This window comes from Pantoea sp. X-Soil-ISGK-421, assembly GCF_059730785.1.
This window is the reverse complement of record NZ_AP035979.1, coordinates 1,037,803-1,093,505: the sequence shown is the minus strand read 5'-3', so window position 1 is coordinate 1,093,505 and position 55,703 is coordinate 1,037,803. Positions and strand designations below refer to the sequence as shown.

Below are 55,703 nucleotides of genomic sequence, written 5' to 3'. Positions count from 1 at the left end.
TCAATTCCGACGGTTTATCTGTTCCAGAACGGTCAGCCGGTTGATGGCTTCCAGGGACCGCAGCCGGAAGAGGCAATCCGCGCCCTGCTGCAAAAGGTCTTGCCGCGTGAAGAAGAAGTAAAAGCGCAGCAAGCTATGCAATTGATGCACGAAGGCAAACCGCTCGATGCGCTGCCGCTCTTGAAAGACGCCTGGCAGCTTAGCAACAAAAACAGCGAAATTGGTTTCCTGCTGGCAGAAGTGCTGATCACCCTGAACCGCAGCGACGAAGCGGAAACCGTGCTGGATGCGGTGCCGTTGCAGGATCAGGACACGCGCTATCAGAGCCTGATTTCACAAATCGATCTGTTAAAGCAGGCCGCTGATACACCCGAAATCCAGCTGTTGCAGGAGCAGTTGGCCAGCGATCCGACCAATGCTGAGTTGGCTGCTAAACTATCGTTACAGCTGCATCAGGTTGGCCGCAACGAAGAAGCACTGGAGTTGTTGTTCAGCTTCCTGAAAAGCGATCTCAGCGTCGGTGACGGCCAGGTGCGTAAAATGTTCCAGGAAATTTTGGCCGCACTCGGCACCGGAGACGCCCTCGCTACCCGCTATCGCCGCCAGCTTTACTCGCTGCTGTACTGATCGGTACTGCACGTTAAACGGGCCGAACGACTCGGCCCGACAATCTGACAGCCTGGAGGTTATATGTTAACGGTAATTCCCGTCCTGATTGTACTCGCACTCGTTACCGTGTGGGCTGGCGTAAAAATTGTTCCACAGGGCTATCAGTGGACCGTAGAGCGCTTTGGCCGCTACACCAAAACCCTGGCGCCCGGCCTCAATCTTCTTGTGCCTTTCATGGATCGTGTTGGTCGCAAAATCAATATGATGGAACAGGTGCTTGATATTCCCTCGCAGGAAATCATTTCCAAAGACAACGCCAACGTCACCATTGATGCGGTGTGCTTTATTCAGGTTGTCGATCCGGCGCGTGCCGCCTATGAAGTCAGCAACCTTGAGCTCTCGATCCTTAATCTGACAATGACCAATATCCGTACCGTGCTCGGTAGCATGGAGCTGGATGAGATGCTGTCGCAGCGCGATAACATCAACACCCGTCTGCTGCACATCGTCGATGAAGCCACTAATCCGTGGGGCGTGAAAATCACCCGTATTGAAATCCGTGACGTGCGTCCGCCGCAGGAACTGATTGCGGCAATGAACGCGCAGATGAAAGCAGAACGTACCAAACGCGCCGATATTCTCGCCGCCGAAGGCGTGCGTCAGGCTGCAATATTGCGTGCCGAAGGTGACAAGCAGTCCCAGATTTTAAAAGCAGAAGGTGAGAGAACCTCCGCCTTCCTGCAGGCCGAAGCGCGCGAACGTCAGGCTGAAGCGGAAGCCACGGCGACGCGCATGGTATCCGAAGCGATAGCCGCCGGTGATATTCAGGCGGTGAACTACTTTGTGGCACAGAAATACACCGATGCGCTGCAAAAAATCGGCGAGGCCAACAACAGCAAAGTGGTGATGATGCCGCTGGATGCCAGCAGCCTGCTCGGTTCGATCGCCGGTATCAGTGAATTGCTGAAGGAGAGCCGTACGGAGCGCAGACCATGATCCTGATGGAGCTGATTGCGCATCCACACTGGTTCTGGCTGACGTTGGGCGGCCTGCTGCTGGCCGCCGAAATGCTCGGTACCAGCGGTTATCTGCTGTGGAGTGGCCTGGCGGCGGTGGCCGTCGCGCTGATTGAGTGGCTCTATCCTATCTCATGGACCAGCCAGGGAATGGTGTTTGCGGTGATGACGCTACTTAGCGCGTTCTTCTGGTATCGCTGGATGCGCTATCGCGAAGCGTCGCAGGAAGCCAATACGCTTAATCAACGCGGTAGCCAGTTAATGGGTATGCAACTGACGCTGGATAACGGGTTGAAAAATGGGCTCGGTCACGTGCGCATCGGCGACAGCAGTTGGCGCGTGCAGGCAGATAGCGATTTACCGGCCGGCACGCCAGTGATTGTGACTGGCGTGGTCGGTATTACGCTGATGATTCAGCCGCGCTTTCCCTCAGCGTGATGGCAGCAGCCTGCCAGGTGATTGATGATCGGGCACTCCGCACTGTCATCGCCAGGACACGCTTCCGCCAGCGCCAGCAAGCGCGCGCGCATCGCATGCAACTCTTCAATGTGCGCGGCAATCTCATCGGCTTTCTGCAAGGTGCGCGCTTTAACATCGGCGCTGTGGCGCGCGGGATCATTGAATAGCGTGACCAGTTCACGACACTCTTCCAGCGTAAACCCCACCTGACGCGCCTGACGTAACAGATTCAGTTCATCAATATGATGCGCCGCGTAATGGCGATAGCCATTGTCACTGCGCGACGGCGGCGTCACCACGCCCTTCTCTTCATAAAAGCGAATCGCTTTGCTGGTGAGTCCGGTTTTTTTTGCCACATCGCTGATGTTCATCTTTCCCCCTTGACCTTCCATTCAGGGGAAGGTTTAGGCTCTATATCTAATGCAAATTTTGCATACAGTCAAAACATGAGGAGTACACCATGTCACACACCCAACTGCTGGCGCTGGACGGGTTGACCTGCGGCCACTGTGTTAAACGCGTAAAAGAAGCGCTGGAGCAGCGTAGCGATGTCGAACAAGCCGAAGTCACGCAGCAAGAAGCGCGTGTCACCGGCGCGGCGAGCGCCAGTGATTTGATTACCACGGTTGAACAAGCCGGATATCACGCGGTGTTGAAAGACGGCGCAGCCAGCCCAAAGCCTGATCCGTTGACAGCTACAGAGCCGCCGCCGGAGGCGCTGACAACGGAGTCGCAACCGGCAACATCTATTGAAGACAGTCTGCCCGTGCATCATTTACTGATTGGCGGCATGAGCTGCGCCAGTTGCGTAAGTCGCGTGGAACAAGCGCTGCAAAAAGTGCCGGGCGTTAGCCAGGCACGCGTCAATCTTGGTGAGCGCAGCGCGCTGATATTGGGTGATGCCACAGCCGAGGCGCTGGTTAGTGCCGTCGATCAGGCCGGCTATTCCGCTGAAGTGATCGATGATGAACAAACCCGGCGCGAACGCCAGCAGGTCAGCGCCCGGCAGGCTATGCGCCGCTTTAGCTGGCAATCGGCGCTGGCATTACTGCTCGGCGTGCCGATGATGATTTGGGGCATGCTCGGCGACAACATGATGCTGAGCGCAGATAACCAAACGCTGTGGCGCACGTTGGGCGTGATCACCTTGCTGGTGATGGCGATAACCGGTGGTCACTTCTATCGCAGCGCGTGGCGCAGTTTGCGTCATGGCACCGCCACTATGGATACGCTGGTGGCGCTGGGAACCGGCGCGGCGTGGCTCTACTCGATGAGCGTCACGCTTTGGCCCGAATACTTTCCGCATCAGGCGCGTCATCTCTATTTCGAAGCCAGCGTAATGATCATTGGCCTGATCAATCTCGGCCACGCGCTGGAACAGCGCGCACGCCAGCGCGCCTCTAAGGCGCTGGAACGATTACTGGATTTAACCCCGGCGCAGGCGCGAGTTATCAGCGATCGGGGTGAAACGCTGCTGCCGCTCAGCCAGGTTGAGCCAGGCATGACGCTTAAACTGGTGACCGGCGATCGCGTGCCAGTAGACGGCGAAGTCGCCAGCGGCGAAGCCTGGCTGGATGAAGCGATGCTAACCGGAGAAGCAGTACCACAAGCCAAACAGCCGGGCGATAACCTCTTTGCCGGTACGCTGGTGCAAGATGGCACGCTGCACTTTGTGGCGCGCGCCACCGGCAGCCACACTACACTGGCACGCATTATCAATCTGGTGCGTCAGGCACAAAGCAGCAAGCCAGATATTGGCCGGCTGGCGGATCGCATCTCCGCCGTGTTTGTGCCGGTGGTGGTGGCGATTGCGCTGCTGAGCGGCCTGATTTGGTATCTATTTGGTCCACAGCCGCAACTGGCGTATACGCTGGTGATTGTTACCACAGTACTGATTATCGCCTGCCCTTGCGCGCTGGGCTTAGCCACACCGATGTCGGTGATTGCGGGCGTTGGGCGCGCAGCCGAGCTGGGCGTGCTGGTGCGTGACGCCGATGCACTTCAACGCGCCAGCGAAATCGATACCATTGTGTTCGATAAAACCGGCACCCTGACACGCGGCACGCCGCAGGTGAGCGATGTGATGCTTTACAGCGACTGGAATCGCGAGCAGGTTCTTAGCGCGGCGGCGCAGATGGAGCAAGGATCCAGCCATCCGCTCGCCACAGCCATTCTTGACGCCGCACCCGCGGTCAATGCCGAAGCGGTTAAGCAATTTCGTACAATACGCGGCAAAGGCATCAGCGCTACAGTTGCCGACAGGCCGTTACTGTTAGGTAATCAGGCGCTACTGGACGAACAGCAGATTGATTACCGCGCCGCGCAGGCCGATATCGAGCGCTTCGCCGCACAAGGCGCAACTCCGGTGCTGCTGGCCAATGAGCATCAGCTGCTGGGATTGATTGCGCTGCGAGACAGCTTGCGCCCTGAGAGCAAAGCGGCGCTGCAGCGTCTGCATCAGCAGGGGTATCGCCTGATTATGCTGACCGGCGATCACCAGAAAACCGCACAGGCAATTGCCGCTGAAGCCGGAATGGATGAAGTGATTGCCGGTGTGCTGCCGGATGGCAAAGCGCAGGCGATTACCCAGTTGCAGCAGCAAGGCCGCAAAGTGATGATGGTGGGTGATGGCATCAATGATGCGCCCGCGCTGGCACAGGCGGATGTTGGTATTGCGATGGGTGGCGGCAGCGATGTGGCAGTGGAAACCGCCGCGATGACGCTGATGCGTAACGATTTGCACTGCGTCGCCGATGCGCTGTCGATATCCAGCGCCACGCTGCGTAATATGCGGCAAAACCTGTTGGGCGCTTTTATTTATAACAGCCTGGGCATTCCGATTGCTGCGGGCGTGCTTTATCCGTTTACCGGCATGCTGCTGAGCCCGATTGTCGCGGGCGCGGCGATGGCGTTGTCATCCATCACCGTGGTGAGCAACGCTAATCGTTTATTGCGCTTTAAGCCCGCGCAACGGCAATAGCCATTACAGCCCTGTTTTTCATTGGATGAAATCGCTAGCATGGTTTTTTGCCTTAAAAAGGACAGGGAATGAGACACGGTCTGTGGCACAGCATCCAACAACGGATCGCGACCCTTTTTCCGGCCAGTTACAGCTGGCCGGCCATGGATATCACGCTGGGCGATCGTCGCCTGCATCTGGCGGGTAGCATTCATATGGGCACGCGCGACATGCAGCCACTGCCCGCTGGACTCCTGCGCCAGCTGAATAAAGCCGACGCGCTGATTGTGGAAGCCGATATCACCCAAGGCGCATCGCCGTTCAGCAATGACGATGAGCATCCGCCGCTGGCAACGCGGCTCGACGACAAGGTTCTGCAACGCCTGCAAGCGCTGTGCGATGAGCTGTCGCTGTCATTGAGCCTGTTCGATACGCTGCCATTCTGGCAAGTCGCGCTGATGCTGCAGGCGCAGCAGGCGCAGCGGCTGGGATTGCGTCCGCAGTTTGGTATCGATTATCAACTGTTGCAGGCCGCCAAAGCAGCGAACAAACGCATTATCGAGTTAGAAGGGCCGGAGACGCAGATCGCCCTGCTGAAATCGCTGCCACAGGATGGTTTGCCGCTGTTACTGGATACGCTGGAACACTGGCATACCAATGCACGACTGCTGCAAACCATGATCAGTTGGTGGCTGGATGCACCGCCAACTCAGCAACCGGTCGCGCTGCCGACCACCTTCAGCAGCGAGCTGAACGATACGCTGATGCGCAATCGCAACCAGCACTGGCGAGAGTTGCTGCTGGCATTACCCAAAGGGCGTTATGTGGTCGCGGTGGGCGCGCTGCATCTGTATGGGGATGATAATTTGCCTGGGTTGCTGAAAGCATAATATTTGCACTATCCCGTAGCGGCGCAATTTATTGCGCATTGCCAGCGCGAGCGTGCGGCAAAAACGCGCGATAAATCGCGCCGCTACGGATATATGCGGTTAATAAATTGCGTAAATAGCAGAAAAAAAGAAGGCCAATAATAATATTGGCCCGTCAAAGAGGAATTTGTTTATGATTTTGGTTATCACCAACAATCTCTTGCTGGCGCGGGCCAATTCTCGCGCAAAGTTCAGAATTTCGCCACTGTTTTTCCATCAAAACTGAAATAAGAATTTTCCTAACAAGGACCGATCATGACGCCCGCGGTAAAACTTCTGGAAAAACATAACGTCACCTTTACCCTGCATCCGTACGATCACGATAGCCATGAAACCCATTTTGGTGACGAAGCCGTGCGTAAACTGAATCTGGATGCGCGTCAGGTGTTCAAAACCTTGCTGGTGTCGCTCAACGGTGATGCCAAAGCGCTGGCTGTAGCGGTCACGCCAGTCTCAACCCAGCTGGATCTTAAAAAGGTCGCTAAGGAGCTGGGCGCGAAGAAGGCGGATATGGCCGATCCCCAACTGGCACAGCGCGTGACCGGTTATCTAATCGGGGGAATTAGTCCGCTGGGACAGAAAAAACGTCTGCCAACCGTGATCGATCAACAAGCGGCGGAGTTCGCGACTCTCTTTATCTCCGGCGGTAAACGTGGATTGGATATCGAACTCTCTGCACAAGATTTGTCTCGCCTGCTGGATGCGCCACTGGTCGATATCGCGCGGCGCGATTAATCAGGCTGCTGAGCGCAGAGTTGATCGATCATCCAGCGCCCGGCCGGTCCTGGTGGATTCCGCCGCGACCACACTACATCTACCGCAATGCGCTGCGGCCAGCCCGGCACCGGCAACTCCTTTAGCACCTGATGGCCAAACTGCTCCACCAGCCAGCGTGGCAACACGCTCCAGCCAAAACCTTGCTCCGCCATCTCCAATAACAATAAATAGGACGGTGCTGACCACACGCGCCCTGCGGGCAAGGGTTCCCGGTTTTGCACCCAGGTATTGAGCCGTAAATGTCGCAGCTCACCTAACTGCCCTTCACTCACCTGCTGAAGCTGTGACAGCGCATGATCCTGATGAAGGTAGATCGCCATCTGTGCCCCCACTTGCAAACGCGCCACCGCCAAATCCGGCGGCAGTTGCGGCTGCGCCCGCACCACACCAAGATGCACGCGTCCAGCTTGTAACAAATCTAATGCATCAGCATCCTCGGCGATCATGCACTCGAATTCGATATCCGGATAACGTGCCTCAAACCGGTTAAGCAGATTTTCATGGTGATCGGCCTGCCAGAAATCAGAGATCGCCAGGCTAAGGCGCGGTTCGACGCCCTGCGACAAGCGCACTGCCAGCTCATCGAGCCGCTGGCTGGCGGCCAGAATCTGCTGCACCTGCGCAAACGCGCGCTGGCCATGCTCGGTCAGCACCGGATTGCGCCCGCTGCGATCAAACAGCGTAAAACCCAAATCATCTTCCAGATTAGCGACGGCCTGGCTAATGGTGGATTGGCTTTTCGCCAGCGCGCGCGCCGCGGCCGAAAAGGATCCGCTGGCCACGGTTTGCACAAACGCCTCAAGGGATTCTGGGGAGTATTTCATAGTGAACCATCGCTTTTATCGATAGGTAATCATTTTATCTTAGCATTACACAGTGCGAAAATACGTGTCATACCCATTAAGGAGATTTATATGCGTACCCGTTCGCTGAAAGAACGTTTTTGTCATGCCGCAGGCTTTGAAGGATTGGCCCTTATCACGGTTGCGCCGCTGGCAGCATGGATCATGGAGAAACCGCTGTTTCAGATGGGCGCGCTAGCGATTATGCTGTCGACCGTCGCCATGCTGTGGAACATGATCTATAACACGGGTTTTGATCGCATCTGGCCGCCGCAGGTAAAACGCGGATTCGGTCTGCGCGCCATGCATGCGCTGGGCTTTGAAGGGGGCTTTATCCTGATTGGCTTACCGATTGCCGCCTGGATGCTGAATATTTCGTTACTGGAGGCGTTTGTGCTGGAAGTGGCATTCTTCCTGTTCTTCCTGCCCTACACCATGGTTTACAACTGGCTGTGGGATAAGTTGCGCCACCGCTGGGTGACGCAGAAATCGTGTCAGGCGTGATGAGCAAATGGAAAGAGGTCGCCATGAATGGCGACCCTACAGGCGTTACAGCGATAGTGATTAAGAACCAGGCATTGATGCTGCAGCGTGGGTGTTGAGGCGACATCCCAGCCCGCTGAACGAGTGAAGGATTCCAGGGCGAGCCGCAGGGATGCGGCGAGAGACGGCGCTGAGCAGGAGCGAATCGCCGCCGGCCCGTCAGGAATCGTGAGCGAGTGAAGGTACCGCGTAGCGGCGGGCTGGGCTGGCGCAGGGCCCGGGAGTGCAGAGGGCGCGGCCAGGCGTCCTCTGCTCGGTCGCCGCACGGCATAGCTGAAACTGCCCCAGCCGAGGGCGAACGAAAGTCGCTGGGCGCTTAAATGAGCAGCATTACGCCATCAATGGCGACCCTACGTACGCTGAGTTCAATGCTGCGCAGCGCGCGGCCAAATCCACGCCAGAATCATCTGCGGATAGCTTGGCTTATGTTGTTTCTCCAGCGCTTTATTGCGCTGCTCAATCTGCGCTTCCGTCAAATGTACAATGCCCGTTGGTTCATAATCACTCACCTTCAATGGCGAATGCTGGCTGACATAATCTCGCAGCACATCCGCATCGCGCAGCCCGCTATTGCTGAAACCGGCATGAGTTTCGATGTTAGGATAGCCGTCGCCACCGCTGGCGTTAAAGCTGTTGGTTGCCATGCGGTAAGTTTTATCTTTTTGCAGCGGCTCACCGTTAATCTTTACCTCACTAACGCCTTTTCCATCCGCCACCAAACTAATATGGGTGAACTGCGCGAAGCCGCCTGAATCCGCTTTGATATTGGCGACCGTCGCCAGATAACTCAGCAATTCATTGCCAGTCAGCGTGACCGATACCACCTGATTACCGAACGGCTGCACCTGCAGTAAATCGCGCCAGCTGAGATTGCCCTGCGTCAGCGAAGTGCGAATGCCGCCGCCGCTCATCACCGCAAAGTCCGCTTTGGTCGCCGCCATCTGCGCGCGTAAAATCAGTTGCCCAAGATTGGTTTGCTCAAAACGTACCTTGTCGCGCTCACCAACAAACACGCCGTCGCTGCTGCCGACTTTTACATCCAGCTTCTTGCCTGCACGCAATTGGTAAGGCGTTAACAGTTTCATCATCGCGCTGTTTTTCGGGATCTCTTCCTGCCAGGTAAGCCAGGATTCGCTGCCATCAAGATTCTTCACTTTGTGTTTCAGGTTGACCGGGATCAGCTGGTAATTCTCCAGCGTCAGCTCGCCATTACGGAAGGTGAAGTCGCCGCGTCCAACAAATTTGCCCCACTCTTTCGCCTGCATGATCCACACGCCATTTTGACGATCCGGCTGGCAAGGCTGGCCCGGCTGATAATCTTTAACGCTGACGTTCTCTTTCTCCATGCACACCGCATCCTGCGAATGGCCGCCAATGATCACATTGAGGGTACCCGGCGGCAGGCTGCGCGCCAGTTCAACGTCGCCCGGCGCATTGCTGCCGTGCTGGCCGTCGTCGTAATGCCCCATGTGAGTTAACGCAATGATAACGTCAGGCTTTTCGCTGGCGCGTAATTCCGCCACCGCTTTCTCGGTTTCTTTCACCGGATCGCGAATATCTATCGTCGAAATATTTTCTGGATTGGAGATGCGCAGCGTGTCGGTAGTGGTCAAACCGATTACCGCGATCTTCAGTCCCATGCGATTAAAGGTCGCCCACGGCTTAAATAAACGCGTGTCGGTTCCCTTTTGATAGATGTTGGCTGACAGGAAAGGAAACTTGGCCCACTTCTGCTGCCTGAGCAGCACGCTAAGCGGTTTATCGAATTCATGGTTGCCCAGCGCCATGGCGTCATAGCCCACCAGATTCATGCCGCGAATATCGGGTTCGGCATCCAGCATATCTGACTCTGGCACACCGGTGTTCACATCGCCGGCGGAGAGGATTAATGCACCGCCACCTTTGGCCTGAACATCATAGCGCTGCTGATCCATCAGCGTTTTCTGCGCCGCCAGGCCATATTCGCCCTGTGCATTAGGCCAGTAGCGACCATGATGATCGTTGGTATGCAGAATACTGAAACGATAACTGCGATCTGTTTGCCACGCCTGCGCCAGCATCGGCAGCAGTAACATTATCAGCGCCAACCAGCGCCCTTTTCGCGGTGATAAAAACAAAGCCGATCTCCTTATTCTGCATTTTTCCACTGAGCGGTGGACTTGATGTGCTTAATCGCCCCTCTGTGTCGCACAGATGGCCCATTAACTCAAGATGAATGACACATTGTAAGGTTCAGTGTGCCATCTTCCGCTGACAATGGCGGGAATTTGATCTGGCCTCCACCGGCCAAATCTCAGCCTGGTTGCCTGTTATCCGCTTTTCGGCTGCTTTACCCGCGATTACCCCTTCTCCTGAGCCTGTTTCGCTGGGAAACTGTTTTTTCCCTCCGGCCCTTCATTCTGCGTATTTCCAGCCGATATAGTGAGATAACTGAGGAAAATACAGCTTCAGCTGCATTTTGGTCTCATTTTTTCAATTTACTGGTCTTTTACCGCTCAAATGTTTAAACGCGGTAAGTCATTGTGCATTACACTAGGTTGTTACAAGCGGATACATTTGCACACAAGGAGACAGGCATGCATCACACCACACCGTTGATCACTACCATTGTCGGGGGACTGGTCCTCGCATTTCTCCTTGGTATGCTGGCAAATCGCCTGCGCATCTCACCGCTGGTCGGTTATCTATTGGCTGGCGTATTGGCCGGCCCTTTTACACCAGGCTTTGTCGCGGATACCAACCTTGCGCCAGAACTGGCTGAACTCGGCGTGATTCTGCTGATGTTTGGCGTGGGTTTGCACTTCTCGCTAAAGGATTTGATGTCAGTAAAGTCGATTGCCATTCCTGGCGCCATCGCGCAAATCGCCGTGGCAACGCTGCTGGGAATGGGGCTTTCCTGGACAATGGGCTGGTCGTGGATGACCGGTCTGGTATTTGGTTTGTGTCTTTCTACCGCCAGTACCGTGGTGCTGCTGCGCGCACTGGAGGAGCGTCAGCTGATTGATAGCCAGCGCGGGCAAATCGCCATTGGCTGGTTGATCGTAGAAGATTTGGTGATGGTGCTGACGCTGGTACTGCTGCCGGCCATTGCTGGCATGCTGGAACAAGGTAACGCCAGCCCAACGCTGCTGTTGTGGGATCTGCTGTTGACCATCGGCAAAGTTGTCGCCTTTATGGTGCTGATGATGGTAGTAGGCCGTCGCGTGGTACCGTGGATTTTGGCCAAAAGCGCCGCCACCGGTTCGCGTGAACTGTTTACCCTTGCGGTATTAGCACTGGCGCTCGGCATCGCTTTTGGCGCGGTGGAATTCTTTGATGTCTCCTTCGCGCTTGGTGCCTTCTTCGCCGGCATGGTGCTCAATGAATCTGAACTCAGCCACCGCGCGGCGCACGATACCTTGCCGCTGCGTGATGCCTTCGCCGTGCTGTTCTTTGTTTCCGTCGGTATGCTGTTTGACCCAATGATCCTGATTGAACAGCCGCTGGCAGTGCTAGGCGCGCTGGCGATCATCGTGCTGGGTAAATCGATCGCGGCCTGGCTGCTGGTGACGCTGCTTGGCCATTCGCGTCGTACCGCGATGACCATTTCGGTGAGCCTCGCGCAGATTGGTGAGTTCGCCTTTATTCTGGCCGGTCTCGGCATCTCACTCGGCATGCTGAGTGATGAAGGCCGCAATCTGGTACTGGCGGCGGCGATTCTCTCCATCATGCTGAACCCGATTCTGTTTAGCGTGCTGGAGCGTTATCTCGACAAAACCGAGACCATCGAAGAGCAGACGCTGGAAGAAGCTATCGAAGAAGAGAAGCAGATTCCGGTGGATATTTGCAATCATGCGGTGCTGGTCGGTTATGGCCGCGTAGGCAGCCTGCTGGGGCAAAAACTGATGGAAGCGGATGTGCCGCTAGTGGTGGTTGAGAACTCCCGCCCGCGCGTTGAAGCGCTCCGTGAACAAGGCATCAAAGCAGTACTGGGTAATGCAGCGCGCGTGGATACCATGGATTTAGCACGCCTCGACTGCGCCCGCTGGCTGCTGCTGACCATTCCAAATGGCTACGAAGCCGGCGAAGTGGTGACTGCGGCGCGCGAGAAGCGTCCAGATATTGAGATTATCGCGCGTGCGCATTATGACGATGAAGTGACTTACATTATGGAGCGCGGTGCCAATCGTGTGGTAATGGGCGAACGTGAAATCGCCAACAGCATGTTGCACGTGCTGGAAGAAGAGATTGCACAGAACCCGATTGTGCGTGAGTGCCCGATTTAAATTTGTTTAGTTCCTGGCCAGGTCGCCATAAATGGCGACCCTAAGATGTAAGGTGCGCATTAATGCGCACCGATGCCATCATCAACGATCCCAGTACGACTCTTCTAAACTGTCTTCCCGCTCTGGCAGGCCGCGTGTCAGACGCGGTGAATGCTGGTTCAACACCTGATAACTCACCCGGTTGGCGTATTTACACACTTGTGCCAATGACGAGTACGTCAGGTATTCACGGCCGTGTTTACTGGAGTTAGGGACCTTTTGACGATGGAAGTTGTTGGCGGTGATGTCGTGCAGCAGCGCCGCTAGCGCGCCATCGCCTGCGCCGTTGGTGTTCATGATCTTTTCCGGTCCGCCCATATAAGGCGCGATATGCGAGAAAATGCGCAGCGGCTGCTGGCAATCTTTGTGACGCATCGCGCGGCTAAATTCATATTGGTTGAATTCAGCCAACGCGCCCGGTAGCAGTGGATGGTTGGTTTTGCGCTTGTACTCTTCTTCGGTGAAACCGGCCATGTACAATCCGGTTGGCCCGGCGGTACACAGCACCAAATCCACCCAATCCAGCGCCATATTGGACGCCAGCAGCGGATCCTGTTCACCGGTCAACGCAAACGCTTCTTCTTCGTTCATCGCCACAATCGAGACGTGGTCGCGCAGGAAATCACGCCAGAACTGCGGGTTATCCTGAATCACATATTTAGTGCCAAGCGTCAGCACCACCGGCACATTGTGCTTCTTCGCATATTCGATGGCACGCAAAGTGGCTTCCGGCATCGGCTCGCCCGGCTGGCAGCGTACCAGATAGGAGGTCAGTACTAACGCCGACGCGCCCGCAATCACCTCTTCCGGAATATTGTTAGCCTGCAGCTGATTCATCAAGCCGGGACTGATGGCGAAAGTACGTTCGCCCTGCTCGCCAATCAGCGTAAAGCAGCGACCAATCGCACCATCAACGCCCTGCAGGAAGTTAAGATCCATGCGGCTGGAGGTGTTGCACAGATAGCGATAGGCGTAGCCGCCAATCTGGATATTGTTGCACATCACGCCCAGCAGTACCGAGCGGTCATCCGCCAGCACCGAGTAGTTATGCAAGGTATTTCCGATGGTGCCACCGGCAAATTGATGACTGATGAGCTCTTCGCGCATCAGTTCATTGTAGAGCGCCTCGGCTGTAGCATCGTCGATCACCAGCGAGTGACCGGCGCTTAAGCCGTAACGCTGCAGAAAGTCATCATCGACTTTGGCTTCGATATCGACCAGCGTCTGATCGATACCCACCACCCAACTGCCCTCTTCCTGCTCTTGCTGCGTAGCCTGCAGCAGCGGATCGCGTGCGTTGACGGGGAAATAGTGTTTGGATTTGCGTTTGCCGGGAAATTTCATCGAGAGTGCCGTCAGGGAAAATCAGGCAGAGAATGATATCACACTCTCTGCCACACCCTTAACGGCGCGCGTTGACCAGCTGCACCATCATTTCAATGTGCTCAGCATCGTCGTTGAGCGCCGGGATGTACTCGAACTTTTCGCCGCCAGCATGCAGGAAGATCTCGCAGTTCTCTCCGCTAATCTCCTCCAGCGTTTCGAGGCAATCCGCGGCAAAGCCGGGGCTCATCACCTGCACGTGCTTAATCCCTTTAGCCGGCAAACTCTTCATGGTTTCGTCGGTGTACGGCGTGAGCCACGGCTCGCGACCAAAGCGCGACTGGAAGGTCATCATGATCTTATGCGGCGCAATGCCTAACGCAGCGCTCAGCGCATCGGTGGTGTCTTTGCAGCGCAGCGGGTAATCATCGCCTTCATTGGCGAAACGCTGCGGAATGCCGTGGAAAGACAGCACCAGCAGCTCCGGTTCACCATGCTGCGCAAACGAGCGTTCAACCGACGCTTTCAGGGCGGCGATGTAGGCCGGATGCTCAGCGTAATCGCGAATAAAAGCCACTTCGGGCAGCGAACGCAGCGGCTTGAAGCTGGTAGCGAGTCCATCCCACACGGCAGCCACCGTTGAGCAGGAGAACTGTGGATAGAGCGGCAGCACAATAAGTTTGGTGACGCCCTGCGCCAGTAAGCGCTGCAGCGCGCTGTCGAGGCTTGGCGTTCCGTAGCTCATTCCCAGTTCAACCGGCATATCCAGCCGCTGCGCCAATGCTTCACGCTGACGCTTGCTAAACACCATCAGCGGCGAGCCTTCATCCATCCAAACGGAAGCATACAGTTTCGAAACGCGCGGTGAGCGGAATGGCACGATGATGAAATTGAGAATCGGCCACCACAACCAGCGTGGTGTATCAACCACGCGCGGATCGCCGAGGAATTGTTTCAGATAGCGTTTAACCGCCGGTGTTGTCGGTGCGTCTGGTGTGCCTAAATTCACCAGCAGAACCCCGGGCTTTTCTTGCCTCATTGTATTTCCTTGATGTCGAAACGAATGGGTCAAATGCAAAATCAGGGGGAAATTGTAGCGGAAAATGTGGGAGGGGAAAGCAATTGCTGCAAAAGGGCCGGACAACCGGCCCCAGAACGCATTAACCGAGGATAGTGGCCAATTGCGTGCTCACTTCAGCGACAGGGCGTGTGCCGTCGATTTTGTGATATTCGGTGTTACCGTCTTGCGCTTCTTTGCCGTAGTAAGCAATCAGCGGCGCGGTCAACTGATGGTATTCCACCAGACGCTTACGCACGGTCTCTTCCTGGTCATCTTTACGCGTGGTCAGCTCTTCACCGGTCAGGTCATCTTTACCTGCCACTTTCGGTGGATTGTAGGTGACGTGATAAACGCGGCCAGATGGCGTATGGACACGACGACCGACAATACGATCCACAATCAGCTCGTCCGGTACGGCAAACTCCAGCACATAGTCAACCTTGATGCCCGCTTCTTTCATAGCGTCAGCCTGCGGGATAGTGCGTGGGAAGCCATCGAGCAGGAAACCGTTTTTGCAGTCTTCCTGCGCGATACGCTCTTTAACCAGCGCAATCACCAGCTCGTCAGTCACCAGTTTACCGGCATCCATGATCGCTTTTGCCTGTTGGCCCAGTTCCGTGCCCGCTTTTACTGCCGCACGTAACATGTCACCCGTGGAGATCTGCGGAATACCGTATTTCTCCATGATGAATTGAGCCTGAGTGCCTTTACCTGCGCCCGGAGCTCCGAGCAGAATAATACGCATTGCGTAATTCCCCTTGCGAATCGCATTGTTCAATCTGAGAAGGCGAAGAACATACCATTATGACCCGCACACCACAAGGAAACGGGCGCGCTCGCCATGAAAGGTCTACTTTGACCTGCTTTGACAGTAAATACCAGCAGAGTGCCCGTTTTTAGGAATCACGGCTAAGCATCAGCACGTCTTTCAGACGTTTTTTTAGTGCGGGCGTCACGTTCTGGTATTTGTTGACCCCGCCACGCACGTTGGCGCGCAGGCGTAAACGCGCCTGATCGGGCAGAACCTGCATATCCTGGGGCAGTTGATGCGCATTCAGTCCATTCGGCAGAGGAAAAAGGGCAAACGGCAAACCGGGTTGCTGAATGGAGTGCAGTATTATCGGCGAATCGAGCGCGATACTTTCTACTGTGGCGATGTTGAAGGGACGCCATGCGCTATCCTCCATCATCGCCAGCGCCTGTTCTGGTCCCGCGCCCAGCGCTAATCCTTGCTCAAACAGTCGCAATTCACTGCGCACCAGCGTACTGAAATCTGCGGTGCGCAGGGCGATCAACACCAGATCACTACATAACGCGGCATGACGATCAAGCCGTGCCACAAAAAGCCGCGCATCGCTCACCAGGCGTTTATGCAATTGGGTGGCAAACGACTCCGATGCATCAGTCACGCCCTGGCTCTGGCATTCGCTCAGCGTCTTAACGCGGCCTTGCTGCATATCGACATGATCCACCAGGGCAATGTTACCCGCCGTCATCGGCAAAGCAGGTAGCACGTTGAGTTCGCTCACCGGATGATGTGAGGCGTAACGCGTGTGATTGCGCGCCTGCTCCTGACGCAGAAATAACTGGGAGAGCAGTACCCGAGCGATGTGCAATGAAGGCGCAAAGAAGAGATCGTAATTTTCAAGCCGGTAATGACGTGAAAGCAAGCCGCGAAGCTTATCGCGCGCCGCAGTAGCCAGTTGTGGAGCCATCGCGTGATATTTCTCTTGTTATTGTGCTGTGTGGTAGGTGAAGCGTGGCAATGAGGTTCGGCACACGACACAGAGAGGCTGAGCCGTCAACCCGCCAGAATCAGGGGGAAAGGTTAGGCCAATGCGGCTGGACATTAAAATGATATAAACTGACAATCCCTGTTAGGTTTTTACACAGGGGACGAGTATGACCGCGCTTCCATCGTTACGGGCACTGCACTATTTCCATCAGGCGGCACTGTATAGCAGTTTTAGCGTTGCGGCCGAGCGTCTGCATGTGACCCACAGCGCCATCAGCCATCAGATTCGGCAGCTGGAAAGCTGGATGGGAAAGCCACTGTTTGTGCGCACCAATGGACGCGTCAAATTAACCTCACACGGTGAACGTCTGCTGGTGAGTTGTCAGAAAGCCTTTAGCGAACTCTCCACCACCTGCGAAAGCATTCGTACCGGCATGCGCCATCATCTCAGCGTCTCCTGTGCGCCCAGCTTTCTTGCTCAATGGCTGATTCCGCGCATCGCCAGCTTTTATCAGCGCTACCCCGATATTGAAGTGCAGTTTCAGCCGCTGGTGGAGATCGACCAACTGCGCAGCGAGCACACCGACGTGCTGATCCTCAGCGCTGAGCAATCACCGGATGATGACATCGATGTCACGTTAATTAGCGATGATTATATCGGCCCGCTGTGCGCGCCGCAGTTTGCGGCACGTTTTCAAAGCGAGCAGGATCTCGCCTCATTGCCTTTACTGCACGCCGATACGCGGCTGCATGCGTGGGCTGAATGGGCGAAAACCAGCGATGCGCGTGGCAATTTCTGGATCGGCAAGCATTTCGACAATTTGACGTTAGGGATTCAGGCGGCGAGAAATGGTTTGGGTGTCATTATGGCGCCGCGCTTGTTGGTGCGTCAGGAGTTGAATGACGGGACGTTGATAGCGCCGCTGGGCTTTGTGCGTGTCGATCGCGCCACCCTGATGATGACCAAGATTTCGCGTCAACACGATGCAGAGATTACGTTGTTCCGCGACTGGTTGCGGGATCAGGCGCAGATATAAAAGCAGATAAAAAAAAGGTCGCCATGAATGGCGACCTTCGAGTTTGGCGCGGTTTATGCCGTCAGCAGCTGGTTCATGCGACGGATAAACTGGTTCGGATCGTCGAGCGTACCGCGCTCGGCCAGCAACGCCTGATCAAGCAGCAGCTCCACCCATTCGGCAAAGTGCGTTTCATCCTGCGTATCGGCCACGCGTTTCACCAGCGTATGATCCGGGTTGATTTCGAAGATGTACTTCACCTCCGGCACGTCCTGACCGGCCGCAGCAAACAATTTCGCCATCTGCGTAGTCATTTCGTTGGCATCGGTGGTAACGATCGCTGGCGTGTCGGTGAGACGATGCGTCAGACGCACCTCTTTGACGCGCTCGCCCAGCAGGGATTTCACGCGCTCAACGAACGGCTCCAGCGCTTTCTCCGCTTCTTTCTGCTCGTCGGTCTCTTCGTCGGCCAGTTTGCTCAGCGAATCATCCGCTTTGCTCACTGACTGGAAGGTTTTGCCGTCGAACTCGGTGAGGTAGCTCATCATCCATTCGTCGATGCGATCGGAGAGCAGCAGCACCTCGATGCCTTTTTTGCGGAACAGTTCCAGATGCGGGCTGCTCTTCGCGGCGGCATAGCTGTCGGCGGTGATGTAGTAAATCTTGTCCTGACCTTCCACCATACGGCTCAGGTAATCATCGAGCGAAATGGTCTGCTCGGCGCCTTCACTCTGCGTGGTGGCAAAGCGCAGCAGTTTGGCAATCGCCTGCTGGTTGGCGTTGTCTTCGGCTGGGCCTTCTTTCAGCACCAGGCCGAACTCTTTCCAGAACTGCTGATATTTCTCTGCATCGTCTTTCGCCAGTTTTTCCAGCATCTGCAGGCTGCGCTTGGTCAGTGCGGCACGCAGGCTTTGAGTAACACGGCTGTCCTGCAGGATTTCACGCGACACATTCAGCGGCAGGTCGTTGGAATCAATCAGGCCACGCACGAAGCGCAGATAGTTCGGCATAAACTGCTCGGCGTCGTCCATGATGAACACGCGTTGCACGTAGAGTTTCAGACCGTGCTTGCTGTCGCGGTTCCACATGTCGAACGGCGCACGCGCCGGAATGTACAGCAGGCTGGTGTACTCCTGCTTGCCTTCCACGCGGTTGTGGCTCCAGATCGCCGGATCGCTAAAATCATGGGCGATATGTTTGTAGAACTCGTTATATTCGTCGTCGCTGATCTCAGACTTGTTGCGGGTCCACAGCGCCTGGGCTTTGTTGATCTTTTCCCAGCTGCTTTCACCGCTCTCTTCGTCTTTGGTTTCAATCTCAACCGGCAGCGCGATGTGATCGGAGTACTTACTGATCACGTTACGCACACGCCACGCATCGAGGAAATCGTCTTCGCCTTCACGGAAGTGCAGCGTGATTTCGGTACCGCGATCGGCCTTCTCAATCTCCGCCAGCGTGTACTCGCCTTCACCGGCTGATTCCCAGAACACCGCTTCATCGGCTTTGGCGCCGGCAGCGCGGGTGCGCACGGTGACTTTATCCGCCACGATGAAAGCGGAGTAGAAGCCAACGCCGAACTGGCCGATCAGCTGGCTGTCTTTTGCCTGGTCGGAACCCATGGATTCGAGGAAAGATTTGGTGCCGGACTTGGCGATGGTGCCGAGGTTCTCAATCACCTCATCACGACGCATACCGATGCCGTTGTCGCTGAGGGTCAGCGTGCGGTTTTCCGGGTTGACCGAGATGCGTACACGCAGGTCGCCGTCGCCTTCGTACAGATCGGGCGTCGACAGCGCGCGGAAGCGCAGTTTGTCGGCGGCATCTGAAGCGTTGGAAATCAGCTCGCGCAGGAAAATCTCTTTATTTGAATAGAGTGAATGGATCATCAGGTGCAGAAGTTGTTTTACCTCTGACTGGAAGCCACGCGTCTCTTGTCCTTTCATGGTCATTGCTACCTCAACTGAATCGGGGTTGTTGATGATACGTTGAGAGAGAAATGGGGATGAAGCAGAGGATTTCAAGCCGATGTCCGCGAAGACATCGGCAAGTGATTAGAATTTAATCTTGTGGCGTCCGGCGAGCGAGTGCGACAGCGTGGTGCCATCGACCATCTCCAGCTCACCGCCAACCGGTACACCGTGCGCAATGCGGCTAGCATCAACGCCATATTGCCCGCACAGTTCGCCGATATAGTTGGCCGTGGCTTCCCCTTCCACCGTGGGATTGGTGGCGAGGATCACTTCGGTTAACGTTTCGCGCTCCAGACGCTGCTCCAGCCGATCCAACCCGATATCCTGCGGACCAATGCCATCCAGCGGAGACAAATGGCCCATTAGCACAAAGTAGCGGCCGCCAAACTGGCCGGTCTGCTCAATGGCGTGGATATCAGCCGGGCTCTCCACCACGCAAATCTGGCCGTTTTGTTGACGGCGCGGATTGGCGCAGATGGTGCAGATTTCCTGCTCGGTGAAGGTACGGCAATCGGCGCAGTGGCCGATTTCCGACATGGCGCGGGTCAAAGCCTGTGCCAGACGCATGCCACCGCTACGATCGCGCTGCAACAGCTGAAAAGCCATGCGCTGCGCCGACTTTGGGCCAACGCCCGGCAGACAGCGCAACGACTCCATCAAAGATTCAAGCAGTGGACTGGTTTGCATCAGAACGGCATCTTGAAGCCAGGTGGCAGCTGCATACCGTTCGATACGGAAGCCATCTTCTCTTTCTGCGTTTCGTCAATACGACGTGCCGCATCGTTGAAGGCCGCAGCGATCAGATCTTCCAGCATATCTTTGTCATCTTCCAGCAAGCTAGGATCGACTTCGACACGACGGCAGTTGTGCGCACCGTTGATGGTTACTTTAACCAAGCCAGCGCCTGATTCACCGGTCACTTCGATCGCGGCGATCTCTTCCTGAACTTTGGCCATTTTGTCTTGCATCTGCTGGGCCTGTTTCATCAGGTTGCCCAATCCGCCTTTACCAAACATAGTTTTCTCTCTCTGCTGGGGCTGCGCGCAGTTGACGCGCGGCAGCATGTTCACACCGGTCGAATACTCTCTTCATCCAAATCGGCATCGAAGAATCGACGCAATGTCTGAATATGGGTATCGCTTTCGATCGACTGCCGCGCTTGCGACAGCTTCTCTTCATAAATGGCCTGACGCCACTCCAGTGGCGTCAATACCGTAGGATTATCGTCTTCAATAATGGTCAATTCAACCGGCTGACCGGCAGACTGACTCAGCGCTTCCGTCAGCGCCTGCTTCGCAGAGGCAGAATTGAGGTGGCGCTGACTGCTGCGCAAATGCAGCGTAATGCCGGTTTCGCCCACCTCTTTCCACGCATTAAGCGCCACCTGCTGCACCAGTTTCGGCAGCGTCAGCGCCGCGATTTCTGCGGCCCATGCATCGCGCTGCTGCGCCTCTTCCGCCAGACGCAGCGCCAGCTCAGGCGTTTTCTCATGCTCCAGCGCGGAACGCAAGGCTTTTGGCGTCGCCACCGGTTCCGCTTTAACCTCAACCGGCAGCTGGGTTTTCCAGCGATAGGCTTCCGGTTTTGCCGGTGCTTTTACCGCGGGTTCAGACGCACGCTGCTGCACACGTTCTGTGACGCTAGCGAGACGTTCCAGCGCCGGATTCGCCGGCCGCGCGGAACGCGCTGCCGGCTCACTCTTTTTTGCTTTGCCGGCTCCCTGACGCAGCAACTGCGTTCGCGCCTGTAATAACTGGCTGGTGGAATCGGGTAACGCATCGGGCGCGGGTTGCATGTCAGGATAATCATCTGACATGGGCGGCGCGTCGTTGACTGGCGGCGCCATTTGCGGCTGCGCAGCAGGCGCAGGCGCGGCTTTCGGCATTGTTTGTGGTGCCGCGACTGGCGGAGCGGCTTGTGGCGTCAACGTTGGACGCGCCACCGACTCTGCAATCGCCGCCTGCGGATGGAACGCCAGCGCGCGCAGCAAAGTCATTTCCACGCCAAGGCGACGATCCGGTGCCAGCGGCAGATCTTTACGTCCCATCAACAACGTTTGGTAATAGAGTTGCACGTCGGCCGGTGGCAGCACGCGCGCTAATTCGCGCAGACGATCGGCCTGGCTGAGATCGTCCTCGCTGAGCGAGCTCGGCAACAACTGCACCATCGCAATGCGGTGCAGTAAACGCAGCATCTCTACCAGCAACGCTTCCCACTCAACACCACGCGATGCGGCCTGATTCAGCAGCGCCATCACCTGTTCGCCCTGCCCCTCCACCAGCGCCTCAATCAATGCCAGCGGCTGTTCATCGTCAAGCGTGCCGAGCATTTGCGCCACGGTGTCACGCGTGACGCTGCCCTGCCCCATGGCAATGGCCTGGTCGGTCAGACTGAGCGCATCACGCATACTGCCATCCGCGGCGCGCGCCAGCAGATGCAGCGCACGCGGTTCAGCGGCAATTTGCTCCTGCAGCAAAACATGCGCCAGCTGCTGCTGAATTTGCTCAACGTCGAGCGCTTTGAGATGGAATTGCAGACAACGTGACAGGATCGTCACCGGCAACTTCTGCGGATCGGTGGTCGCCAGCAGGAATTTAACGTGTGATGGCGGCTCTTCCAGCGTTTTTAGCAGCGCATTAAAGCTATGGCGCGACAGCATGTGCACTTCATCGATCAGATAGACCTTGAAGCGACCGCGCGCCGGCGCGTATTGCACGTTATCGAGCAGATCGCGCGTATCTTCAACTTTGGTGCGTGATGCAGCATCGATCTCAATCAGATCGACAAAGCGACCTTGCTCAATTTCGCGGCAGTTATCACATTGCCCACAAGGCGTCGAAGTGATACCGGTTTCACAGTTAAGGCCCTTCGCCAGCAGACGGGCGATCGAGGTTTTCCCAACGCCGCGGGTGCCGGAAAAGAGATAAGCATGATGGATTCGTCCCAGTGACAATCCGTTGGCCAGCGCAGTCAGCACATGTTCCTGACCGACTACGTCAGCGAAGGCCTGGGGACGCCATTTTCGCGCAAGTACCTGATAGCTCATGTGGATTCAATCACTGGAATTTAGGGAGAAGGGAGAAAATGCAGCTTCGCAAACCCTGTTTATTTTGGCAGTAGTTTAACAGCCACAAGCGGATCAGCAACCACTAACTTTGCAGAGGTGGCGCCCCGCCGTACAGCGGAGCGCACAGGCCTTAGTGGCCGGGGAAATTCACCAGGCTGAAGCACTCAACGCCCATGGCAGTCAGGCGGGCTTCACCGGTCAGGTCAAACAGATTAATCACGAATGCGGCGTCTTTGACCTCACCCCCGGCACGGCGGATCAGTTTCACGGTCGCTTCCAGCGTGCCGCCGGTTGCCAGCAGATCGTCCACCACCAACACTACATCGCCCGGCTTGATGGCATCTTTATGCAATTCCAGGGCATCGGTGCCGTATTCCAGCTCATAGCTTTCGCTGAAGGTTTCACGCGGCAATTTGCCTGGCTTACGAACCGGCACAAAACCCACGCCTAAACCCAACGCGACGGGCGCACCAAACAGGAAGCCGCGCGCTTCCGTTCCCACCACCTTGGTGATGCCTTTGTTACGATAACGCTCAACCAGAATGGCGATCGACGCGGCATATGCCTGCGGATCTTCCATCAGACTGGTGACGTCACGGAACAGAATGCCCGGCTTCGGATAGTCAGGAATGCTTTTAATGCTGTTTTTGATGAGTTCAAGCTGCTGCGCAGTTGCGGTCATAAATGTTACGCCTGGAGAAAATATCTAATACGCGCAGCTTCTCTAGCGCCAAACCCCGGAAACCGGGTTAAGCGAAGTCGTTTATAAGGGAAGCCACGCACGAAGATGCCCAAATCTATGCAAATACCCGGCTAAATGCAACCCTCGCGCTACTGTTGCGGTGGGTTGATGCTTTCTGCCACTACCGGAATACGCCACATAAAAAGCAGCAGCAGACACAGCATAACGCCTAACAGAATGCGCACCCACAGCAGATTCACCAGATAAAGGGAGATTGAAAAGGTAATCACAATCAGCAACATGGCGCGGCCTTTTGCGCCGGGCGGCATAGCACGATGCTGCTGCCAGTGGCGAATATAGCGGCCAAACGGCGATCGCCACAGCAGCCAGTGATGAAAACGCGGTGACGATCGGGCAAAACACCAGGCCGCCAGCAACACAAATGGCGTCGTAGGTAATAAAGGTAATACAATGCCCAGCGTACCTAGCACAATCGCCAGCCAGCCAAGGCTCAGTAATAAAATGCGCTGCATGCCCGATGCCTGAATGAGTCAAAACAGCGTTACGTTAACACAGTCGGAAACAGAGTGATGCCCCAACCGTCCGCACAGCAGCGTCTTCACGCCTTGTTAGATTTACTGCGCCAGCAAATTGCGCAGCAGCCGGATGGTGTCTGTCGCCAGCCCCGTTTTGATTCCCAACTGTTTCGCACCCGCGGTACGCGTCTGGCGGATTATCTGCACGAGTTGGAGGGCAACGTTACGCAATTAACTGCGGCCGACACCGATGTGGTGCGCCGCCAATGGCTGGCAGAGAAAGTGATGGATCAGATTGCCGCGTTGCAGCGTGAATGCCACAGTCAGCAACTGCGCGTGAAGCGCGAGCGTCCACGCATCGATGCACGCCAGACCAAACGTGAAGAGTATCAAGGCTTCGAACAGCGCTTACTGGCAATGATTCAGCAACGCGAGCAGCATCTGGCCCGCGCCGAAACCCTGAGCGTTCAGCAGCAGTTGATTCGCGAAGTTGATCAGTTGCAGGAGCGTCTGGCACGCTGCCGCGCCGCTATTTACAAACTCGAGTTGCCGTCTATGCCACGCTAAACGCGACGCTTTTTCCTCTATACTCGTTGCAGTGAGAAAAAGGAGAAAAAACATGACGCTGCTTTTTTGGATTGCGATTGGCTTAGTTGCAGGTTGGCTTAAGCGGGTGTTTTTTCCTGGCCGTCCGGGAGGATTTGTGCCGACGCTGATGCTGGCTGTGATTGGCGCGTTAATAGGCGGTTATATCGCCACCTACTTCACCACGGGCGATCTTGCCGCCTGGCATCCTGCCGGTTTCGCCACTGCACTGCTCGGCGCACTATTAATGCTGCTGGTTGCGGCGAAATTACGTATTTAGGAGAAATAATGTCACTGGACAGCGCGTCAGACGAAATCAAACTTGCCGTCGATTTGATTCAACTGCTTGAAGAGAATAATGTCCCCACCGCCACGGTACTGGCGGCGCTGGCGATCGTTCAGCGTGATTATCAACAAAAGAAAGCCGCGGAAGATGCAGCTTAACGTGGCCCGGTGGTGAGCGTTGGACTGAGGCGCAGCATATCAAGAAACGCATCCACCAGCTGCGGTGCATCAGCAGCCAAATCATAGGCCTGTGGATTGAATAACCAGTTTTCCATCATGCCGTTGATGTAGCCACACATCAGGCGCGCAGACTGGCGAGTGTTGATGTTGCTGGGCAATTGTCCCACCTCAATACACTCTTTAAGCACCACTTCAATGCGGTCGTAACACTCCAGCAGTAAGCTTTGACGCATATCCTGTAAGGTCGACATTTCACCAACAAACTCACATTTATGAAAGATAATCTCCATTAATGCGCGTCTTTGCGGATCCTTTGCTGTGGCGTCAAGGATATAGATCAACATTGAACGTACAACAGAAAGTGGATCGCCCGGGTATTTTGTCTGATACTCAAGTTCCACATCGTCCAGCCCAGCATCACAACGTAGCCAGATCTCCTGTAAGAGATCGGCTTTATTTTTGAAATGCCAGTAAATAGCCCCGCGCGTGACGCCGGCCGCTGATGCGATATCCGCCAGAGACGTGGCGGCCACACCGTGTTCGGAAAAGTGTGCTAGTGCGGCGTCAAGAATTTGATGCCGTGTTTCAAGAGCTTGCGCTTTGGTTTTTCGTGCCATGCTGGGCTTTTTTTACAAACTTGTAAGTTTACATACATTTGTGAATGTATGTACCATAGCACGACCCGTGTTTTAACGCAGCAATGGGTTTATCGGTTTGTGATCCATTGATCATTTGATATCGGACACTAGAGGTTTATTTATGAATAAAAACAGAGGATTAGCGCCTCTGGCGGCCGTCCTGATGCTTTCAGGCAGCTTTGTGTTAACAGGATGTGATGATAATAAATCCCAGCAAGCCGCCCAGCAGCAGCCCCCAGAAGTGGGTGTTGTGACGTTAAAAAACGAACCCTTGAAAATTACCACTGAGCTGCCGGGTCGTACCTCGGCTTTCCGCGTTGCGGAAGTGCGTCCTCAGGTGTCGGGGATTATTCTCAAGCGTAATTTTGTTGAAGGTAGTGATGTAAAAGCCGGTCAGTCGCTGTATCAGATCGATCCCGCCACTTATCAGGCGGCATACGACAGTGCCAAAGCCGATTTAGCTCAGGCTGAAGCCAATGCCCGCGTCGCGCAGTTAACCATTACTCGCTACAAGCCGCTGCTGGGTACGAAGTACATCAGTCAGCAGGACTATGACACCGCAGCAGGCACTGCAGCCCAAACCGCTGCCGCCGCACAAGCTGCGCGTGCCAACGTCGAAACCGCGCGCATCAATCTGGCGTATACCAAAGTGACGTCGCCGATCAGCGGTCGTATTGGTAAATCGTCGGTGACCGAAGGAGCACTGGTGTCCAATGGGCAAACCACCGCGCTCGCCACCGTGCAACAGCTCGATCCTATGTATGTCGATGTGACCCAATCCAGTGATGATTTCCTGCGTTTGCGCGCAGAGCTGGAGTCCGGTCAGCTGAAACAGAACGACGGTAAGGCCAACGTCACCCTGCTGATGCAAAACGGTAACGCATACCCGCAGACTGGCACATTGGAATTCTCTGATGTGAGCGTGGATGAAACCACAGGTTCGATCACGCTGCGCGCCATCTTCCCGAACCCGGACAATCGCCTGCTGCCAGGTATGTTTGTTCGCGCACGTCTGGATGAAGGCACCAACCCAACCGCACTGCTGGTACCGCAACAGGGCGTCACACGTACCCCAACCGGTCAGGCAACAGCGATGGTGGTGGGCGCGGATAACAAAGTGGAATCCCGTAATATCACCGCTAATCAGGCATTTGGTGACAAATGGCTGGTGACGGAAGGTCTGAAAGAAGGCGATCGGGTGATCACCACCGGTATCCAGCGTGCCAAACCCGGTGCGCAGGTGACGCCACAAGAAGTCTCCGACGATGCCAAAGCTGCGCCAGAATCACCGTCTGCTAAATCATCGTCATAAACAGGAGCCACTGATACATGGCTAAGTTCTTTATTGATCGCCCCATTTTTGCGTGGGTGCTCGCCATCATCATCATGTTGGCCGGTGTGCTATCGATTATCAGCCTGCCGATTGAGCAATATCCCAATGTTGCGCCGCCGGCGGTTGAGATCCAGGCCTCCTACCCGGGTGCTGATGCGAAAACGCTGCAAGATTCGGTGACGCAGGTCATCGAGCAAAACATGAACGGTATCGATGGACTGATGTATATGTCCTCGAGCAGTGACTCATCGGGTACGTTGACGCTGACACTGACCTTCCAATCCGGTACTGATGCCGATATTGCGCAGGTTCAGGTGCAGAACAAACTGCAGCTGGCCACGCCGTTATTGCCACAAGAAGTGCAGCAACAGGGGATTCAGGTTAAGAAATCTTCCAGTAGCTTCCTGATGGTGGCCGGTTTCGTCAGTGATGACGGCACCATGACGCAGAATGATATTTCTGACTATGTTGCTTCCAACATCAAAGATCCGGTCAGCCGTATGCCGGGTGTCGGTGATACGCAGGTGTTTGGTGCGCAATATGCGATGCGTATCTGGCTAGACCCACACAAGCTGAATAACTTCTCACTGACGCCAGTGGATGTGATCAGCGCGCTGAAAGTCCAGAACACCCAGATCGCCGCAGGCCAGTTGGGAGGTACGCCACCTGTACCGGGCCAGCAGCTGAACGCCTCGATCATTGCGCAAACCCGTCTGACATCAACAGACGAGTTCGGCAATATCTTGCTGAAAGTGAATCAGGATGGTTCGCAGGTGCGCTTGCGTGACGTGGCGAAGATCCAATTGGGTGGTGAAAACTACGAAATCATCGCGCGTTATAATGGCAAACCGGCTTCCGGTATCGGTATCAAACTCGCAACCGGCGCTAACGCACTGGATACTGCGGATGCCGTAAAAGCGGAGCTGGCAAAACTGCAGCCGTTCTTCCCGGAAGGCATGAAAACCGTTTATCCATACGACACCACGCCGTTCGTTAAAATCTCGATTTTCGAAGTGGTGAAAACGCTGTTCGAAGCGATCGTGCTGGTGTTCCTGGTGATGTACCTGTTCCTGCAAAACTTCCGTGCGACGTTGATTCCCACCATCGCCGTTCCCGTTGTTTTGCTCGGTACCTTTGCGGTTATCAGTGCTTTTGGTTACTCGATAAACACCCTAACGATGTTCGGGATGGTGCTCGCCATCGGCCTGCTGGTGGATGACGCCATCGTGGTGGTAGAGAACGTTGAACGTGTTATGGCCGAAGAGGGCTTACCGCCCAAGGAAGCCACTAAACGTTCAATGGAGCAGATTCAGGGTGCATTGGTGGGTATCGCGCTGGTGTTGTCAGCGGTATTTATTCCAATGGCATTCTTCGGCGGTTCAACCGGCGTAATCTATCGCCAGTTCTCGATCACCATCGTTTCCGCGATGGCGCTGTCGGTACTGGTGGCGTTGATTTTGACGCCAGCGCTGTGTGCCACCTTGCTGAAGCCAGTGGCAAAAGGCAACCACGGTAAAACCACCGGTTTCTTCGGCTGGTTTAACCGCATGTTCGATAAGAGCACCAACCACTATGTTGATAGTGTGGGTCATATCGTGCGTAGCACTGGTCGCTACCTGCTGATTTATCTGGTTATTGTTGTCGGCATGGCTTATCTGTTCATCAAACTGCCTACCTCGTTCCTGCCTGAAGAGGATCAGGGGCTGTTACTGGCGCAGGCGCAGCTGCCGGCCGGCGCAACCCAGGAACGCACCCAGAAGGTATTGGATCAGGTGACGGATTACTTCCTGACCAAAGAGAAAGACAGCGTGAATTCCGTGTTTACCGTTAACGGCTTCGGCTTCGCCGGACGTGGACAGAACACCGGTATCGCGTTCGTCAGCCTCAAGCCGTGGGATGAGCGTGGCGATGCCAACCTGAAGGTCCCTGCGATTGCCGGACGTGCCATGCAGGCGCTCGGTCAAATCAAAGATGCGATGGTGTTCCCGTTCAACTTACCCGCAATTATCGAACTGGGTAATGCTACCGGCTTCGACTTCATGCTGACCGATCAGGGCAACCTGGGTCACGAGAAGCTCACCGCCGCACGTAACCAGCTGTTTGGCATGATTGCCCAACATCCGGATACGCTGGTAGGCGTGCGTCCAAACGGTATGGAAGATACGCCGCAGTACAAACTGATCATCGATCAGGAAAAAGCGCAGGCATTGGGTGTGTCGCTGTCAGACATCAACACCACTCTGGCTTCAGCATGGGGCGGTTCTTACGTTAACGACTTCATTGACCGTGGTCGCGTGAAGAAAGTGTACGTAATGGGCAAGGCTGATTCACGTATGTTGCCGGACGATATCAGTAAGTGGTTCGTGCGCAACAGTGGCGGCACCATGGTTCCGTTCTCCGCCTTCTCTTCGGCGAAGTGGCAGTATGGTTCGCCGCGTCTGGAGCGTTATAACGGTCTGCCATCAATGGAGATTCTTGGCCAGGCTGCACCAGGCAAGAGTTCCGGTGATGCCATGAACCTGATGGAAGAGTTGGCCGGAAAACTGCCTGCGGGTATCGGTTACGACTGGACCGGCATGTCTTATCAGGAACGCTTGTCAGGTAACCAGGCACCGGCGCTGTATGCCATCTCGCTGATTGTCGTGTTCCTGTGTCTGGCCGCGCTGTATGAGAGCTGGTCAATTCCGTTCTCGGTCATGTTGGTGGTACCGCTGGGTGTTGTCGGTGCACTGCTCTTCACGACTTTACGCGGCTTGAGTAACGACGTTTACTTCGTGGTGGGCTTGTTGACCACCATAGGATTGTCGGCGAAGAACGCCATCCTGATCGTCGAATTCGCTAAGGATTTGATGGAGAAGGAAGGCAAAGGACTGGTGGAATCGACACTCGAAGCATCCCGTATGCGTCTACGTCCGATTCTGATGACCTCTCTCGCCTTCATCCTTGGTGTAATGCCGCTGGCGATCAGCACCGGTGCGGGTTCTGGCGCGCAAAACGCGGTAGGTACTGGCGTAATGGGCGGAATGGTAACAGCCACAGCGCTGGCTATCTTCTTCGTTCCGGTGTTCTTCGTGGTGGTACGTCGCCGCTTCAGTAAGAATAAGGGCGATATCGAGCAGAGTCATCCTGTCGAGCACAAACACTAAGTTTTACCCTTCCCTAAAAGGCCGCTGATGCGGCCTTTTTTATTCGCGCTTCCCTGCCCTAACAAACCCCTGCGTTTAACACGGTTGCAATCACACGTTTTCGGGCTCATAATATTGTTATAGTATAACATTACATAACGAGGTTATCATGAAACCGAATATTCATCCCCTTTATCGCCCTGTTGTGTTCCACGACACCTCGGCCAACGAGTACTTCAAAGTCGGTTCGACCATCAAAACCGAGCGCACCATTGAGTATCAAGGTGAAGTGCTGCCGTACATCACGCTGGATGTCTCCTCGAAATCCCATGTGTTCTACACCGGTAAGCAGAAAGATTTTGCCAAAGAAGGCAGCACCGCGCGCTTCAACCAGCGTTTCGGCAGCTTCCTGACGCGCAACAAGTAACGCGGGAGAACACGCATGCAGGTATTAAGTTCATTGCGGTCTGCGAAGACACGCCATAAAGATTGCAAAGTGGTGCGCCGTAAAGGTCGCATCTATGTCATTTGCAAAACTAATCCGCGCTTTAAGGCGGTTCAGGGAAGAAAGAAAAAAAGGTAGGAAAGTGTCGTGATAATTGGCCGGGATGCTCCCCGGCTTTTTTTTTACTTCATGCTCTGCAATATGGCGTCAACATTGTGTCTGAACGCTGCGACATAGGTCGCCGCTGGACCATTTGCTTCAGATAACGCTTCAGGGAAAAGTTCTCCCCCCGGCTGGGCGCCGGTTTCGCTGGCAATCTGTTTCACCAGGCGCGGATCGGTCTGGTTCTCCATGAAGTAGGTTTTAATGTGTTCGGCCTTCAACTGCGTAATGATCGACGCCACATCGCTGGCGCTGGCTTCCGCTTCAGTAGAGAAGCCAACCGGCGCAAGAAAACTAACGCCGTAGCGTTGGCCAAAGTAGCCAAAAGCATCATGGCTGGTCAGCACTTTTCGTTTATTCTTCGGCACTTCAGCAAACGCGTTTTTCGCCCAGCTATCCAGCTTCTGCAACTGCTGAATGTAACTTTCACCGCTTTTGCGAATCTCAGCCGCATCTTGTGGATCCGCCTTGATCAGCGCATTCATCACATTCGTGGCGTAAATCACACCGTTTTGCATGCTGTTCCACGCGTGAGGATCGGTAACCGTTTTACCGTCCTCTTCCATTTTGCGCGTGTTCACCCCGTTGGATGCCACCACAATTGTGCCTTTGTAGCCTGATGCGCTGATCAAGCGGTCCATCCATCCTTCCATCCCTAAACCGCTAACAAATACCACATCGGCCTTCGACAGCGCCTGACTATCCTGCGGTGTAGGCTCGAAGGTGTGCGGATCGCCATTCGGGCCGACTAACGATTTTACAGTGACGTGATCGCCCCCCACCTGTTTAACGATATCCGCCAACACGGTAAAACTCGCGACAACATCAACACTTTTCGCTAGCGACAGCGGGCTGACCAGCATGGCACCCATTGCCAGACTCAGCGGTAACTTTTTCATTCATATCCCCTTATTGGTTTCGTTATCAACGGCGCAACAGGCCGCCACATGGTCCTGTCAAAACAGAAAGCAGAAACAGCACCGCAGCACTCAGCACCACCGCCGGTCCTGCCGGCAGTGAGAAATGCCACGAAAGAATCAGGCCGATAAACGCAGAGACGATCGCCAGCAGCATGGCAATACCGAGCATGCAAGCCAGATGGCGACTCCAGAAGCGAGCACTGGTGGCCGGCAGCATCATCAAACCCACCGACATCAGCGTGCCCAGCACCTGAAATCCAGCCACCAGATTAAGCACCACCAGCATCAGGAACAGGCCGTGCACCAGCGGGGCGCTCCATTTACCCTGCGCGCGCAGGAAATCGGGATCGAAAGCATCAATCACCAGCGGGCGAAAAATCACCGCCAGCAGCAGCAAGGTGAAAGCCGCAATGCCACCAACCAGCAGAATGGCCGCGTTATCTACCGCCAGCAGCGATCCGAATAACACGTGCAGCAGATCGACGCTGGAACCGCGCAGCGATACCAGCGTGACGCCAAGCGCCAGAGATCCGAGGTAGAAGCCAGAAAAACTGGCATCCTCTTTGAGCGGCGTATAACGGCTAACGGCACCCGAGAGCAGCGCCACTGCCAAACCGGCAATCAGGCCACCGATGCCCATTGCCACCAGCGATAATCCCGACACCAGATAACCAATAGCCGCGCCAGGTAAAACGGCATGTGATAACGCATCGCCAACCAAACTCATGCGGCGCAGCGAAAGGAAAATGCCCAGCGGTGTGGCGCTAATCGCTAATGCAACGCAGGCCACTAGTGCGCGGCGCATAAAACCAAATTCGATAAAAGGTTGGATTAAGGTCACGATGCTACCCTGCGCAGCTGGGGTGTGAGTGCGGAGGCAGCGTTATCAAGTGACAACACATCCTGGAAATAACGCGCCACCAGCGGACGATCGTGCAACACCACCAATAATGTGGTGCCCGCCTGCTGCTGCTGCTCGAGGATCGACATCAATAGAGTGACGGTTTGCGTGTCGATGCCGTTGAAGGGTTCATCCAGTAGCCAGAGCTGACTGCGCTGCAGCATTAAGCGCGCGAACAGCACGCGCTGTAGCTGCCCACCGGATAAGGTTGATGGCTGAGCATCGGCAAACTCACGCATCTGCACCGCATCCAGCGCGGCATCGATTTCCAGGCGCAAGCCTCTATTAATGCCACCAAACCAGCCGCAGCGTGGCCAACAGCCCATCGCCACCAGCTCATAGGCAGTTAGAGGGAAGCGAGTTTCAAGTTCGGTGCGTTGCGGTAACCAACCCAGCGCTTTGCGTGGGATCTGTAATTCGCAGTTGCCGGAAATCGGCGGCAGTAAGCCGGCGATGGTTTTCAATAAGGTCGATTTGCCCGTGCCGTTTGCGCCAATTAGCGCAGTCATGCTGCCCGATGCCAACTCACCGTCGACAACTGGCGTCACTGCGCGGCCTTGGTAACCTGCTTGTAAGCGGTTGAAACGCATCATTTCTGCATTCCCCACCATAAGGCTAACGCCAGAAAGGCGATCAGCGCCAGCATCACTAGCAAACGGCCGCCAAGGGACAGAAGTAAACCGCTGTGATTCATATTCAACAACCAATAATGTTATAACATAACAATTATGATAGCCGATTATGGCTCCTTTGAGCCCGGGCAAAAGTGTTTCAAAAGTTGATCGTTCACGAAGATATCCGCTGTAATTTACCCTTTATGCATGATTGAGTTATGAAACCCATCACAACGATTACTCTTTCTGTTTATTAGCGACTTGCAATGTCGTGCGATAAGCTCAATGATAGAAACATCATTCTTTTACTGGATACAAAATGCCGTCTATTATTCATTGTGATATTGCTGTGGATGAGGACGATTGCGAAAAGTTGCTAAGAATTATCCAGGGGAATATTCTCAAAATAGCCGAGGCATTAGCCGGCGATTTACAGTGGTATTCTCAAAACGCGCAATTAGTTCCCGATAGCGTTAAGATTATTTCTATTCATCCAACCGACAACAATCGATTTAAAATGCTTTACGATTTCCGCTGGAATTTATTTAATCCTTGCCTGGATATAAATGAAACATCTCATCGTCGTGAAGAAGTGTTTTTTCAGGTAAAGCCCGGCGCACTGGTGTTTGACGTGATTGACAATGCGCGCCCCTCTCCTGCCGATGAATTGTAATATTTGGTAATTGAGGTGAGCAAAGCTAATGATTGTGGATTACATTTAAGGAGTCGCTGAATTCATTTTATTCGAGATCGCTTCCTGGTAGCTTTTCCTAATCTCGCCGCGCTGCGGTAACTGTGCTAGCTATGGAGGGGAAAAAGATGGACGAATACTCACCGAAACGGCATGATATTGCCCAGCTTAAATACCTGTGTGAGAACTTGTTTGACGAAAGTATGGCGACAATGACTGATAGCCATCACGGCTGGGTTAATGATCCTACTTCTGAAAGCAATTTACAGCTCAACGATTTGATTGAGCATATCGCTTCTTTCACGATGAATTACAAAATTAAGCACGTTGAAGATGAAGCCCTGATAACGCAAATCGATGAATATCTTGATGATACCTTTATGCTGTTCAGCAGCTATGGAATCAATACTCAGGATCTACAACGATGGCAGCGTTCAGCAAAACGCTTATTTAATCTGTTTGCCGAAGAGTGCGCTTATCTCCAACAACCTAGCCATTCCTTTTAGCACCAGACTGAGACCGGTTTATTTATGAGCAACCAAGCCTTAACCAAAACAGATTATTTGATGCGACTGCGCCGCTGTCGCTCAATCGATACCCTTGAGCGGGTTATCGAAAAAAACAAGTATGAATTACCTGATAATGAACTCGCGGTATTCTATTCGGCAGCCGATCATCGTCTGGCTGAACTGACCATGAATAAGCTTTACGATAAAGTACCGGTTTCTGTCTGGAAGTTCGTCCGCTAAGTTTTTCCCCTAACAGCCGATCGGCAACATCATCGTATTAATCAAGGAATGAATCACAGGCAAAGGATTGCCAGATTTCTTTGTGCGTTAAATTCAGTGGGGTTTTAGGTAGGTAGAATTGGGTGGGGGCCCTGCCAGCTACATCCCGGCACACGCGTCGCCTGCTGCGGCTGCTTCCTTCCGGATCTGACCGAGTTCACAAGTTAGCATTGCGGGAGAACCAACAGGGCCCCCATTGACAAGCCCTCATTTCGAGAGCGCAGGCATTATCAAGTAACCCCCTGGCAATTGCAAGCGTAGTCCCGACAACCGTTGGTTTCTTGCTCAAGCACACAGCAAAGCGCTGCTGTCTACCCTTCTGCATGCTAAAGTTTGCCCTTTCCTCGATAAAAAAAGGCTGCGCATGAGCGAGCATAACAATTTCTCTGAGCGCGTCTGGCAGATTGTTGCGGCCATTCCGCCAGGAAAGGTCACCACCTACGGGGATGTTGCGCTGCTGGCAGGATCGCCGCGCGCAGCGCGTCAGGTCGGTGGCGTACTACGTCGTTTGCCGGAAGGCAGCAAACTGCCCTGGTTTCGCGTCATCAATCGCCATGGCCGCATTTCACTGCAAGGTGACGATCTGTTTCGTCAGCGTGATGCGCTGGAAGCGGAAGGGATTGAGGTGAGTGATGCTGGTGAGATCGCATTAGAAAAATATCGCTGGCAGATTTAGCGGTGCAAGAAAGATTAGCGGTGCAATATGTTGCACTCAAGCCCGCTGCCGTTCCGTAAAGCCGCTGTCTCATCCCTGATCGCTCGGCACACGCCATCCATGGCGTGTGACGCTTTACTCCACGGCAGCGGGCCTGAGCGCTTGGCTTATGCCGTCTGGAAGATTACAAACTCGTCGGTGCCGGCACAGACGCTGATGGCGTCACCTGCGTCGGTGAAGTCGACGGCACTGTGGTCGCCGCACCCGGCTGGGTTTGCATCGCAACATTCGTTACCGGTACCAGCAGCAGTTCAGCTTTGGTTCCGCCCTGATTGATCACCGGTTTCACCGTATCGGTAATAAATGCCAGCTTGCCATCAATCGAAATCGCTGCACTCAACAGGATGCGTGCGTTCGGCTGGATATCCGCTGGATTGAACGGCAAGACAAACTGGAACGGCGCCTGTTTACCTTCCGTACGCACCACACGCTGCGACAGCACTTTCGATGGTGCATCAGCCAGCGACGCATCCGACAGTGTCACGGTCAGCACTGAATCCGGTGGTAGCGCAATGCGCTGGCGGATATAGACTGAACCGCTGACATTCGGCTGCGCGATCGCGGTCTGCTGCCCTGCCACTGCCGAGCCAAGTGTAGGTGTGGCTACCGGCTTGCTGTGGTCCGCACAACCGGTAATCGCCGCAGCCAAGGTCATACCGCTAATTACTTGCCATAGTTTCATCGATGTCGTCTCCTTATGAACAGGCCTTAATTCTGGCACAAATATCGGCATTACGCCTGAAGCGGCCGCCAGTCCGCTGAAATCGCGGCAAAATCATTGACGGCAACTGGTCGGATCTTTCACACTGACGCGATAAGTCACGCTGAGGAATCCGCTATGAGCCAGGCACTGCATAACCTGCTTAATTTATTAAATCTCGAAAAACTGGAAGAAGGCCTGTTTCGTGGTCAGAGCGAAGATCTCGGTCTGCGCCAGGTGTTTGGTGGTCAGGTCGTCGGTCAGGCGCTGTATGCTGCAAAACAAACGGTGCCGGAAGAGCGCATCATCCACTCCTTCCACAGCTACTTTCTGCGTCCTGGCGACAGCCAAAAAGCCATCATCTATGATGTCGAAACGCTGCGTGACGGCAAAAGCTTCAGCGCACGCCGCGTCAGCGCGGTGCAGAATGGCCAGCCGATCTTTTATATGACGGCCTCATTCCAGGCACCTGAAAGCGGTTTTGAACATCAGAACAACATGCCGCAGGTGCCGGGCCCGGAAAATCTCCCCTCAGAACAGGATCTGGCGAAAAAGCTGGCCGCGCACTTGCCACTTAAGCTGAAAGAAAAGTTCCTCGCTGAGCGTCCATTGGATATTCGCCCGGTGCAGATTCATAACCCGCTGAAAGGCCACGTCGATGAACCTGTGCGTCAGGTATGGATTCGCGCCAACGGCGAACTGCCGGCCGATCGTCGCATCCATCAATACCTGCTCGGTTACGCCTCCGATCTCAACTTCCTGCCCGTCGCGCTGCAACCGCACGGTAAAGGCTTCCTTGAAGCTGATATGCAGGTTGCCACCATCGATCACTCAATGTGGTTCCATCGCCCGTTCGACTTGTCTGAATGGCTGCTTTACAGCGTAGTGAGCACCTCCGCATCCGGCGCGCGCGGTTTTGTGCGTGGTGAATTTTATACGCAGGAGGGTCGGCTGGTAGCCACCACGGTGCAGGAAGGCGTGATGCGTCAACGCGAGGCATAAAAAAAGGGGCGATATCATCGCCCCTTCTGTTTTTTTATAATTTTAGCGCACTGCTCTTCTTTAGCCCGGCTCTTACTGGTTGTAAGCGTTCTCGCCGTGGCTGTTTACATCCAGACCTTCACGTTCCTGATCTTCCGGAACACGCAGGCCGACAATCATATCCGCCAGTTTAAAGCCGATGAAGGCAACAACGGCAGTCCAGACGATAGTCACGCCCACGCTGAACAACTGAATCCACACCTGATGGCCCATGGTCACGCCTTCTGCGTAGCCTACACCGCCCAGTGAAGACGAAGCGAACACACCAGTCAGGATACAGCCGAGGATGCCACACACGCCATGGACACCAAACACGTCACATGGGTCATCAACGCGCAGCCATTTCTTCAGGGTTGTTACGCCCCACAGACCTGCTAAACCACCTGCCAGACCAATAATCAGCGCGCCACCGACACCAACATAACCACACGCTGGGGTAATCGCCACCAGACCGGCAATGAAGCCTGAGCATGCACCGAGCAGAGAAGGTTTGCCACGTACCGCCCACTCGCCAAACACCCACGACAGCACCGCACCTGCTGTGGCAACCACGGTATTCAGGAATGCCAGCGCAGCGATTTCGTTAGCCGAGGAAGCAGAACCGGCGTTGAAGCCGAACCAGCCCACATACAGAATCGCGGTACCGAGGAACACCATCGGCAGATTGTGTGGTTTGAAGGCTTCTTTGCCAAAACCCGCACGTTTGCCCACCAGGTAAGCACCCACCAGACCAGCAACCGCGGCGTTGATGTGAACTACAGTGCCGCCCGCGAAGTCGAGCGCGCCATCTTGCGCCAGCAAGCCACCTGCCCACACCATGTGTGCGATTGGCAGATAAGCCAGAGTCAGCCATACCACCACAAAAATCAGTACCGCAGAGAAGCGAATACGTTCCGCCAGCGCACCGACAATCAGGCCGACGGTAATACAGGCAAAGGAAGCCTGGAACGCAACGTGAATGTACTGATAGAAGCTGCCCATCAAGGCTTTCAGCTCAATATTTTTCAGCATCGCCCACTGGAAGCTACCGAAGAACGAGTTACCTTCACTGAACGCCAGCGAGTAACCGTAAATCACCCACAGCACGCACACCAGCGAGAAAGTCACCGCAACCTGGGTCAGCATGGACAGCACGTTCTTACCGCGGATTAAACCACCGTAGAACAGCGCAATGCCGGGAATAGACATAAACAGTACCAACGCGGTACAGATCATCATAAAGGCGTTATCGGCTTTATCCGCGACGGCAGGCGCTGCCGCCATCGCCAGAGACGGTAACAGCGCGAGGCTGGTGAGGCCCAACTTCGTTATCAGTTTATTCATTTCTTTCCATCCCATCACAATTCAGAGCCCCAGTTACAGTGCTGCTTCGTCGGTCTCGCCGGTACGAATACGAATGACGCGCTGCAGTTCTGCGACGAAAATCTTGCCGTCGCCAATTTTGCCGGTATACGCGGCTTTGCTGATGACATCGACCACTTCGTCAAGTTGGTCGTCCGCAATAGCGATATCAATTTTTACTTTTGGCAGGAAGTTAACGCTGTACTCGGCACCGCGATAAAGCTCTGCGTGACCTTTCTGGCGACCGAAACCTTTGACCTCGGTAACTGTCAGCCCCTGAATGCCAATAGAGGATAAGGCTTCACGCACGTCCTCCAGCTTAAATGGTTTGATTACCACGGTAACCAGCTTCATACGTTCCCCTCCGGATAAGAAATTGAGTGAGTCTCGCGGACACATAGGGATATAAGCAAAGGTTGTGCCATAAATAAAAAAAGGGGAATGTCAGCAGCATAGGCGCGCTGCATCACGCTTCGTTATGTGAAGCGCGGCGCAAATTAGGGAGGGTAGCGAGGAGCAGTGTTGCAATTTTGCACTCCTTTGGTGCTTTAAGCCTCAAAGAAGTGCATCAATACAGAACATTCCGATAAAACTGTGCAAAAAAGGTGCAATTCACCCTTCGGATTGTACGGGGATGCCCGCCGCGAGTTCATCGCCCGCCTGCTGCAGCTGATACATTTGCCAGTAGCGGCCTTGCTCAGCCAGCAGTTCAGCATGCGTTCCACGCTCAACCACCTGACCGCGATGCAACACTAAAATCTGATCGGCTTCCGTGATGGTGGAAAGTCGATGCGCGATCACCACCAGCGTGCTGTGCTGGCGAAGTGCGCGTAACGCGTGCTGAATCGCCTGTTCAGTTCCGGAATCGATATTGGCCGTCGCTTCGTCGAGGATCAGAATCTGCGGCAATGACACCAACACGCGCGCCAGCGCCAACAACTGTTTCTGCCCAACCGACAGATTATTGCCCTGCTCGCCTAAACGCGTATGAATGCCATCCGCCATGCTGCGTGCCAGCGGGGCCAACTGCACCGTCTCCAGCGCCTGCCACACGTGGTCTTCCGGAATATCGCGTCCCAAACGCACGTTGGCCAGCAGCGAATCCGCCAGTACGACCGGATCCTGTTGCACCATCGCCACGCTTTGACGTAAGGCGGCGTGCGACAGCTGCATCAGCGGGCGGCCATCCAGCTCGATGCTGCCGCGCGTCACCGGATAATAGCCCATCAGCAGATTGGCTAACGTACTTTTACCGCTGCCGGTATGCCCCACCAGCGCCACAAAATTACGCGCGGGCACTTCAAGATTGATGTTACTGAGCACATCGCGATTATCGCGATAAGCAAAGCTCACATCACGCAGCGAGATGCTGCCGGAGGCCAGCGGCTGAATATCATTGCCATAACCCTGCTGATCCGCATCCATCAGTTCGAAGATACGCTCGCCAGAGACAACAGCTTGTTGCAGCATCGACTGCTGCGTGGTCAGCTCAATCAGCGGCTCATTGAGGCGGCCAAGGTAGGTAATGAACGCGTAGAGCACACCAACTTCAAACACGCCCGGCGTGGCGAAGCTGAACAGCATCAGCAAACCGCACAAAATCATGGCCGAAAACAGACTCAGCAATGGGCGCAATAAAAAGCCATCCAGTCGCAGCGTTTCCATACGCGCCAGATAGTGCGAACGGCTGGCTTCGCCCATGCGTTCACCAAAGCGCGCCTGCTGGCGGAACTGCTGGATCACACTCATCCCGTTGATCACTTCATTGAAGCCGTTGTTGATGTCCGCCAGATAGCTGCGCACGCGACGCGCAATTGGTGTGCTGAAGCGCTGATAAATCAGCATCACCGTTAGCACCAGCGGGAAAATCACGATCGCCACCAGCGCCATACGCCAGTCGAGGGAGAACATCGCCACCAGCATCGCGCCAATCAACGCGGCAGCGCGCAACACCGTCGCTACCACGGTGACGTAGAGATCTTTGATCACTTCGGTGTCGTTGGTGACGCGCGAAATAATTTGCCCGACTGGCTGCGTATCGAAGGCGCTCAGCGGCTGGCGTAGCGCCGCGTTCATCACATCGACGCGCAATTGCTGCACCACGCCAATCGCCGCGCGGTTAAACAGTAGCGCCTGAAAATAGTGCAAACCAGCGGCCAGCAATTGCAGCAGGATAAAGCCCACCAGCAGGCCCGCGACAATGCCCCACGGCATCTGATGTTTCGCTACCAGATTATCAATGAAATAGCTCACCAGCACCGGTCCGGTCACTTCGGCCGCTGCGGCAATCCACAGCATGCCGACCGCCAGCCACAGCGATTTACGCCACGGTTTGCCATACGCCAGCAGACGTTTCAGCGTCGGCCATAAACGTTGAGATTTAGCCACGGCTGACTCCTTCTGCCACTTCATCGTCATCCAGTGCGGCTTCCAGTTGCTGATAACGGTACATATCGCGATACCAACCCTCTTTTGCTGCCAGGGTGTCATGATCGCCACGCTGCGCCACGGTGCCATGCTGCAACACCAGAATTTCGCTGGCCTCGGTGAGCGCCGACAAACGATGCGCGCTGATAATCAAGGTGCGCCCTTTGCCCCACTGGCGCAGGTTATGCAGGATGTCATGTTCAGTGCGACCATCTACCGCCGACAGCGCATCATCCAGAATCAGGATTTCCGCATTCAGCAGCAGCGCGCGTGCAATCGCGATGCGCTGCTTCTGCCCGCCGGACAACATCACTCCACGCTCGCCTACTTCGGTTTCATAGCCTTGTGGCAGGCGCAGAATATCGTCATGCACGCAGGCCATCTGCGCCACGTGCTCCAGCTCTTGCTGCGTTGCATTAGGACGGCCGAGCGCCAGATTGGCGGCAATGGTATCGGAGAACAGAAATGGCGTCTGGCTGACCACCGCCAGCCGGCTGCGCCAGCTATCGAGGCGCAACTGCGTCAGCGGCGTATTGTGGTAGCGAATATCACCCTGATCGATATCGAAATGGCGCTGAATCAGGCTCAGCAGCGTACTTTTTCCGCAGCCGGTTGGCCCGCATAAGCCGAGCATCTGGCCCGGTTTTAACTGGACGTTAAGATGGCTCAGCACCGGGCCAGAACTGGCCGGATAGCGGAACTCACGAATAGCAACCTGCATCACGCCGGGTTCGGGCGGCAACACTTGCTGTCCATCTTCAACGGCAGGCGCTTCCGCCAGCAATGAGCGAATACGGCTCCACGCCGCGCTACCGCGTTCGACGATATTAATCATCCATGCCAGCGCCAGCATTGGCCAAATCATCAGGCCGAGATACATCACAAAGCTGGTGAGCTGACCAAGCGTCAAACTGCCGTTCCACACCATCCAACCGCCACCGGCAATTGCCAGCAAGTTGGAGAAGCCGACGGCGATATAAATGATCGGGTCGAAACGCGCATCCACGCGCGCCACATGCAGGTTTTTTTTGCCGGTATCCGCGGCGATGCCCGCAAATTGTTGCGATTGATGATCTTCGAGGCCAAACGCTTTGATCATGCGAATGCTGGTCAGGCTTTCCTGAGTTTGATCGTTCAGGCTGGAGAATGCCGCCTGCGCCACTTTGAAACGCTGATGCAAGCGTGCGCCATCTTTCTGGATGGCGAATGCCATTATCGGCATCGGTATCAGCGCCAGTAACGTCAGTTCCCAGCTGATTTGTGTGCTCATCACGATCAGCACCACCAATCCCATCACCAGTGAGTCCACCAGCGTCAGCACGCCTTCACCGGCAGCAAACACCACGCGATCGACATCATTGGTGGCGCGAGCGATCAAATCGCCGGTGCGATGGCGCAGATAAAATGCTGGATGCTGGCGACTGAGCTGACGGTAGAAATCTTCACGCAGTTCAACCGCTAATTGATAGGATGCACCGAACAGCAGCACGCGCCAGACGTAGCGCAGCAGATAGACGATGACTGCAGTCACCAGCATCACGCCGATCCACATGAAAATGTCCCCAGCGCTTAAATCATGCTGGGTAACGCCGTCAACTATCACACCGACCACATGCGGTGGCAGCAATTGCAATAATGCAATAACGATCAGCAAGCTGACGGCGCCCAGATATCGCCGCCACTCGCGCAGAAAATACCAACTTAACTGGCTGAATAATTGCACAAGCGTGTCTCTTTCTTTGCCCGTTAGGGCGCTACCGGCAATGCGGTGGTGTATTTAATCTCTTCCATGGCAAAACTGGAGGTCACATCCATCAGGCCTGGCACGCCATTCACCAGGCGCTTATAAAAGTTGTCATAACTCTTCATGTCCGCCACCTGAATGCGCAGCAAATAGTCGTACTCGCCCGCCATGCGGTAAAACGCCATCACTTCCGGCATCTGTTGCACCACGCTGACAAATTGCCTGAACCACTCGCTGCTGTGCTGCTGGGTTTTAACAAACATAAAGGCGGTGAGTGACAGACCAATCTTTTCGCCGTCCACCAGCGCCACGCGCGCACGAATAATGCCATCATCTTCCAGTTTTTTCAGGCGTTTCCAGCACGGCGTGGTGGTGAGATTCACCGCATCGGCCAACGTCTGCAGCGAAAGCGTGCAATCCTGCTGCAGCATTGCCAGCAACATGCGGTCAGTTTTATCTAACATTTGCCACTCCCGGAGAAAAATTTTCTCTAAGCGCACCATTATAGCCCGATTAAAGCAACCTCTTTTTCCTGCCAGTGCCTTACACTGGGCGCAATGATGATTATGGAAATGCACTATGCAAACGCCTTGGGTTCGCCATGCTATCAATGAAATTAACGCCGATTTTCAGCGCTCTGCGGATACGCATCTGATCCGCTTTAAGCTGGATGATTTTCCCGGCATTCACTTCTATCTGAAGGATGAAAGCACGCATCCCAGCGGCAGCTTGAAACATCGCCTGGCGCGCTCACTGTTTCTTTATGGCCTGGCGAACGGTTGGATCCACGAAAATACGCCAATCATTGAAGCCTCATCCGGCAGCACGGCGGTTTCGGAAGCCTACTTCGCACAACTGCTTGGCCTGCCGTTTATCGCGGTGATGCCCGCCAGCACCGCCAAACGTAAAATCGAGATGATTAGATTTTACGGCGGCGAGTGTCATTTCGTCGCCGATCCCTGCCAGCTGTACAGCGAATCAGATCGTTTGGCGCGCGAGCTAAACGGCCACTTTATGGACCAGTTCACTTATGCCGAGCGTGCGACCGACTGGCGCGGTAATAACAATATTGCCGAAAGCATATTCCGTCAGATGTCTCACGAACCGTTCCCGATACCGCATACCTTGATTATGAGCGCTGGCACGGGTGGAACTTCCGCCACATTGGGTCGCTACATCCGCTATCAGGGCCACGATACGCGCCTGCTGGTGGTCGATCCGCAGCATTCGGTGTTCTTCGATTATTGGCATTGCCGTGACAACACGCTGCGCAGCGAGCGCGGCAGCCTGATTGAAGGGATTGGTCGTCCGCGCGTTGAACCGTCATTTTTACCAGACGTGATTGACGAGATGATGAAAGTTCCGGATGGCGCGACCGTCGCCGCTATGCTGCAGCTGGAAAGGGTGCTGGGACGTCGTCCTGGCGCCTCAACCGGCACTAACTTCTGGGGCATGTTGCAGGTGGCAAAACGCATGCGGGAAAACGGCGAGCAAGGTTCTCTGGTGACATTACTGTGTGACAGCGGTGAGCGCTATCCCGACACTTATTACAATGTGGAGTGGGTGAAGCAGAACATCGGCGATATTGCGCCTTGGGTGCGCGAACTACAATAAAAAACCGGACGTCCTGTCCGGTTCACTGTAAGCCTCAGCATTCGGGGGAATAATCGAGGTGTGGTGTGGTCATCCAGTGATTTAAGTAGTGAGACACCGCCTGTGTCTCGCAATGTCCGATAATCGGTAAATGCGGCAACGAAGCTTTCAGTTGATTCATCGCGTTAGCCATAATAAAACCGTTGCCGACACGCTCCAGCATTTCGCGATCGTTCATGGCATCACCAAACGCCATACAATCCGCCAGCGACAGCGAAAGATGCTGGCACAAACGCTCCAGCGCCGCGCCTTTATGGCAATCGACCGGTAACACTTCCAGACAATCCCACGCAGAGAAGCAAATGTTCGCTCGCTCGCCCAGCGCGGCCTGCAATTCACTTCTTAACGCCTGTAACATTTCATGCGGCGCAATAAAACAGATCTTAGTGACTTCATGCGCTGACATGCGACGCAAATCACGAAGCTGATAATGGAAGCCGCTCATGGCATGCGCTTCCAGCGCGCCGAGCGGCGGTTTATCAGTAAACCAGCCTTCATCGTTAAAAATATGAATCGACGCTGGCGTCTGCCAATGCGTATGCATCACCTCTTCCGCCACCGATGGCGATACATCGCAGCCGTAAAGTTGATTCCCTTCCAGATCGTGAATACGCGTGCCGTTGCCGGTGATCAGCCACGCAGGCAAGGTGATTTGTTCGCGTACTCGCTGCATATCCATAAGATGACGACCGGTGGCAAACGCTAACGTCACGCCGCGTTGATGCAACGCATGCAGACTTGCCAGCGTTTCATTACCTAAGCGGTGCGTAGGCAGTAACAATGTGCCGTCCATATCAAATGCTGCGAGGCGAGCCATGCGAATTCTCCTGTCGGTGTGAGGGACTGACTATCGCCTGGTAATTACGGAACTAATAGTGAATACTTTTAAAAAAATGTTCCGGGTTTAACTGTGCGTGAACTTCATCGTATTAATCAGTTTCAGCGTTTGTGGCAACTCAGCCACGGCGAGACGCAACGTCTCAGCGTTGCAGCAATCGCTCAACACTGCTTTTGCAGCGAGCGCCATGTGCGCACCCTGCTGCGCCAGTGGCAGAATGCGGGCTGGCTGCGGTGGCGTGGCGAATCCGGACGCGGCAAACAGGGCGAGCTGACTTTTTTGCTCTCACCGGAGCAATTACGTCAACAGCTATTAACGCAGCAACTTGATGACGGCGAAGCGGTTCAAGCTTTGCAAGTACTCGATCTGCATCCCGAGCGACTGGTGAGAATGTTGCGGCCGCTGATGGGCGGGCAATGGCAGAATCAATCGCCCGTGCTGCGCATTCCTTATTATCGGGCGATGGAACCGTTACGCCCGCTCCAGCTGACCGGACGCGCTGAGCAGCATTTGGCACGGCAGGTTTTCTCCGGCCTGACACGTTTTCGCGATAATGATGTTGAAGGCGATATCGCTCACCATTGGCAGCATGATGCCAGCGGTCGTGACTGGTACTTCTGGCTGCGCCCGCAGCTCAGCTGGCATAACGATGAACCGGTGCAGGCGGCACAGTTAGTTGAGCAGTTGCAGCAGATTATGCAATCGCCGCGCGGTTCGCGCCTGCTGGCGGCAATAGATCAGATTGAAGCCCCGCATCCACTGGCGATACATATTCAGTTGCGCGAAAGCGATTACTGGCTGCCGCAACGGCTGGCGCACCAGTTTTGTCTGTTACCTCATCCTGAATTCGCCGACATTGGTAGCGGTCCCTGGAAGCTCACCCATTTCACCGCAGAAATGGTGCGGCTGGAGAGCCATGCGCGCTGGCATTTGCAGCGCCCGCTGATCCAGCGGATGGAATACTGGATCACGCCACAACTGTTCGATCGCGATCTCGGCACCAGCTGCAGTCATCCAGTGCAAATCGCGATTGGCGATCCTGACGAACTCGGCTCACTGCGTCCGGTTGATCGCAGTATCAGCCTGGGATTTTGTTATCTGGCGCCCCGCGTCACGGCCCACTTTAGTGCCGAACAGGCCCAATCGCTGATTGCCTTGATTCAGCGCAGCGGTGTGATTCAGCAATTGCCGCTGGATGAGGGGTTGATTACACCCAGCCTTGAGCTGCTCCCTGGCTGGCCGGTGCCGCGTGCAGAAAGAGAAAGGATTTCACTGCCGCCAACCCTGACGCTGCATTACCATTTGCCGGTCGAACTGCATGTGATGGCGCAGGCGCTGATCCCTCTGCTGGCACACCATGGCTGCGCCCTCACCTGCATCTTCCATGATGTCAAAAGCTGGCGCGACGACATCGATCTCAGTGAGGCCGATGTGGTGATGGGCGACCGGCTAATTGGCGATGCCCCGTTGTTTACGCTGGTGAATTGGCTAGAGAACGATCCGGTTTGGCAGCCGTTGCGCGAAAAGGTACTGCAATCGCCGCTTAGCGCTATTGCCCAACAACCTGATGCGTTGCAGCGTGGTGAATTGACTCAGCAACTGTTTCAGCAACTGATGCGCGATGGCTACTTGCTGCCGCTGTTTAACTATCGCTATCAGGTTTTTGCCCCGCCCGGCGTGGAGGGCATTCAGCTTAATAGCCTGGGATGGTTTGATTTCACTCGCGCCTGGATTCCACCGCCAACCACAGCCAGTGCTGTTCAGCCTGCGTCCGAGCCAGTACCATAGGCGCACTGATTTTTGGGGAAGATAAAATGAAACGAGCCGTTGTGGTATTCAGTGGCGGACAAGACTCCACCACCTGTTTAATTCAGGCGCTGCAACACTACGATGAAGTGCACTGCGTCACCTTTGATTATGGCCAGCGCCATCGGGAAGAGATCGAGGTTGCGGCTGAACTGTCGCAAAAACTGGGCGCGCGTGCGCACAAAGTGCTGGACGTTACGCTACTCAACGAGTTAGCCGTCAGCAGCCTGACGCGCGACAACATTCCCGTGCCAACCTACGATCCGAATGCCAGCGGTTTGCCGAGTACGTTTGTACCGGGCCGCAATATTCTGTTTTTAACGCTGGCCGCAATTTATGCCTATCAGGTTGAAGCCGAAGCGGTGATCACCGGCGTGTGTGAAACCGATTTCTCTGGTTACCCGGACTGCCGCGACGAGTTTATTAAGGCACTGAATAACGCCGTCAGCCTTGGCATGGCGCGTAACATTCGCTTTGAAACGCCGCTGATGTGGCTGAATAAAGCAGAAACCTGGGCGCTGGCCGATTACTGGCAACAGTTGCCGCTGGTACGCGCTGAAACCCTCACTTGCTACAACGGGGTGAAAGGCGATGGCTGCGGCGAATGCGCAGCCTGTCATTTGCGTGCGCGTGGACTGGCGGAATATCAGGCTAACGCATTGACCGTGATGGCAGCAATGAAGCAAAAAAGCAGCCTCAACTAATTCAGGCGGCGAGTTAAAACTGGCGTCAACGGCGCCAGTTATTCATTCTCGACCATTAATGACGCCAGACGCTCACGCAGCTCCCCTTCCATCGGCACCGCTTTTTGCGTGCGTAGATCAATGCAGACAAAGGTCAGCGCCGCATCAGCCACCACCGAATCATCCTTTGCCAGCACTACCCGCTGTGCGATGACACCGCTCTTACCGCTGAGCTGTGACACTTCACTGTCAATGTTCAGTACGTCGCCCAATACCGCCGGACGACGATAGTTGATGTTGATATTCACTACTACAAATGCCAGCTGCTGCTCCATCAGCCAATGAAAGGCATTGACCTCCTCCAGCCACTGCCAGCGCGCCTCTTCAAGAAACTCCAGATAGCGCGCGTTATTCACATGCTGATAAACATCCAGATGATAACCGCGCACTTTGATAGTGGTTTGCATTGTTGCTCCTGTTCAGGCTGAGAATGACAACTGGTAAGACCTGTTGAGCATAGCACAGCCTGAATCCGGGCTTTTTCAATCCTTCAAAGTCGCGAGATGCTTCACAGTTTAAGCCGGGCGCTATTGCGTTCAATCAGGGCGCTGCCGATGCCCGGCACCTCCTTGAGTTGTTCAATAGCGGTAAATGGACCGTATTGTTCGCGATAACTGACAATAGCCTGCGCTTTCTTCAGGCCGATACCGTTCATGCCAGCCGCAAGCTGTTCGGCGGTGGCGGCATTGATGCTGACTTGTCCTTCCTGTGGCGTTGAGACTTGCGTCGCCTGCGTTTCACTGGGACTTTCGGCAGCCGCCAGTCCGGTGGTATAAACTGCGCCACCCAGCGCCAGCGTAATACATAGGGCTTGAAAAGTTGATTTCACCATGCTGTGTTTCTCCTTGTGTTTGACAGCAACAGCAGGGTGTCACAGCTAGAATTTAGGCTCAAAAGGGCAATTAAAGAAATGGAAAAGGCCGCATAAGCGGCCTTTCGATATTGCAGTGATTTAACTTTTTTTGTGAGGCTTACTGGTTTTGTGCAGCGGCACCGTACTTAATCTTCGCCTCTTTACGCAGGTTTTCCAGCAGCGCTTCAAAGGCAATCTGCGCGTTATTCTGCGTCACGCCTTTCACCATCTCATCGGTCTGCGCCTGCGGCATGTTGCCCGCGCTGACTTTGTCCAGCGCGACCAGCACCACATTGCCTTGCATATCTTCGCTTACACCCCACGACGGCTTATTGTCGGCAGGCTGTGGCAGATTGAAGGCTGACTGCGCAACCGGATCCTGCGCATTGCGATCAAAGGATTTGCTGGCGCTAAGCGTCAATCCTGCAGCCTGCAGCGCATCCGCTTTACCGGCTTTCAGTTCGGCCAGCAGCTTGTCTGCCTGCGCTTTTGCCTGCTGTGTCGCTTTATCGTGTTTCAGCGTATCCACAATCTGTGCTTTTACCTGATCCAACGGCTTCACCACTTCCGGTTTGTGCTCGCTGATACGCAGTACAAAGGCACGATCGCCATCCACTGAAATGATGTCAGAGTTATTACCCGGCGCACCATTTTGGCCAACTAAACCACCATTAAAGATGGCCTGCTTAACCTGATCGAAATTCAACTCATCGGGCAGGTTATCGCGCGTAATCCATTGGGTTTCTACCACTTTCAGACCGGAAGCCTGCGCTGCGCCCGCTAACGATTCATTATCGTTGCTAGCGGCTTCGCTCACTTTCTGCTGAACTTTGTAGAAAGCATCAACCGCTTTCTCTTGCTTTACTTTGTCCGCAACAATGTTGTGAACATCGGCTAAAGGCTTAACCTGCTCCGGCTGGATATCATCCAGACGTACCACGAGGAAACCAACAGACGATTTGATCGCACCAGAAAGTTGGCCTTTCTGCGTCAGATTGGCGTTTTTCAGCTCGTCTGGCGTGGTGCTCGGCTCCAGCCAACCCATGTCACCGCCTTTACGGGCTGAGATGGGATCAATAGATTTGCTCTTCGCCAGCGCGGCGAAATCTTCACCTTTTTTCAGCGCATCCACTACGGCGTTAGCATCAGCTTCCGTCTTGGTTTGGATCACGCTGTAGCGATTACGCTGTGGCTGGGAATAATCCGCTTTATGTTGATCGTACCAGCTCTGAATGTCTGCTTCGCTGGCCGTTTCCTGCATACTAGCGGCATCCATTTTGATGTAGCTAACGCGGAACTGCTCGGGTGCCATAAAGCTGTTTTGATGCTGCTGATAATACTGGCTGACTTCGTCGTCGCTGACCGTCTGTTTAGCTGCCAGCGCGTTAACATCAATCACCGCCTGACGTACTTCACGCTGCTGTGACACCAAATCCACCAGCTTGCTGGTTTCGCCTTTTAGCATGAAATCGGTGTTGGCAATGGCGTTAATCAGCTGCTGCGTCGCCAGCTGCTTGCGCAGTGCTTCGGCATATTGGTCAGCGGTGAAGCCCATGCTGGTGATCAGGCCACTGTATTTGGCGTTGTCGAACTTACCGTTGGTCTGGAAGGCTTTCTGATTGAAAATCGCCTGTTTCACCTGATCATCGTTGATACCGATGTGCAGATCTTTGATGTACTGATCAAGTAACGCCTGATCAATCAGCTGTGATAGCGCCTGCTGGCGCATCTGCTGCATGTAGCCTTCGTTGCTGGCTAACTGCGAGAATTGATCGCCCAGCATCTGCTGCTGACGATTACGCTCGTTGTTAAAACCCTGCTCCAGCTCTGCACGGCTGATCTCGTGACCGTTAACTTTGGCAGCATAATCACCGCCGCCACCGATCAGGTAGTTGCCCACCCCGGTAAGTACGAAAGACAGGATGATCAATCCCAGAATAATCTTGAGCACGACATGATTCGACGCCGCGCGTAAATTGTCCATCATGGTATGACAACACTCCGCTGTAGTGTGAATGTAAAGCTCTAACACGATGTCATCATCGTGCAACTGCTGTTCAGGCTGGCAGTTGGCAACCATGCGGAGACAACAACCAAAGGCTATCGCCGCGCATCAAGAATAAAAAAGGCACATCAAAAATGATGTGCCCGTATGTTACATGAGAACGGCTTTTGCGTCCTCAATCCACGGAAGAAAATGCTTCAATGGATGTATCAGCGGTCATTAATTGACGGAATCTTTCAGTGCTTTACCTGCACGGAAGCCCGGAACTTTACCAGCCGGAATGGTGAGCTCTTTGCCCGTTTGTGGGTTACGGCCTGTACGAGCTGCACGCTCACGTACAGAGAAAGTACCGAAACCAACCAGTGCCACTTCATCACCGCCTTTCAGAGCTTCGGTAACGGAGTCCATGAATGCATCTAAAACACGTCCCGCTGCTGCTTTAGAAATGTCAGCATCTGCAGCAATTTTGTCGATCAACTGTGACTTATTCACTCTCTTCATCCCCTCTTTTATTATTCACATCGCACCCGCGCTTCCCGCCCGGTGCGAACGCGCAGCAAGTTATATCAAGCCTGTGGAGCTGAAACAACGGTATTCATCTTATTCGTTGATCCAGCAGCCCACTAAGTTAGCGGCACAAAAAAAAGCTGGCAAGCACCATTTTGCCTGCCAGCTTCGCTTTTTAGCGGTTTATGCCGCTAATCACTATTTTGCGGTCACAACCTGCATGCCGTAAGGCGCATTTTCCAGTGCCAGGTTCAACACTTCTTCAATACGCTTCACCGGATGAATATCCAGATCGGCAATCACGTTCTGCGGAATATCTTCCAGATCGCGCTTGTTTTCGTCCGGGATCAACACGGTTTTGATGCCGCCACGGTGTGCCGCCAGCAACTTCTCTTTCAGGCCACCAATCGGCAGAACCAAACCACGCAGTGTGATTTCACCGGTCATCGCCACATCAGAACGCACCGGGTTACCGGTTAAGCATGACACCAACGCGGTGCACATGGCGATACCGGCGCTCGGACCATCTTTCGGCGTCGCACCTTCTGGCACGTGCACGTGGATATCACGTTTCTCGTAGAAATCACCGTTGATGCCCAGTTTCTCAGCACGCGCACGCACTACAGTCAGCGCGGCCTGAATCGATTCCTGCATCACTTCGCCCAGCGAACCGGTGTATGTCAGCTTACCTTTACCTGGCACGCAGGCGGTTTCAATGGTCAGCAGATCGCCACCCACTTCCGTCCACGCCAGTCCGGTCACCTGACCCACACGGCTTTCACTTTCTGCGCGACCGTAATCAAAGCGCTGCACGCCAAGGAAATCCTTGAGGTTATCGCCGTTGATCACGATGTGTTTTTTCGACTTATCCATCAGCAGCGTTTTAACCGCTTTACGGCACAGCTTAGAGAGTTCGCGCTCCAGACTACGCACGCCCGCTTCGCGGGTGTAATAGCGGATGATGCCAACAATCGCACTGTCGTCGACGGTGATCTCTTTTTCTTTCAGCGCATTACGTTCGATCTGTTTCGGCAGTAAATGCTGCTTCGCAATGTTCAGTTTTTCATCTTCGGTATAACCCGAAAGACGAATAACTTCCATACGGTCAAGCAACGGTGCCGGGATGTTCATGGAGTTCGAGGTCGCCACAAACATGACGTCAGAGAGATCGTAATCCACTTCCAGATAGTGATCGTTGAACGCGATGTTCTGCTCAGGATCCAGCACCTCAAGCAGCGCCGAAGCTGGATCGCCACGCATGTCAGAAGACATTTTGTCGATCTCATCCAGCAGGAACAGCGGGTTTTTAACCCCAACTTTTGCCATTTTCTGGATCAGTTTACCTGGCATAGAACCAATGTAGGTACGACGATGTCCGCGAATTTCCGCTTCATCGCGCACGCCACCCAGCGCCATACGCACGTATTTACGTCCGGTTGCCTTAGCAATCGACTGTCCCAGCGAGGTTTTACCCACGCCTGGCGGTCCAACGAGGCACAGAATTGGCCCTTTGATTTTGCTGACGCGACTCTGTACCGCAAGATACTCAAGGATACGGTCTTTGACTCGTTCCAAACCGTAATGGTCGATATCCAGAGTTTCCTGCGCTTTACGCAGGTCTTTTTTCACCTTGCTGCGCGCAACCCATGGAACCTGAACCATCCAGTCGATGTAGCCACGTACCACGGTCGCTTCTGCCGACATCGGTGACATCATCTTCAGCTTCTGCAATTCAGCTTCGGCTTTTTCACGCGCTTCGGTCGGCATTTTGGCCGCTTCAATCTTACGTTTCAGCGCCTCATATTCATCCGGCGCGTCATCCATTTCGCCCAGCTCTTTCTGAATGGCTTTCATTTGCTCATTCAGATAGTACTCACGCTGGCTTTTCTCCATCTGCTTTTTAACACGGTTGCGAATACGCTTCTCAACCTGCAGCAGATCGATTTCTGATTCCATCATCGCCATCAGATATTCCAGACGTTCATTGACGTCGGACATCTCCAGCACGGACTGTTTATCAGCCAGTTTCAGCGGCATATGCGCTGCTACGGTGTCGGCCAGACGGGCCGCATCGTCGATGCTGTTGAGGGAAGTTAATACCTCAGGTGGGATCTTTTTATTGAGCTTGATGTAGCCTTCAAACTGGTTGATGGCTGTGCGCACCAGCACTTCTTGCTCGCGCTCTTCAATTTCTGGCGAGACAAGGTATTCAGCCTGGGCAACAAAATGGTCGCCGTTATCAGCCAACGTGGTGATGTGCGCGCGTTGTAAACCTTCAACCAGCACTTTTACCGTGCCGTCTGGAAGTTTCAGCATCTGCAATACAGAAGCGACGGTCCCTACTGAGAAGAGATCGTTAATGCCAGGTTCATCCGTTGAAGCCTCTTTCTGTGCAACCAGCATGATCTTTTTATCATGATCCATCGCGGCTTCGAGGCACCGAATCGATTTTTCCCGACCAACAAACAACGGAATTACCATGTGCGGATAAACCACCACGTCGCGCAACGGCAACACGGGGATTTCAATGCGTTCAGAACGCTCAGGATTCATAGAGCTCTCTCTTAGTTTAATGTCCGCCAGGTGATGGGTACCGCGCAATAGAGGTTTTGCAGTTAAACCCACAGGATATTGAGTATATGGGGATGCTTATACGACATTCAATGTCACTGGCGAGAGAAAAACAAAAGGGGAAAGATTTTTCCCCTTTTTTAAGATAACAACATGGTGCGATTGTTTATTTATTCACCAGAAGCCTGGGCTTCATGCTTTCCATAAATCAACATTGGCTCAGATTGACCTTCAATCACTGACTCATCAATCACCACTTTTTCAACGTCATCCATTGAAGGCAAGTCGTACATGGTTTCAAGTAACGCACCTTCAACGATAGAACGCAGACCACGCGCACCGGTTTTACGCGACATCGCTTTTTTAGCGATCGCCGTTAAAGCTTCGTCACGGAATTCCAGTTCTACGCCTTCAAGATTGAACAACGCCTGATACTGTTTGGTCAGCGCGTTCTTCGGCTCACGCAGGATCTGAATCAGCGCTTCTTCACTCAGTTCGCTCAGCGTTGCCACGACGGGCAGACGACCGATGAACTCAGGAATCAAGCCGAACTTAATCAGATCTTCTGGCTCAACCTGCGACAGCAATTCGCCTTCGCTCGCCTTCTGGGATTTGCCCTTCACCGTTGCGCCAAAGCCGATGCCGGATCCGGTTTCAACACGCTGGGAAATCACTTTATCGAGACCGGCAAATGCACCACCGCAGATAAACAGAATCTTAGAGGTATCAACCTGCAAGAATTCCTGCTGTGGATGTTTACGTCCGCCCTGCGGCGGTACAGCTGCCACGGTGCCTTCAATCAGTTTAAGCAGCGCTTGCTGTACACCTTCACCCGAAACATCACGAGTGATTGACGGATTATCAGACTTACGCGAAATTTTGTCGATTTCATCGATGTAGACAATGCCGCGCTGTGCTTTCTGCACGTCGTAATCACATTTCTGCAGCAGTTTCTGGATGATGTTTTCAACATCTTCACCCACGTAACCCGCTTCGGTCAGCGTGGTGGCATCGGCCATGGTAAATGGCACATCCAGCAAACGCGCCAGCGTTTCTGCCAGCAAGGTTTTACCGCTACCCGTTGGACCGATCAGCAAAATGTTACTTTTGCCCAGTTCAATACCGTTGCTGGTATCACCATTGCGCAGGCGTTTGTAGTGGTTATATACCGCTACGGCCAACACTTTCTTCGCCCTTTCCTGACCAATTACATAATCGTCAAGATGATGGCGGATTTCGTGCGGCGTCGGCAGTGAACTGCGCTCGCGATGCGGCGCAACTTCCTTTATCTCTTCACGAATGATGTCGTTGCAAAGATCAACGCACTCATCGCAAATGTATACTGACGGCCCGGCAATTAGCTTACGGACTTCATGCTGGCTTTTGCCGCAGAAAGAGCAGTACAGCAACTTACCTGAACCGTCTTTGCGCTTATCTGTCATCAGCTAACCTCTTTTCTTTCTCAGACCAAATTTGTTGTACGGCGCTGGCCGTACATCAACGGCCGATATGCATTCAACCCATCTGCCTGCTCCCCGTTAACTATAGCGTAAGGGGCAAACAGATGTGTCTTATTGGCGATGCGTCAGGATTGAGTCGACTAAACCATACTCTACCGCTTCACCCGCAGAGAGGAAACGATCGCGCTCGGTGTCACGTTCGATCTCTTCCAGCGATTTGCCGGTGTGCTCAGCCATCAACTCATTCATGCGCTGCTTCACTTTCAGAATTTCGCGCGCATGGATTTCAATATCTGTCGCCTGGCCCTGATATCCGCCCAACGGCTGATGAATCATCACACGTGAATTAGGCAGGCAGAAACGTTTGCCTTTGGTGCCCGCAGTCAGCAGGAACGCACCCATAGAACAAGCCTGACCCATACAGATGGTACTCACGTCGGGCTTGATAAATTTCATTGTGTCGTAAATCGACATCCCTGCAGTAATCACGCCGCCTGGCGAGTTAATGTAAAGGTAAATGTCTTTTTCAGGATTCTCAGCTTCCAGAAACAGCATCTGCGCCACGATCAGGTTAGCCATATGATCTTCAACCTGACCCGTCAGGAAGATCACACGCTCTTTGAGCAGGCGAGAGTAGATGTCGTAAGAACGCTCGCCGCGCGAGGTTTGTTCGACCACCATTGGCACCAGCGCCATGTGCGGTGCAGTAAATTCACGATCGCCACTGTATGACATTACCGTCTCCTGATAAATTTCATTGGCAACATTCTGTACCGATTTTACGTAAGCCGCGGCAGGAACACTA

General features: G+C 54.3%; 56 protein-coding genes, 1 other RNA gene and 1 other annotated feature (1 of these 58 running past the window's edge). Of the genes, 25 read left to right on the top strand and 32 right to left on the bottom strand.

The window, feature by feature from the left end:
• The 3 genes from AC6I8K_RS04950 to AC6I8K_RS04940 form a co-directional block, all read left to right on the top strand.
• Positions 1-627 carry the 3' portion of a co-chaperone YbbN gene (locus AC6I8K_RS04950; RefSeq protein ID WP_064740494.1) on the top strand. It extends 228 nt beyond the left edge of the window, so 627 of the gene's 855 nt are visible here — the last part of the coding sequence; the start codon falls outside the window, past its left edge; the stop codon is at positions 625-627.
• A 63-nt stretch (positions 628-690) separates the two neighbouring features.
• Complete coding sequence (locus AC6I8K_RS04945; protein WP_064740493.1) at positions 691-1,605, top strand: SPFH domain-containing protein; 915 nt, start codon at positions 691-693, stop codon at positions 1,603-1,605.
• On the top strand, positions 1,605-2,063 hold the full coding sequence (locus AC6I8K_RS04940; protein WP_064741191.1) for an NfeD family protein: 459 nt from the start codon (positions 1,605-1,607) through the stop codon (positions 2,061-2,063). The genes AC6I8K_RS04945 and AC6I8K_RS04940 overlap by 1 nt, the downstream gene beginning before the upstream one ends.
• On the opposite strand, the gene cueR is transcribed toward AC6I8K_RS04940, so the two are convergent.
• Entirely contained in the window at positions 2,039-2,455 is a 417-nt protein-coding gene (cueR, locus tag AC6I8K_RS04935) for a Cu(I)-responsive transcriptional regulator (RefSeq protein WP_064740492.1), read from the bottom strand. The genes AC6I8K_RS04940 and cueR overlap by 25 nt on opposite strands.
• A gap of 89 nt (positions 2,456-2,544) precedes the next feature.
• Here cueR and copA point away from each other — a divergent pair, with 89 nt between their 5' ends.
• The 3 genes from copA to ybaK all read left to right on the top strand — a co-directional run bounded on the left by copA (position 2,545) and on the right by ybaK (position 6,707).
• Positions 2,545-5,064 carry a copper-exporting P-type ATPase CopA gene (gene copA / locus AC6I8K_RS04930; protein ID WP_497826308.1) on the top strand — a complete coding sequence of 840 codons (2,520 nt, stop codon included), beginning with the start codon at positions 2,545-2,547 and terminating at the stop codon, positions 5,062-5,064.
• 68 nt (positions 5,065-5,132) lie between these two features.
• Complete coding sequence (locus AC6I8K_RS04925) at positions 5,133-5,933, top strand: TraB/GumN family protein (RefSeq protein WP_064740490.1); 801 nt, start codon at positions 5,133-5,135, stop codon at positions 5,931-5,933.
• Between the two features lie 294 nt (positions 5,934-6,227).
• Positions 6,228-6,707: a Cys-tRNA(Pro)/Cys-tRNA(Cys) deacylase YbaK gene (ybaK, locus tag AC6I8K_RS04920; RefSeq protein WP_497826307.1), complete on the top strand. Its 480-nt coding sequence runs from the start codon at positions 6,228-6,230 to the stop codon at positions 6,705-6,707.
• On the opposite strand, the gene AC6I8K_RS04915 is transcribed toward ybaK, so the two are convergent.
• Positions 6,704-7,573, bottom strand: a complete 870-nt coding sequence (locus tag AC6I8K_RS04915; protein ID WP_497826306.1) for a LysR family transcriptional regulator — start codon at positions 7,571-7,573, stop codon at positions 6,704-6,706. The genes ybaK and AC6I8K_RS04915 overlap by 4 nt on opposite strands.
• A 90-nt stretch (positions 7,574-7,663) precedes the next feature.
• On the opposite strand from AC6I8K_RS04915, the gene AC6I8K_RS04910 reads away from it, so the two are divergent.
• On the top strand, positions 7,664-8,095 hold the full coding sequence (locus AC6I8K_RS04910) for a multidrug/biocide efflux PACE transporter (protein ID WP_483816935.1): 432 nt from the start codon (positions 7,664-7,666) through the stop codon (positions 8,093-8,095).
• 404 nt (positions 8,096-8,499) lie between these two features.
• Here the strand turns inward: AC6I8K_RS04910 and ushA are convergent, their stop codons facing one another.
• Positions 8,500-10,251 carry a bifunctional UDP-sugar hydrolase/5'-nucleotidase UshA gene (gene ushA, locus AC6I8K_RS04905; RefSeq protein ID WP_497826305.1) on the bottom strand — a complete coding sequence of 584 codons (1,752 nt, stop codon included), beginning with the start codon at positions 10,249-10,251 and terminating at the stop codon, positions 8,500-8,502.
• Between the two features lie 459 nt (positions 10,252-10,710).
• Here ushA and ybaL point away from each other — a divergent pair, with 459 nt between their 5' ends.
• The gene (gene ybaL, locus AC6I8K_RS04900; protein WP_483816933.1) at positions 10,711-12,399 is read left to right on the top strand and encodes a YbaL family putative K(+) efflux transporter; all 1,689 of its coding nucleotides are present in this window, start codon (positions 10,711-10,713) and stop codon (positions 12,397-12,399) included.
• 81 nt (positions 12,400-12,480) lie between these two features.
• On the opposite strand, the gene AC6I8K_RS04895 is transcribed toward ybaL, so the two are convergent.
• The 4 genes from AC6I8K_RS04895 to AC6I8K_RS04880 form a co-directional block, all read right to left on the bottom strand.
• Positions 12,481-13,782, bottom strand: a complete 1,302-nt coding sequence (locus AC6I8K_RS04895; protein WP_483816932.1) for an inosine/guanosine kinase — start codon at positions 13,780-13,782, stop codon at positions 12,481-12,483.
• Positions 13,783-13,840: 58 nt separating this feature from the next.
• Positions 13,841-14,800 carry a ferrochelatase gene (hemH, locus tag AC6I8K_RS04890; RefSeq protein WP_497826304.1) on the bottom strand — a complete coding sequence of 320 codons (960 nt, stop codon included), beginning with the start codon at positions 14,798-14,800 and terminating at the stop codon, positions 13,841-13,843.
• Between the two features lie 121 nt (positions 14,801-14,921).
• On the bottom strand, positions 14,922-15,566 hold the full coding sequence (adk, locus tag AC6I8K_RS04885; RefSeq protein WP_007886892.1) for an adenylate kinase: 645 nt from the start codon (positions 15,564-15,566) through the stop codon (positions 14,922-14,924).
• 151 nt (positions 15,567-15,717) lie between these two features.
• Complete coding sequence (locus AC6I8K_RS04880; RefSeq protein ID WP_064740482.1) at positions 15,718-16,536, bottom strand: DUF6024 family protein; 819 nt, start codon at positions 16,534-16,536, stop codon at positions 15,718-15,720.
• A 187-nt stretch (positions 16,537-16,723) separates the two neighbouring features.
• On the opposite strand from AC6I8K_RS04880, the gene AC6I8K_RS04875 reads away from it, so the two are divergent.
• Positions 16,724-17,593 (top strand): LysR substrate-binding domain-containing protein, encoded by an 870-nt coding sequence (locus tag AC6I8K_RS04875; RefSeq protein WP_497826303.1) that lies wholly within the window; start codon positions 16,724-16,726, stop codon positions 17,591-17,593.
• Between the two features lie 53 nt (positions 17,594-17,646).
• On the opposite strand, the gene htpG is transcribed toward AC6I8K_RS04875, so the two are convergent.
• The 6 genes from htpG to AC6I8K_RS04845 all read right to left on the bottom strand — a co-directional run bounded on the left by htpG (position 17,647) and on the right by AC6I8K_RS04845 (position 23,824).
• A complete protein-coding gene (gene htpG / locus AC6I8K_RS04870; protein ID WP_483816931.1) occupies positions 17,647-19,521 on the bottom strand; it encodes a molecular chaperone HtpG in 1,875 nt (624 codons plus the stop codon).
• Positions 19,522-19,623: 102 nt separating this feature from the next.
• Positions 19,624-20,229, bottom strand: coding sequence for a recombination mediator RecR (gene recR, locus AC6I8K_RS04865; RefSeq protein ID WP_064740479.1), 606 nt, complete (start codon positions 20,227-20,229; stop codon positions 19,624-19,626).
• The gene (locus AC6I8K_RS04860) at positions 20,229-20,558 is read right to left on the bottom strand and encodes a YbaB/EbfC family nucleoid-associated protein (RefSeq protein WP_007886899.1); all 330 of its coding nucleotides are present in this window, start codon (positions 20,556-20,558) and stop codon (positions 20,229-20,231) included. The genes recR and AC6I8K_RS04860 overlap by 1 nt, the downstream gene beginning before the upstream one ends.
• A gap of 50 nt (positions 20,559-20,608) precedes the next feature.
• Positions 20,609-22,588: a DNA polymerase III subunit gamma/tau gene (dnaX, locus tag AC6I8K_RS04855; RefSeq protein ID WP_497826302.1), complete on the bottom strand. Its 1,980-nt coding sequence runs from the start codon at positions 22,586-22,588 to the stop codon at positions 20,609-20,611.
• Positions 21,206-21,267, bottom strand: a sequence feature (DnaX frameshifting element). It overlaps the preceding gene by 62 nt.
• Before the next feature lie 151 nt (positions 22,589-22,739).
• Positions 22,740-23,291 carry an adenine phosphoribosyltransferase gene (gene apt / locus AC6I8K_RS04850; protein ID WP_008103878.1) on the bottom strand — a complete coding sequence of 184 codons (552 nt, stop codon included), beginning with the start codon at positions 23,289-23,291 and terminating at the stop codon, positions 22,740-22,742.
• Positions 23,292-23,440: 149 nt separating this feature from the next.
• On the bottom strand, positions 23,441-23,824 hold the full coding sequence (locus AC6I8K_RS04845; RefSeq protein WP_483816929.1) for a DUF454 family protein: 384 nt from the start codon (positions 23,822-23,824) through the stop codon (positions 23,441-23,443).
• Positions 23,825-23,881: 57 nt separating this feature from the next.
• Here AC6I8K_RS04845 and priC point away from each other — a divergent pair, with 57 nt between their 5' ends.
• The 3 genes from priC to rsmS are packed head-to-tail and all read left to right on the top strand — an operon-like array spanning position 23,882 to position 24,856.
• Positions 23,882-24,394: a primosomal replication protein PriC gene (gene priC / locus AC6I8K_RS04840; protein WP_064740476.1), complete on the top strand. Its 513-nt coding sequence runs from the start codon at positions 23,882-23,884 to the stop codon at positions 24,392-24,394.
• A gap of 52 nt (positions 24,395-24,446) precedes the next feature.
• The gene (locus AC6I8K_RS04835) at positions 24,447-24,692 is read left to right on the top strand and encodes a GlsB/YeaQ/YmgE family stress response membrane protein (protein ID WP_483816928.1); all 246 of its coding nucleotides are present in this window, start codon (positions 24,447-24,449) and stop codon (positions 24,690-24,692) included.
• An 8-nt stretch (positions 24,693-24,700) separates the two neighbouring features.
• Positions 24,701-24,856 carry a pleiotropic regulatory protein RsmS gene (gene rsmS, locus AC6I8K_RS04830; RefSeq protein WP_073991695.1) on the top strand — a complete coding sequence of 52 codons (156 nt, stop codon included), beginning with the start codon at positions 24,701-24,703 and terminating at the stop codon, positions 24,854-24,856.
• Here rsmS and acrR read toward each other — a convergent pair.
• Positions 24,853-25,494 (bottom strand): multidrug efflux transporter transcriptional repressor AcrR, encoded by a 642-nt coding sequence (gene acrR / locus AC6I8K_RS04825; RefSeq protein WP_064740474.1) that lies wholly within the window; start codon positions 25,492-25,494, stop codon positions 24,853-24,855. The two genes, rsmS and acrR, sit on opposite strands and share 4 nt — an antisense overlap.
• Positions 25,495-25,636: 142 nt before the next feature.
• On the opposite strand from acrR, the gene AC6I8K_RS04820 reads away from it, so the two are divergent.
• The 4 genes from AC6I8K_RS04820 to ykgO all read left to right on the top strand — a co-directional run bounded on the left by AC6I8K_RS04820 (position 25,637) and on the right by ykgO (position 30,556).
• Complete coding sequence (locus AC6I8K_RS04820) at positions 25,637-26,827, top strand: efflux RND transporter periplasmic adaptor subunit (RefSeq protein ID WP_064740473.1); 1,191 nt, start codon at positions 25,637-25,639, stop codon at positions 26,825-26,827.
• Between the two features lie 17 nt (positions 26,828-26,844).
• Positions 26,845-29,994, top strand: coding sequence for an efflux RND transporter permease subunit (locus tag AC6I8K_RS04815; RefSeq protein ID WP_497826301.1), 3,150 nt, complete (start codon positions 26,845-26,847; stop codon positions 29,992-29,994).
• Positions 29,995-30,142: 148 nt separating this feature from the next.
• Positions 30,143-30,400, top strand: coding sequence for a type B 50S ribosomal protein L31 (locus AC6I8K_RS04810; protein WP_064740471.1), 258 nt, complete (start codon positions 30,143-30,145; stop codon positions 30,398-30,400).
• Positions 30,401-30,415: 15 nt separating this feature from the next.
• Complete coding sequence (gene ykgO / locus AC6I8K_RS04805; RefSeq protein ID WP_008103894.1) at positions 30,416-30,556, top strand: type B 50S ribosomal protein L36; 141 nt, start codon at positions 30,416-30,418, stop codon at positions 30,554-30,556.
• A 44-nt stretch (positions 30,557-30,600) separates the two neighbouring features.
• Here ykgO and AC6I8K_RS04800 read toward each other — a convergent pair whose 3' ends face one another.
• Genes AC6I8K_RS04800 through AC6I8K_RS04790 form a run of 3 tightly spaced genes read right to left on the bottom strand, consistent with a single transcriptional unit; the run spans position 30,601 to position 32,994 of the window.
• Positions 30,601-31,479: a metal ABC transporter substrate-binding protein gene (locus AC6I8K_RS04800; RefSeq protein WP_483816926.1), complete on the bottom strand. Its 879-nt coding sequence runs from the start codon at positions 31,477-31,479 to the stop codon at positions 30,601-30,603.
• 25 nt (positions 31,480-31,504) lie between these two features.
• Positions 31,505-32,341 (bottom strand): metal ABC transporter permease, encoded by an 837-nt coding sequence (locus AC6I8K_RS04795; protein ID WP_483816925.1) that lies wholly within the window; start codon positions 32,339-32,341, stop codon positions 31,505-31,507.
• A complete protein-coding gene (locus AC6I8K_RS04790) occupies positions 32,338-32,994 on the bottom strand; it encodes a metal ABC transporter ATP-binding protein (protein WP_064741190.1) in 657 nt (218 codons plus the stop codon). Before AC6I8K_RS04790 ends, AC6I8K_RS04795 begins: the two co-directional genes overlap by 4 nt.
• A 340-nt stretch (positions 32,995-33,334) precedes the next feature.
• Between AC6I8K_RS04790 and AC6I8K_RS04785 the strand changes: the two genes are divergently transcribed.
• The 3 genes from AC6I8K_RS04785 to hha all read left to right on the top strand — a co-directional run bounded on the left by AC6I8K_RS04785 (position 33,335) and on the right by hha (position 34,455).
• Positions 33,335-33,688 (top strand): hypothetical protein, encoded by a 354-nt coding sequence (locus AC6I8K_RS04785; protein WP_497826300.1) that lies wholly within the window; start codon positions 33,335-33,337, stop codon positions 33,686-33,688.
• 146 nt (positions 33,689-33,834) lie between these two features.
• Positions 33,835-34,212 carry an Hha toxicity modulator TomB gene (gene tomB, locus AC6I8K_RS04780; protein ID WP_064740467.1) on the top strand — a complete coding sequence of 126 codons (378 nt, stop codon included), beginning with the start codon at positions 33,835-33,837 and terminating at the stop codon, positions 34,210-34,212.
• Positions 34,213-34,236: 24 nt separating this feature from the next.
• Positions 34,237-34,455 (top strand): hemolysin expression-modulating protein Hha, encoded by a 219-nt coding sequence (hha, locus tag AC6I8K_RS04775; RefSeq protein WP_007886938.1) that lies wholly within the window; start codon positions 34,237-34,239, stop codon positions 34,453-34,455.
• Between the two features lie 129 nt (positions 34,456-34,584).
• Here the strand turns inward: hha and ffs are convergent.
• An RNA gene (ffs, locus tag AC6I8K_RS04770) (signal recognition particle sRNA small type) lies at positions 34,585-34,681 on the bottom strand.
• Positions 34,682-34,858: 177 nt separating this feature from the next.
• On the opposite strand from ffs, the gene AC6I8K_RS04765 reads away from it, so the two are divergent.
• Positions 34,859-35,170 (top strand): MGMT family protein, encoded by a 312-nt coding sequence (locus AC6I8K_RS04765; RefSeq protein WP_064740466.1) that lies wholly within the window; start codon positions 34,859-34,861, stop codon positions 35,168-35,170.
• A gap of 163 nt (positions 35,171-35,333) precedes the next feature.
• On the opposite strand, the gene AC6I8K_RS04760 is transcribed toward AC6I8K_RS04765, so the two are convergent.
• Positions 35,334-35,891, bottom strand: coding sequence for a YbaY family lipoprotein (locus tag AC6I8K_RS04760; protein WP_497826299.1), 558 nt, complete (start codon positions 35,889-35,891; stop codon positions 35,334-35,336).
• Positions 35,892-36,047: 156 nt separating this feature from the next.
• Between AC6I8K_RS04760 and tesB the strand changes: the two genes are divergently transcribed.
• On the top strand, positions 36,048-36,911 hold the full coding sequence (tesB, locus tag AC6I8K_RS04755; protein ID WP_064740464.1) for an acyl-CoA thioesterase II: 864 nt from the start codon (positions 36,048-36,050) through the stop codon (positions 36,909-36,911).
• Between the two features lie 72 nt (positions 36,912-36,983).
• Here tesB and amtB read toward each other — a convergent pair whose 3' ends face one another.
• The 5 genes from amtB to AC6I8K_RS04730 form a co-directional block, all read right to left on the bottom strand.
• Entirely contained in the window at positions 36,984-38,273 is a 1,290-nt protein-coding gene (gene amtB, locus AC6I8K_RS04750; protein ID WP_064740463.1) for an ammonium transporter AmtB, read from the bottom strand.
• A 33-nt stretch (positions 38,274-38,306) separates the two neighbouring features.
• Positions 38,307-38,645 carry a P-II family nitrogen regulator gene (glnK, locus tag AC6I8K_RS04745; protein ID WP_007886947.1) on the bottom strand — a complete coding sequence of 113 codons (339 nt, stop codon included), beginning with the start codon at positions 38,643-38,645 and terminating at the stop codon, positions 38,307-38,309.
• A 258-nt stretch (positions 38,646-38,903) separates the two neighbouring features.
• A complete protein-coding gene (locus tag AC6I8K_RS04740; RefSeq protein ID WP_497826298.1) occupies positions 38,904-40,679 on the bottom strand; it encodes a SmdB family multidrug efflux ABC transporter permease/ATP-binding protein in 1,776 nt (591 codons plus the stop codon).
• On the bottom strand, positions 40,672-42,441 hold the full coding sequence (locus tag AC6I8K_RS04735) for a SmdA family multidrug ABC transporter permease/ATP-binding protein (RefSeq protein WP_497826297.1): 1,770 nt from the start codon (positions 42,439-42,441) through the stop codon (positions 40,672-40,674). Before AC6I8K_RS04735 ends, AC6I8K_RS04740 begins: the two co-directional genes overlap by 8 nt.
• A gap of 23 nt (positions 42,442-42,464) precedes the next feature.
• The gene (locus tag AC6I8K_RS04730; protein ID WP_064741189.1) at positions 42,465-42,926 is read right to left on the bottom strand and encodes an Lrp/AsnC family transcriptional regulator; all 462 of its coding nucleotides are present in this window, start codon (positions 42,924-42,926) and stop codon (positions 42,465-42,467) included.
• A gap of 115 nt (positions 42,927-43,041) precedes the next feature.
• Here AC6I8K_RS04730 and AC6I8K_RS04725 point away from each other — a divergent pair, with 115 nt between their 5' ends.
• Complete coding sequence (locus tag AC6I8K_RS04725) at positions 43,042-44,076, top strand: PLP-dependent cysteine synthase family protein (RefSeq protein WP_483816922.1); 1,035 nt, start codon at positions 43,042-43,044, stop codon at positions 44,074-44,076.
• A 34-nt stretch (positions 44,077-44,110) separates the two neighbouring features.
• Here AC6I8K_RS04725 and cof read toward each other — a convergent pair whose 3' ends face one another.
• On the bottom strand, positions 44,111-44,932 hold the full coding sequence (gene cof / locus AC6I8K_RS04720) for an HMP-PP phosphatase (protein WP_497826296.1): 822 nt from the start codon (positions 44,930-44,932) through the stop codon (positions 44,111-44,113).
• A 93-nt stretch (positions 44,933-45,025) separates the two neighbouring features.
• Here cof and AC6I8K_RS04715 point away from each other — a divergent pair, with 93 nt between their 5' ends.
• Together AC6I8K_RS04715 and queC are read left to right on the top strand one after the other, a co-directional pair.
• Positions 45,026-46,741 (top strand): SgrR family transcriptional regulator, encoded by a 1,716-nt coding sequence (locus AC6I8K_RS04715; RefSeq protein WP_497826295.1) that lies wholly within the window; start codon positions 45,026-45,028, stop codon positions 46,739-46,741.
• Positions 46,742-46,767: 26 nt separating this feature from the next.
• Positions 46,768-47,463 carry a 7-cyano-7-deazaguanine synthase QueC gene (gene queC / locus AC6I8K_RS04710; RefSeq protein WP_497826294.1) on the top strand — a complete coding sequence of 232 codons (696 nt, stop codon included), beginning with the start codon at positions 46,768-46,770 and terminating at the stop codon, positions 47,461-47,463.
• A 38-nt stretch (positions 47,464-47,501) separates the two neighbouring features.
• On the opposite strand, the gene AC6I8K_RS04705 is transcribed toward queC, so the two are convergent.
• The 4 genes from AC6I8K_RS04705 to hupB all read right to left on the bottom strand — a co-directional run bounded on the left by AC6I8K_RS04705 (position 47,502) and on the right by hupB (position 50,852).
• Positions 47,502-47,909, bottom strand: coding sequence for an acyl-CoA thioesterase (locus AC6I8K_RS04705; protein ID WP_483816919.1), 408 nt, complete (start codon positions 47,907-47,909; stop codon positions 47,502-47,504).
• Positions 47,910-48,010: 101 nt separating this feature from the next.
• Positions 48,011-48,334, bottom strand: coding sequence for a ComEA family DNA-binding protein (locus tag AC6I8K_RS04700; protein WP_064740455.1), 324 nt, complete (start codon positions 48,332-48,334; stop codon positions 48,011-48,013).
• 139 nt (positions 48,335-48,473) lie between these two features.
• Positions 48,474-50,342: a peptidylprolyl isomerase gene (gene ppiD, locus AC6I8K_RS04695; protein ID WP_497826293.1), complete on the bottom strand. Its 1,869-nt coding sequence runs from the start codon at positions 50,340-50,342 to the stop codon at positions 48,474-48,476.
• A 237-nt stretch (positions 50,343-50,579) separates the two neighbouring features.
• Entirely contained in the window at positions 50,580-50,852 is a 273-nt protein-coding gene (gene hupB, locus AC6I8K_RS04690; protein WP_036648244.1) for a nucleoid-associated protein HU-beta, read from the bottom strand.
• On the opposite strand from hupB, the gene AC6I8K_RS04685 reads away from it, so the two are divergent.
• Positions 50,767-51,096 carry a hypothetical protein gene (locus AC6I8K_RS04685; RefSeq protein WP_196762386.1) on the top strand — a complete coding sequence of 110 codons (330 nt, stop codon included), beginning with the start codon at positions 50,767-50,769 and terminating at the stop codon, positions 51,094-51,096. The two genes, hupB and AC6I8K_RS04685, sit on opposite strands and share 86 nt — an antisense overlap.
• On the opposite strand, the gene lon is transcribed toward AC6I8K_RS04685, so the two are convergent.
• The 3 genes from lon to clpP form a co-directional block, all read right to left on the bottom strand.
• Positions 51,066-53,420 carry an endopeptidase La gene (gene lon / locus AC6I8K_RS04680; protein ID WP_064740454.1) on the bottom strand — a complete coding sequence of 785 codons (2,355 nt, stop codon included), beginning with the start codon at positions 53,418-53,420 and terminating at the stop codon, positions 51,066-51,068. The two genes, AC6I8K_RS04685 and lon, sit on opposite strands and share 31 nt — an antisense overlap.
• Positions 53,421-53,608: 188 nt before the next feature.
• Entirely contained in the window at positions 53,609-54,880 is a 1,272-nt protein-coding gene (gene clpX, locus AC6I8K_RS04675; RefSeq protein ID WP_008103932.1) for an ATP-dependent protease ATP-binding subunit ClpX, read from the bottom strand.
• Positions 54,881-55,009: 129 nt separating this feature from the next.
• Positions 55,010-55,633 carry an ATP-dependent Clp endopeptidase proteolytic subunit ClpP gene (gene clpP, locus AC6I8K_RS04670; RefSeq protein WP_007886971.1) on the bottom strand — a complete coding sequence of 208 codons (624 nt, stop codon included), beginning with the start codon at positions 55,631-55,633 and terminating at the stop codon, positions 55,010-55,012.
• Between the last annotated feature and the right edge of the window lie 70 nt (positions 55,634-55,703).

What these genes read in the sequence shown, in the direction of transcription:
- AC6I8K_RS04945 (WP_064740493.1), top strand. Translation starts at nt 691, where the DNA reads ATGTTAACGGTAATTCCCGTCCTGATTGTACTCGCACTCGTTACCGTG.
- cueR (WP_064740492.1), bottom strand. Translation starts at nt 2,455, where the DNA reads ATGAACATCAGCGATGTGGCAAAAAAAACCGGACTCACCAGCAAAGCG.
- copA (WP_497826308.1), top strand. Translation starts at nt 2,545, where the DNA reads ATGTCACACACCCAACTGCTGGCGCTGGACGGGTTGACCTGCGGCCAC.
- AC6I8K_RS04925 (WP_064740490.1), top strand. Translation starts at nt 5,133, where the DNA reads ATGAGACACGGTCTGTGGCACAGCATCCAACAACGGATCGCGACCCTT.
- ybaK (WP_497826307.1), top strand. Translation starts at nt 6,228, where the DNA reads ATGACGCCCGCGGTAAAACTTCTGGAAAAACATAACGTCACCTTTACC.
- AC6I8K_RS04915 (WP_497826306.1), bottom strand. Translation starts at nt 7,573, where the DNA reads ATGAAATACTCCCCAGAATCCCTTGAGGCGTTTGTGCAAACCGTGGCC.
- AC6I8K_RS04910 (WP_483816935.1), top strand. Translation starts at nt 7,664, where the DNA reads ATGCGTACCCGTTCGCTGAAAGAACGTTTTTGTCATGCCGCAGGCTTT.
- ybaL (WP_483816933.1), top strand. Translation starts at nt 10,711, where the DNA reads ATGCATCACACCACACCGTTGATCACTACCATTGTCGGGGGACTGGTC.
- AC6I8K_RS04895 (WP_483816932.1), bottom strand. Translation starts at nt 13,782, where the DNA reads ATGAAATTTCCCGGCAAACGCAAATCCAAACACTATTTCCCCGTCAAC.
- hemH (WP_497826304.1), bottom strand. Translation starts at nt 14,800, where the DNA reads ATGAGGCAAGAAAAGCCCGGGGTTCTGCTGGTGAATTTAGGCACACCA.
- adk (WP_007886892.1), bottom strand. Translation starts at nt 15,566, where the DNA reads ATGCGTATTATTCTGCTCGGAGCTCCGGGCGCAGGTAAAGGCACTCAG.
- AC6I8K_RS04880 (WP_064740482.1), bottom strand. Translation starts at nt 16,536, where the DNA reads ATGGCTCCACAACTGGCTACTGCGGCGCGCGATAAGCTTCGCGGCTTG.
- AC6I8K_RS04875 (WP_497826303.1), top strand. Translation starts at nt 16,724, where the DNA reads ATGACCGCGCTTCCATCGTTACGGGCACTGCACTATTTCCATCAGGCG.
- htpG (WP_483816931.1), bottom strand. Translation starts at nt 19,521, where the DNA reads ATGACCATGAAAGGACAAGAGACGCGTGGCTTCCAGTCAGAGGTAAAA.
- recR (WP_064740479.1), bottom strand. Translation starts at nt 20,229, where the DNA reads ATGCAAACCAGTCCACTGCTTGAATCTTTGATGGAGTCGTTGCGCTGT.
- AC6I8K_RS04860 (WP_007886899.1), bottom strand. Translation starts at nt 20,558, where the DNA reads ATGTTTGGTAAAGGCGGATTGGGCAACCTGATGAAACAGGCCCAGCAG.
- dnaX (WP_497826302.1), bottom strand. Translation starts at nt 22,588, where the DNA reads ATGAGCTATCAGGTACTTGCGCGAAAATGGCGTCCCCAGGCCTTCGCT.
- apt (WP_008103878.1), bottom strand. Translation starts at nt 23,291, where the DNA reads ATGACCGCAACTGCGCAGCAGCTTGAACTCATCAAAAACAGCATTAAA.
- AC6I8K_RS04845 (WP_483816929.1), bottom strand. Translation starts at nt 23,824, where the DNA reads ATGCAGCGCATTTTATTACTGAGCCTTGGCTGGCTGGCGATTGTGCTA.
- priC (WP_064740476.1), top strand. Translation starts at nt 23,882, where the DNA reads ATGCCCCAACCGTCCGCACAGCAGCGTCTTCACGCCTTGTTAGATTTA.
- AC6I8K_RS04835 (WP_483816928.1), top strand. Translation starts at nt 24,447, where the DNA reads ATGACGCTGCTTTTTTGGATTGCGATTGGCTTAGTTGCAGGTTGGCTT.
- rsmS (WP_073991695.1), top strand. Translation starts at nt 24,701, where the DNA reads ATGTCACTGGACAGCGCGTCAGACGAAATCAAACTTGCCGTCGATTTG.
- acrR (WP_064740474.1), bottom strand. Translation starts at nt 25,494, where the DNA reads ATGGCACGAAAAACCAAAGCGCAAGCTCTTGAAACACGGCATCAAATT.
- AC6I8K_RS04820 (WP_064740473.1), top strand. Translation starts at nt 25,637, where the DNA reads ATGAATAAAAACAGAGGATTAGCGCCTCTGGCGGCCGTCCTGATGCTT.
- AC6I8K_RS04815 (WP_497826301.1), top strand. Translation starts at nt 26,845, where the DNA reads ATGGCTAAGTTCTTTATTGATCGCCCCATTTTTGCGTGGGTGCTCGCC.
- AC6I8K_RS04810 (WP_064740471.1), top strand. Translation starts at nt 30,143, where the DNA reads ATGAAACCGAATATTCATCCCCTTTATCGCCCTGTTGTGTTCCACGAC.
- ykgO (WP_008103894.1), top strand. Translation starts at nt 30,416, where the DNA reads ATGCAGGTATTAAGTTCATTGCGGTCTGCGAAGACACGCCATAAAGAT.
- AC6I8K_RS04800 (WP_483816926.1), bottom strand. Translation starts at nt 31,479, where the DNA reads ATGAAAAAGTTACCGCTGAGTCTGGCAATGGGTGCCATGCTGGTCAGC.
- AC6I8K_RS04790 (WP_064741190.1), bottom strand. Translation starts at nt 32,994, where the DNA reads ATGATGCGTTTCAACCGCTTACAAGCAGGTTACCAAGGCCGCGCAGTG.
- AC6I8K_RS04785 (WP_497826300.1), top strand. Translation starts at nt 33,335, where the DNA reads ATGCCGTCTATTATTCATTGTGATATTGCTGTGGATGAGGACGATTGC.
- tomB (WP_064740467.1), top strand. Translation starts at nt 33,835, where the DNA reads ATGGACGAATACTCACCGAAACGGCATGATATTGCCCAGCTTAAATAC.
- hha (WP_007886938.1), top strand. Translation starts at nt 34,237, where the DNA reads ATGAGCAACCAAGCCTTAACCAAAACAGATTATTTGATGCGACTGCGC.
- AC6I8K_RS04765 (WP_064740466.1), top strand. Translation starts at nt 34,859, where the DNA reads ATGAGCGAGCATAACAATTTCTCTGAGCGCGTCTGGCAGATTGTTGCG.
- AC6I8K_RS04760 (WP_497826299.1), bottom strand. Translation starts at nt 35,891, where the DNA reads ATGAAACTATGGCAAGTAATTAGCGGTATGACCTTGGCTGCGGCGATT.
- tesB (WP_064740464.1), top strand. Translation starts at nt 36,048, where the DNA reads ATGAGCCAGGCACTGCATAACCTGCTTAATTTATTAAATCTCGAAAAA.
- amtB (WP_064740463.1), bottom strand. Translation starts at nt 38,273, where the DNA reads ATGAATAAACTGATAACGAAGTTGGGCCTCACCAGCCTCGCGCTGTTA.
- glnK (WP_007886947.1), bottom strand. Translation starts at nt 38,645, where the DNA reads ATGAAGCTGGTTACCGTGGTAATCAAACCATTTAAGCTGGAGGACGTG.
- AC6I8K_RS04730 (WP_064741189.1), bottom strand. Translation starts at nt 42,926, where the DNA reads ATGTTAGATAAAACTGACCGCATGTTGCTGGCAATGCTGCAGCAGGAT.
- AC6I8K_RS04725 (WP_483816922.1), top strand. Translation starts at nt 43,042, where the DNA reads ATGCAAACGCCTTGGGTTCGCCATGCTATCAATGAAATTAACGCCGAT.
- cof (WP_497826296.1), bottom strand. Translation starts at nt 44,932, where the DNA reads ATGGCTCGCCTCGCAGCATTTGATATGGACGGCACATTGTTACTGCCT.
- queC (WP_497826294.1), top strand. Translation starts at nt 46,768, where the DNA reads ATGAAACGAGCCGTTGTGGTATTCAGTGGCGGACAAGACTCCACCACC.
- AC6I8K_RS04705 (WP_483816919.1), bottom strand. Translation starts at nt 47,909, where the DNA reads ATGCAAACCACTATCAAAGTGCGCGGTTATCATCTGGATGTTTATCAG.
- AC6I8K_RS04700 (WP_064740455.1), bottom strand. Translation starts at nt 48,334, where the DNA reads ATGGTGAAATCAACTTTTCAAGCCCTATGTATTACGCTGGCGCTGGGT.
- ppiD (WP_497826293.1), bottom strand. Translation starts at nt 50,342, where the DNA reads ATGATGGACAATTTACGCGCGGCGTCGAATCATGTCGTGCTCAAGATT.
- AC6I8K_RS04685 (WP_196762386.1), top strand. Translation starts at nt 50,767, where the DNA reads ATGAATGCATCTAAAACACGTCCCGCTGCTGCTTTAGAAATGTCAGCA.
- lon (WP_064740454.1), bottom strand. Translation starts at nt 53,420, where the DNA reads ATGAATCCTGAGCGTTCTGAACGCATTGAAATCCCCGTGTTGCCGTTG.
- clpX (WP_008103932.1), bottom strand. Translation starts at nt 54,880, where the DNA reads ATGACAGATAAGCGCAAAGACGGTTCAGGTAAGTTGCTGTACTGCTCT.
- clpP (WP_007886971.1), bottom strand. Translation starts at nt 55,633, where the DNA reads ATGTCATACAGTGGCGATCGTGAATTTACTGCACCGCACATGGCGCTG.